The sequence below is a fragment of the Burkholderia sp. Ac-20349 genome, from assembly GCF_017104865.1.
Taxonomy (GTDB): domain Bacteria; phylum Pseudomonadota; class Gammaproteobacteria; order Burkholderiales; family Burkholderiaceae; genus Burkholderia; species Burkholderia aenigmatica.
On record NZ_JAAGPM010000046.1, the window covers coordinates 1 to 55,648 of the forward strand.

General features: G+C 66.5%; 43 protein-coding genes and 1 pseudogene. 17 read left to right on the forward strand and 27 right to left on the reverse strand.

Annotated features, from left to right (window positions below; genetic code table 11):
• Window positions 1-395 precede the first annotated feature (395 nt).
• Both G3N61_RS16955 and trpS read left to right on the forward strand, forming a co-directional pair.
• Window positions 396-551, forward strand: a complete 156-nt coding sequence (locus tag G3N61_RS16955) for a hypothetical protein (protein ID WP_179258876.1) — start codon at window positions 396-398, stop codon at window positions 549-551.
• A gap of 209 nt (window positions 552-760) precedes the next feature.
• Window positions 761-1,774 (forward strand): tryptophan--tRNA ligase, encoded by a 1,014-nt coding sequence (gene trpS / locus G3N61_RS16960; protein WP_043192038.1) that lies wholly within the window; start codon window positions 761-763, stop codon window positions 1,772-1,774.
• Between the two features lie 114 nt (window positions 1,775-1,888).
• Here trpS and G3N61_RS16965 read toward each other — a convergent pair whose 3' ends face one another.
• From G3N61_RS16965 to G3N61_RS16980, 4 genes and pseudogenes are all read right to left on the reverse strand, one after another.
• Window positions 1,889-2,299 carry a VOC family protein gene (locus tag G3N61_RS16965; protein ID WP_205823127.1) on the reverse strand — a complete coding sequence of 137 codons (411 nt, stop codon included), beginning with the start codon at window positions 2,297-2,299 and terminating at the stop codon, window positions 1,889-1,891.
• 345 nt (window positions 2,300-2,644) lie between these two features.
• Window positions 2,645-3,646 (reverse strand): hypothetical protein, encoded by a 1,002-nt coding sequence (locus G3N61_RS16970; protein WP_143331213.1) that lies wholly within the window; start codon window positions 3,644-3,646, stop codon window positions 2,645-2,647.
• Between the two features lie 502 nt (window positions 3,647-4,148).
• Complete coding sequence (locus G3N61_RS16975) at window positions 4,149-4,964, reverse strand: Ig-like domain-containing protein (RefSeq protein WP_205823128.1); 816 nt, start codon at window positions 4,962-4,964, stop codon at window positions 4,149-4,151.
• A 232-nt stretch (window positions 4,965-5,196) separates the two neighbouring features.
• Window positions 5,197-5,668 (reverse strand): annotated as a pseudogene (locus G3N61_RS16980) (transposase); the annotation flags it as partial.
• Window positions 5,669-5,700: 32 nt separating this feature from the next.
• On the opposite strand from G3N61_RS16980, the gene G3N61_RS16985 reads away from it, so the two are divergent.
• A complete protein-coding gene (locus G3N61_RS16985) occupies window positions 5,701-5,976 on the forward strand; it encodes a nuclear transport factor 2 family protein (protein ID WP_280523641.1) in 276 nt (91 codons plus the stop codon).
• A 25-nt stretch (window positions 5,977-6,001) separates the two neighbouring features.
• On the opposite strand, the gene G3N61_RS16990 is transcribed toward G3N61_RS16985, so the two are convergent.
• From G3N61_RS16990 to G3N61_RS17010, 5 genes are all read right to left on the reverse strand, one after another.
• Window positions 6,002-6,388 (reverse strand): VOC family protein, encoded by a 387-nt coding sequence (locus G3N61_RS16990; protein ID WP_043192044.1) that lies wholly within the window; start codon window positions 6,386-6,388, stop codon window positions 6,002-6,004.
• Between the two features lie 36 nt (window positions 6,389-6,424).
• Window positions 6,425-7,018: an SMI1/KNR4 family protein gene (locus tag G3N61_RS16995; protein WP_089454339.1), complete on the reverse strand. Its 594-nt coding sequence runs from the start codon at window positions 7,016-7,018 to the stop codon at window positions 6,425-6,427.
• A 79-nt stretch (window positions 7,019-7,097) separates the two neighbouring features.
• Window positions 7,098-8,018 carry a bestrophin family ion channel gene (locus tag G3N61_RS17000; protein WP_089454338.1) on the reverse strand — a complete coding sequence of 307 codons (921 nt, stop codon included), beginning with the start codon at window positions 8,016-8,018 and terminating at the stop codon, window positions 7,098-7,100.
• 177 nt (window positions 8,019-8,195) lie between these two features.
• Entirely contained in the window at window positions 8,196-9,203 is a 1,008-nt protein-coding gene (gene cydB / locus G3N61_RS17005; protein WP_043192049.1) for a cytochrome d ubiquinol oxidase subunit II, read from the reverse strand.
• Window positions 9,204-9,206: 3 nt separating this feature from the next.
• Window positions 9,207-10,607, reverse strand: a complete 1,401-nt coding sequence (locus G3N61_RS17010; protein ID WP_043192051.1) for a cytochrome ubiquinol oxidase subunit I — start codon at window positions 10,605-10,607, stop codon at window positions 9,207-9,209.
• A gap of 425 nt (window positions 10,608-11,032) precedes the next feature.
• Here G3N61_RS17010 and fdhD point away from each other — a divergent pair, with 425 nt between their 5' ends.
• The 5 genes from fdhD to moaD all read left to right on the forward strand — a co-directional run bounded on the left by fdhD (window position 11,033) and on the right by moaD (window position 15,385).
• Window positions 11,033-11,902: a formate dehydrogenase accessory sulfurtransferase FdhD gene (fdhD, locus tag G3N61_RS17015; protein ID WP_205823129.1), complete on the forward strand. Its 870-nt coding sequence runs from the start codon at window positions 11,033-11,035 to the stop codon at window positions 11,900-11,902.
• Window positions 11,902-13,116, forward strand: a complete 1,215-nt coding sequence (gene glp, locus G3N61_RS17020; protein ID WP_089454335.1) for a gephyrin-like molybdotransferase Glp — start codon at window positions 11,902-11,904, stop codon at window positions 13,114-13,116. Before fdhD ends, glp begins: the two co-directional genes overlap by 1 nt.
• 217 nt (window positions 13,117-13,333) lie before the next feature.
• Window positions 13,334-14,458, forward strand: coding sequence for a GTP 3',8-cyclase MoaA (gene moaA, locus G3N61_RS17025; protein ID WP_205823130.1), 1,125 nt, complete (start codon window positions 13,334-13,336; stop codon window positions 14,456-14,458).
• Window positions 14,459-14,505: 47 nt separating this feature from the next.
• On the forward strand, window positions 14,506-15,075 hold the full coding sequence (locus G3N61_RS17030; RefSeq protein WP_205823131.1) for a molybdenum cofactor biosynthesis protein MoaE: 570 nt from the start codon (window positions 14,506-14,508) through the stop codon (window positions 15,073-15,075).
• 52 nt (window positions 15,076-15,127) lie between these two features.
• Entirely contained in the window at window positions 15,128-15,385 is a 258-nt protein-coding gene (moaD, locus tag G3N61_RS17035) for a molybdopterin converting factor subunit 1 (RefSeq protein ID WP_043192062.1), read from the forward strand.
• Window positions 15,386-15,581: 196 nt separating this feature from the next.
• Here the strand turns inward: moaD and G3N61_RS17040 are convergent, their stop codons facing one another.
• Window positions 15,582-17,006 (reverse strand): PLP-dependent aminotransferase family protein, encoded by a 1,425-nt coding sequence (locus tag G3N61_RS17040; RefSeq protein ID WP_043192064.1) that lies wholly within the window; start codon window positions 17,004-17,006, stop codon window positions 15,582-15,584.
• Window positions 17,007-17,692: 686 nt separating this feature from the next.
• Between G3N61_RS17040 and G3N61_RS17045 the strand changes: the two genes are divergently transcribed.
• The 5 genes from G3N61_RS17045 (at window position 17,693) to G3N61_RS17065 (ending at window position 30,165) form a co-directional block, all read left to right on the forward strand.
• Complete coding sequence (locus G3N61_RS17045; protein WP_205823132.1) at window positions 17,693-19,870, forward strand: DUF4132 domain-containing protein; 2,178 nt, start codon at window positions 17,693-17,695, stop codon at window positions 19,868-19,870.
• Between the two features lie 148 nt (window positions 19,871-20,018).
• Window positions 20,019-21,842 (forward strand): AAA family ATPase, encoded by a 1,824-nt coding sequence (locus G3N61_RS17050; protein ID WP_205823133.1) that lies wholly within the window; start codon window positions 20,019-20,021, stop codon window positions 21,840-21,842.
• 3 nt (window positions 21,843-21,845) lie between these two features.
• Window positions 21,846-22,490, forward strand: a complete 645-nt coding sequence (locus G3N61_RS17055) for a 4Fe-4S single cluster domain-containing protein (RefSeq protein WP_043192070.1) — start codon at window positions 21,846-21,848, stop codon at window positions 22,488-22,490.
• A gap of 17 nt (window positions 22,491-22,507) precedes the next feature.
• A complete protein-coding gene (locus G3N61_RS17060) occupies window positions 22,508-28,822 on the forward strand; it encodes an AAA domain-containing protein (RefSeq protein ID WP_205823134.1) in 6,315 nt (2,104 codons plus the stop codon).
• A 23-nt stretch (window positions 28,823-28,845) separates the two neighbouring features.
• Window positions 28,846-30,165: a hypothetical protein gene (locus tag G3N61_RS17065; RefSeq protein WP_346778576.1), complete on the forward strand. Its 1,320-nt coding sequence runs from the start codon at window positions 28,846-28,848 to the stop codon at window positions 30,163-30,165.
• A gap of 31 nt (window positions 30,166-30,196) precedes the next feature.
• Here G3N61_RS17065 and G3N61_RS17070 read toward each other — a convergent pair whose 3' ends face one another.
• Together G3N61_RS17070 and G3N61_RS17075 are read right to left on the reverse strand one after the other, a co-directional pair.
• Window positions 30,197-31,108 carry a hypothetical protein gene (locus G3N61_RS17070; RefSeq protein ID WP_043192076.1) on the reverse strand — a complete coding sequence of 304 codons (912 nt, stop codon included), beginning with the start codon at window positions 31,106-31,108 and terminating at the stop codon, window positions 30,197-30,199.
• Window positions 31,109-31,196: 88 nt separating this feature from the next.
• Complete coding sequence (locus tag G3N61_RS17075; protein WP_043192078.1) at window positions 31,197-31,520, reverse strand: TfoX/Sxy family protein; 324 nt, start codon at window positions 31,518-31,520, stop codon at window positions 31,197-31,199.
• 287 nt (window positions 31,521-31,807) lie between these two features.
• Between G3N61_RS17075 and G3N61_RS17080 the strand changes: the two genes are divergently transcribed.
• Window positions 31,808-33,853 carry an SMI1/KNR4 family protein gene (locus G3N61_RS17080; RefSeq protein WP_205823135.1) on the forward strand — a complete coding sequence of 682 codons (2,046 nt, stop codon included), beginning with the start codon at window positions 31,808-31,810 and terminating at the stop codon, window positions 33,851-33,853.
• Between the two features lie 59 nt (window positions 33,854-33,912).
• Here G3N61_RS17080 and G3N61_RS17085 read toward each other — a convergent pair whose 3' ends face one another.
• Window positions 33,913-34,845 carry a GlxA family transcriptional regulator gene (locus G3N61_RS17085; RefSeq protein WP_205823136.1) on the reverse strand — a complete coding sequence of 311 codons (933 nt, stop codon included), beginning with the start codon at window positions 34,843-34,845 and terminating at the stop codon, window positions 33,913-33,915.
• 84 nt (window positions 34,846-34,929) lie between these two features.
• On the opposite strand from G3N61_RS17085, the gene G3N61_RS17090 reads away from it, so the two are divergent.
• Window positions 34,930-35,646: a DJ-1/PfpI family protein gene (locus G3N61_RS17090; protein ID WP_205823137.1), complete on the forward strand. Its 717-nt coding sequence runs from the start codon at window positions 34,930-34,932 to the stop codon at window positions 35,644-35,646.
• A 39-nt stretch (window positions 35,647-35,685) separates the two neighbouring features.
• Here G3N61_RS17090 and G3N61_RS17095 read toward each other — a convergent pair whose 3' ends face one another.
• The 7 genes from G3N61_RS17095 to G3N61_RS17125 all read right to left on the reverse strand — a co-directional run bounded on the left by G3N61_RS17095 (window position 35,686) and on the right by G3N61_RS17125 (window position 46,334).
• Window positions 35,686-37,419: a site-specific integrase gene (locus G3N61_RS17095; RefSeq protein WP_205823138.1), complete on the reverse strand. Its 1,734-nt coding sequence runs from the start codon at window positions 37,417-37,419 to the stop codon at window positions 35,686-35,688.
• A 131-nt stretch (window positions 37,420-37,550) separates the two neighbouring features.
• Complete coding sequence (locus G3N61_RS17100) at window positions 37,551-38,819, reverse strand: nitrate/nitrite transporter (protein WP_205823139.1); 1,269 nt, start codon at window positions 38,817-38,819, stop codon at window positions 37,551-37,553.
• Window positions 38,820-38,834: 15 nt separating this feature from the next.
• A complete protein-coding gene (locus tag G3N61_RS17105) occupies window positions 38,835-39,620 on the reverse strand; it encodes a peptidylprolyl isomerase (protein ID WP_205823140.1) in 786 nt (261 codons plus the stop codon).
• Window positions 39,621-39,629: 9 nt separating this feature from the next.
• On the reverse strand, window positions 39,630-40,313 hold the full coding sequence (narI, locus tag G3N61_RS17110) for a respiratory nitrate reductase subunit gamma (protein ID WP_043192090.1): 684 nt from the start codon (window positions 40,311-40,313) through the stop codon (window positions 39,630-39,632).
• Window positions 40,314-40,339: 26 nt separating this feature from the next.
• On the reverse strand, window positions 40,340-41,035 hold the full coding sequence (narJ, locus tag G3N61_RS17115; protein WP_205823151.1) for a nitrate reductase molybdenum cofactor assembly chaperone: 696 nt from the start codon (window positions 41,033-41,035) through the stop codon (window positions 40,340-40,342).
• Window positions 41,035-42,564: a nitrate reductase subunit beta gene (narH, locus tag G3N61_RS17120; protein WP_205823141.1), complete on the reverse strand. Its 1,530-nt coding sequence runs from the start codon at window positions 42,562-42,564 to the stop codon at window positions 41,035-41,037. The genes narJ and narH overlap by 1 nt, the downstream gene beginning before the upstream one ends.
• Complete coding sequence (locus G3N61_RS17125) at window positions 42,561-46,334, reverse strand: nitrate reductase subunit alpha (protein WP_205823142.1); 3,774 nt, start codon at window positions 46,332-46,334, stop codon at window positions 42,561-42,563. Before G3N61_RS17125 ends, narH begins: the two co-directional genes overlap by 4 nt.
• Window positions 46,335-46,776: 442 nt before the next feature.
• Between G3N61_RS17125 and G3N61_RS17130 the strand changes: the two genes are divergently transcribed.
• A complete protein-coding gene (locus G3N61_RS17130) occupies window positions 46,777-47,961 on the forward strand; it encodes a tetratricopeptide repeat protein (protein WP_205823143.1) in 1,185 nt (394 codons plus the stop codon).
• A gap of 132 nt (window positions 47,962-48,093) precedes the next feature.
• Here G3N61_RS17130 and G3N61_RS17135 read toward each other — a convergent pair whose 3' ends face one another.
• The 5 genes from G3N61_RS17135 to G3N61_RS17155 form a co-directional block, all read right to left on the reverse strand.
• Window positions 48,094-48,285 (reverse strand): DUF2964 family protein, encoded by a 192-nt coding sequence (locus G3N61_RS17135; protein ID WP_043192097.1) that lies wholly within the window; start codon window positions 48,283-48,285, stop codon window positions 48,094-48,096.
• A gap of 15 nt (window positions 48,286-48,300) precedes the next feature.
• Window positions 48,301-48,780 (reverse strand): universal stress protein, encoded by a 480-nt coding sequence (locus G3N61_RS17140; protein WP_205823144.1) that lies wholly within the window; start codon window positions 48,778-48,780, stop codon window positions 48,301-48,303.
• Window positions 48,781-48,940: 160 nt separating this feature from the next.
• Window positions 48,941-50,725: a hypothetical protein gene (locus G3N61_RS17145; RefSeq protein ID WP_205823145.1), complete on the reverse strand. Its 1,785-nt coding sequence runs from the start codon at window positions 50,723-50,725 to the stop codon at window positions 48,941-48,943.
• Window positions 50,726-50,727: 2 nt separating this feature from the next.
• Window positions 50,728-51,858: a 2-dehydro-3-deoxygalactonokinase gene (locus G3N61_RS17150; protein WP_205823146.1), complete on the reverse strand. Its 1,131-nt coding sequence runs from the start codon at window positions 51,856-51,858 to the stop codon at window positions 50,728-50,730.
• Between the two features lie 49 nt (window positions 51,859-51,907).
• The gene (locus G3N61_RS17155) at window positions 51,908-53,029 is read right to left on the reverse strand and encodes a porin (protein WP_205823147.1); all 1,122 of its coding nucleotides are present in this window, start codon (window positions 53,027-53,029) and stop codon (window positions 51,908-51,910) included.
• 319 nt (window positions 53,030-53,348) lie between these two features.
• Here G3N61_RS17155 and G3N61_RS17160 point away from each other — a divergent pair, with 319 nt between their 5' ends.
• The gene (locus G3N61_RS17160; protein ID WP_346778577.1) at window positions 53,349-54,344 is read left to right on the forward strand and encodes a LacI family DNA-binding transcriptional regulator; all 996 of its coding nucleotides are present in this window, start codon (window positions 53,349-53,351) and stop codon (window positions 54,342-54,344) included.
• Window positions 54,345-54,373: 29 nt separating this feature from the next.
• On the opposite strand, the gene G3N61_RS17165 is transcribed toward G3N61_RS17160, so the two are convergent.
• Together G3N61_RS17165 and G3N61_RS17170 are read right to left on the reverse strand one after the other, a co-directional pair.
• Window positions 54,374-55,279 (reverse strand): SMP-30/gluconolactonase/LRE family protein, encoded by a 906-nt coding sequence (locus tag G3N61_RS17165; RefSeq protein WP_051890432.1) that lies wholly within the window; start codon window positions 55,277-55,279, stop codon window positions 54,374-54,376.
• Between the two features lie 71 nt (window positions 55,280-55,350).
• Window positions 55,351-55,648 (reverse strand): TOBE domain-containing protein (locus tag G3N61_RS17170; RefSeq protein WP_205823149.1); only part of this gene is annotated, 298 nt, incomplete at its 5' end.

Here is a 55,648-nt window from a genome sequence, read left to right on the forward strand (position 1 = left end):
TTGGGGGCGTGCTGCTCATGACTGGAAGGCGGCTATGAACCAGTTCGCCATCCTTTACGAGGATCGATTCGTTCGACCATCCGTGTGAATCTCAACCCGCCTTGAACACGGAAATCCTGACACCCCCGAGGTGCCGCCTCCGGCCGCACGCCTCCCCGACAATTCTTGACTGTGCCCACACCGCCAAACTGGTAGGATGCCGGTCGCCTCAGCATGGACAGCGGACACAGGATACCCGATCGATCCCTTTTAATGGACCGCGACCCGCCATCCGTGCCGTCCCGCCCAGGCAACACGGTGCCCCACGGCCCCCGTCGAACCCCGCAACACCCCGGCATCGCCCCGCGCGACCCGTTGCAGCAACTGTTGGAGTGGCGCTCCCCGCGCCTGCAAGCATGAAGAAACCGAAGCAGTCCCCCCGTCCTCCGCACGGCAAAGACCGCACGCCGCTCGCGCGCACCGGCGCGCTGCTGCTGATGGCCGGCCTGCTGTACCTGCTGTGGCCGTCGGCCGAAACCGCCTACCTCGCGATGGAGTCGGTCGTACGCTGACGCAGCACGTCCATCCCCGCACTACGCTATACTCACGCAATGGAAACCCGACCTGCCTCGCCGAACGTGCATTGCTGGTGGCGCGCCTGACCCAGGCGGCCCGTTTCCTTTTGCATGTCCCAAACGTGATGCCGCCAGCGATGGCGGCATTTGCGTTTCTGCGCTGACATCATCGCTGGCGGCTTCGATAACCCGGAGCAACGACCAACATGACGCACCCGACCCGACCGACCATCCTCACCGGCGACCGCACGACCGGCCCGCTGCACCTCGGCCATTACATCGGCTCGCTGCGCGCCCGCGTGCAAATGCAGCACGAAGCGAAGCAATTCCTGCTGCTCGCCGACACGCAGGCGCTGACCGACAACATGGGTCGCCGCCAGCGCGTCACCGAGAACGTGATCGAAGTCGCACTCGACTATCTCGCCGTCGGCATCGACCCGGCGATCTCGACGATCGTCGTGCAGTCGCAGGTGCCCGAGCTCGCCGAGCTGTCGCAATACCTGCTCAACCTCGTCACGGTCGCGCGCCTCGAACGCAATCCGACCATCAAGGAAGAGATCCGCCTGCGCGGTTTCGAGCGCGACATCCCGGCCGGTTTCCTGACCTACCCGGTGAGCCAGGCGGCCGACATCACCGCGTTCAAGGCAACGCACGTGCCCGTCGGCGACGACCAGTTGCCGATGATCGAGCAGACCAACGAACTCGTGCGCCGCTTCAACGCGACCGTCGAGCAACCCGTGCTGGTCGAATGCGAGGCCGTGCTGTCGGCTGTCACGCGGCTGCCGGGGATCGACGGCAAGGCGAAGATGAGCAAGTCGCTCGGCAACGCGATCACGCTCGGCTCGACGCCGGACGAGATCACGCAGGCCGTGAAGGACATGTACACGGACCCGAACCACCTGCGCGTGAGCGATCCCGGCCAGGTCGAGGGCAACGTCGTGTTCACGTTCCTCGATGCGTTCGAGCCCGACGTGCAGAAGGTCGACGAACTGAAAGCGCACTACCGTCGCGGCGGGCTGGGCGACAGCGTCGTCAAGCGCGTGCTGAACGAGCGGCTGCAGGCGCTGATCGAGCCGATCCGCGCGCGCCGCCGCGAATTCGAGGCCGACAAGGCCGAAGTGATGGCGATCCTGAAGCGCGGCACGATGCATGCGCGGGACGTGGCCGGCGCGACGCTCGCGGAAGTTAAAGGGGCGATGGGGTTGAACTACTTCGATTGAGCGGCGCAGGCAGAGAGCTTGCGAACACGCACCGCGCGCCGGCCGTTATCGGGCCGGCGTGTGACGATCACCGCTTCACGTGTGCAAGCGAGCGTCGATGCAGGCGCAACCTCATCACGACGCGTGCGTCGGCACGGCCGCGTGGCACACCGCTTCCACCCTGTTACCGGCCGGGTCGACGAGAAACGCCCCGTAGTAATCACCGTGGTAATGCGGCCTCAAGCCGGGTTCGCCGTCGGACTGCCCGCCCGTCGACAGGCCGGCCTCGAAAAACACGTCCACCTGCTCGCGGCTCGCGGCCTTGAAGCACCAGTGCCGCTTGCTCACGCCGACTTCAACGGGATCCAGATAGACCGCCAGAAAAGTCGACGCGGTGTCGTTCGCATTGCAGCGTTCGCCGTAGCCGAGCGCGGTCGGCCGGTCATAGACCTTGGCTGCCCCGAGTGCGGCCATGATGGCATCGTAGAACGGGCGCGCAACGTCAAGATCCGGCACGCTGATGGATACGTGATCAAGCAATTGCATGGGGTTTGCTCCATTGAATGAGCGTGAGTCTACACACTCATGCCTGTTTCGCCTCGACCGACCATCCCCGCCAGCGTCCGTGCGACCGGGGCGCGGCATTCGGCCAGCATTTCGACTCGCTGAGCACCCAGACGGATGAGGCACGAAGCTGCTTTCAAGACGGGCATTGGCCCTGAACGCGGCCAGCGACACGTGGAAGACTTTCGATTCAAGCCATCCGTCACTTCGGGAATCGCACAGGCCGAGATGGCTTCCGCGCATCTCTGCCGACAGCGTCGTGCATGGATCCGCCCTTGCTCAAATCCTCCATGAGCCTCGACGTCAACGATACGCGTACCTAAGAGATCACGGGAGATTGTGAGGATTCTCGAATACTTCCCACTGCGCCCCGTCGTATCGGGCAAGCCTTCGAGACGCTAAAACCCATAAAACACCGTCCTTCGCTTCCACGGTCGCGACGTTGTCCAAGGAGAACTTGTCGCTAACCATCAACCGTTGCGGACCATTTTCATCGAGCTCATAGATACCGTCGCCGGCACCGATGAAGAGCCGATCGTTGAACCACGCCAGCGAATGAAAATCAGTACTGTGGCGCTTGCGAGCCACAGCGCCAAAGCCAGCCTGAAAGTTGCCTTTCAGCAAGGTCCCTTTGCTTCCGGCGACCCAGACGCTGTCGGCCGAGACGGGCAGGACGCAATTGAGGTGAGCCGCTGTTGCTTTTGGCAACTTCATCCAGCTCGCCCCATCAAAAAATGCCATGTATCCGTCGTTACCGACGACGTAGATAGATTGCTCATCAAGGCCGTTGATGTCGATGAGACCGATCACTTCGTCGGCGGATTGAGTCAATGCTGCAAGTAGCTCGCTTGGATCTTCGATGCTGCCAATGTCGACTTTCTTCTGGAGAAGCTGAGCATCAACGTGTATCCAGCCAGCGGTATCACGTTGATAGACTTGGCCTCCATATCCGCAAACATAGAGGTGGTCGCCGATTTCCCGAATACGAGTAACGTATCCGTAATTGGCTGATGCCGCTCCAAGGCCAGCGTCGGCGATTTTCTCGATGACTGAACCCTCCCGACTGTAGCAGTCAACGTCGCCCTGCTCACTCAGTGCGTAAATCTTTCGAACGCCATTGAGTGCGGGTTCGGGGTAGCAGCCGGATACAACTCGCCACGCCGGAAGATCGTGGTAGAACCACTTTTCAGCCGTTTGCCCCTGATAGAACACCATTCGCGAAACAGGAGTGCCTTCCGTCGACTCCAACTCATCCAACGTGCTGGACAGGTAGAACATATCTCGGTTGATCGCACAACCGGTACCGAACGTCAGCTTCGTTTTTTGCATAGTTACGCACCGAAAGAACTACCCGTGACAACACATGCATCACACGCTTACCCGACTCTACCGTAGCCCATCTGCCCCGACACGGGAAATGGCTACTACGTTCAAGACTGCTCGCCTCGCAGGAAGGAGAATCGCTCACGCTTTCAACGAATAGGGGCAAACAGGACGCTTGAGCAATTTCCGCGAGTCAGGCTCGCCCAGTTGCCGACACCCATGCATCCACTTGAATGATCATGTGCTTCGCGCCTCACGGCTGCGCCACCTATGGTATGCCCGGTTCGGCCTGCTTCAATGCGTATGCGACCTGCTCCTCCGTGAACTTGCTCGTCTTCACGGCATGACCTCCTGGTCTTGACGACAACGTCACGCCCGAACTTCCCACTTCCAAATTGGCCAGTTTTGCAGGCCGGGGGCAACGCTCATCGTTACGCTCGGCCAGAGTGGGTAAAAAGAGGGGGCGGACACTCCCGCCCGAATTACAACGATTATTTCCAAAATCCCGTTATCGCCCCGTGAGGTTTTCCGGAATCGCAACACTCGTCCCGGTGCCGCTGATGTTTGCAATCAGCGAATAACTCGACGGGAACGTCGTCGTGCAATAGTTGACGCCATTTTGCGTATAACTGTAATTGAGGAACGGGTAGCCGCTGTTGACGCCGTTCGCATCGGTGACACAGCTGCCATTGTTGAAGGCCGTGCAGTTGTACATCGCAAGCTTGTTGGGCAGGTTGGCCGACCACGAGATCGGCACACCAGCGACCGGCCTGCCCGCATCGTCGGTTACGCGCACCGAGACAGGCGACGGCGTCGCATAGAAGCCACTGCCGGCCCCGCAATCCGGCGTATGCGTGTAGGCACCCGTCTGGTTCGCGCCCGAGTTAATCGAAATGTTCGTCGCTTGCGCTACGAACACCGAGAACGTTACGGGCGTTGCGGCGCCGGCAATAGTCTCTGCGTGAATCGAGTATTTGCCAGGTCCGGATTGCAAGTGGCCTAACTGAACCTCCGCGTAACCTTGTTCATCAGTCGTGGCTCGTGCAATGGGATCGCCACGGGAACCAAAGGTGATGACTTTCTTGTCTGCGGTACGAAACTGAATCACGCTGTTTGCTGAAGGTGAGCCATCGGCTGCAAGCGCTCGGACACGAAGCGCAGGACCGTGATCGCTGCCCTCCAGCACGGCAACCTGATCACCCGCAACAGCTTGCAGCTGGACTGCCGGTCCAGCGGCATGTGCAATACCCATCGGAAGCATCACGGCAAGCGCCCATGCTGCAGTCTTTCCAACGACACGATGAGACACATAAGTCTTTTTCATATGTTCCCCACGGATTTTAATTCACGATTATTTGAATCGAATGAAATACCACTGGAAATTCAATTCCACGATAACTTAATACCTTACATTTATTCATGAACAGTTAATGACGAATGCTCGGGAAATATGTGATGTCAAAAATGTTGGGTGAACAATGCATCGCTGCGCATAACAATGAATGATTGTGTATCCACTCACGATTCGTCGATGACTTTGTTTTCGCGGCTCCAGGAAGCACATGCACGCGCCGATAGCCGTATCGAACAAGCGTCTGTGCGATTTCACGCGTGCGTTGACGCAGCGCTGTCTGCGGGCCCTTGACGCTGCGCAAGTAGTGGGTACCGGAAGCTTGCTTGACCACCCGGCACGCCCGCTGGGTCGGAAAACCGTAGTGATCCGCGATGTCGCTCACCACTCGCCTCTTCAGCGCGGACGCGGCTACTTTTTCGGGGCACGATATTCCGCAGAATGGCTTTGTCCAAACTGGGTTCTGAAACGAGCTTCCTTAGCTGCTCATGCTCGTCCTGGAGCAGCTTCAGTTCGCGGACCAGATTCGATTCCAGTCCCGCGTACTGTTTCCTCCATCGGCAATACATCTGCTCGAGTATTCGCAACTGACGAGCCAGATCCGCCACCGACATGCCCGGTTCGGCCTGCTTGAGCGCGGCCACGATCTGCTCCACCCAGTATTGCTTGCGCTTCATCGCAACCTCCCGTTCCTATTGGAAACGCGGAGATTGCCGCCTATCTTGAACAGGTGACGTCGGCGATGCGCGGCACGCAGCACACGATTTCGACGTCGCTGCTGGTCGTCGACGGCGACGCCGCGACCGCGCGAACGGCCGGCCACGCGATGATGATCTCGGCCGATGAAGCGGGCGTCGACCGCGTGTGCTTCGTCGGGCTCTGGTATCGCGACCTGCTGGTGCGAACCGAATGCGGGTGGCGGATCCGGAGCCGCACGCAGGAGCGCAGCTGGATGCAGGATGCGCCGGCGGTCGCAACCGACTGAATGCCCCGCGCGGCGGCGCCGTACTTCACTTCATCTGCATCAGTTGAATCAGGTTCCCGCACGTATCGTCGACGACCGCGACGCGCACGGGCCCCGCGTCCATCGGCTCCAGCGTGAAACGGACATCGAGCGCCTTGAGCCGCGCGAACTCCGCATCGAGATCGTCGACCTGGAACGAGGCCGCCGGAATGCCGTCCTCGTACAGCGCCTGCTTGTAAGGTCCGACCGCGCGATGGTGGCTCGGCTCGAGCAGCAGCTCGGTGCCGTCCGGCTGGTCCTTCGACACCACGGTCAGCCAGCGGTATTCGCCCACCGGCACGTTGTTCTTCAGCTTGAACCCGAGCTTGTCGGTATAGAACGTCAACGCCTTGTCCTGGTCGTCGACAAAAATACTCGTCACGTAGATTCGCATTTCAATCTCTCCTGTAGCGGCGGCCACGCCCCGCCGCTATTCTTCGTCGAAATCGATGACAAACGCATAACCGCCGTCGATCAGCTTGCGCAGGTAGCCGTCGAAGTCGTCGGCGATCACCGCATAGTTGTCGGGATCGTGCAGGAAGCGCACGACCTGCCCGACCTTGCCGCCCGGCGCCGGCTCGAAATCGATGTAGAGCTGCGACGTGCCGCCGTTGTTCACGCAATGCGAGAAGCACAGCCGCCGGCCCAGCGGCAGCGCGATGTCGATGCGTGGATCGACGAGTTCGCCGTCGTCGTTTGCGTCGTCGCCATAGATCTCCTCGATGCTATCGCGGTACTTCGCCCCTTTCTCGAGCATCTGGGCGGCCGACAGCAGGAAATACGGATATTCGTCGACGTCGGAGCCCAGCACCAGCACCTTGACCGTCGTGCCGTCGTAATCGCGCCGGTAGGTCCCGTCGAGCTTGCCGAGCAGTTCGATCAGGCTGGCCGGGCACTGCGGATACACGGCGCGCAGCGCGTCGAGTTGCGCGGGCGTCGCGCCCTTGGCGGCGGCAAGCGCCGCGTTGTCGGTGTCGGGCAGCGCGGCGCGCAGGCCGGCGAGATAGGTATCGACGAGGGTCATGGCGTCAGGTCCGAAGCACAGGCAAGCGCCATTCTAGCGCCCGACGCGATCCGCCACTTCCGCGCTTGCGCGCCCCCGCCTACGTGATCTGGTACGTCGACGCCGGCACGAATTCCTCCGGCAGCGGGCGGTCGCCCAGTTCGAGCACCGACCGCTCGATCGTGCGCGATATCGCATCGAGCGCCAGCGCGTTCGGCGCAAGGCCGAACGGCTCGGCCACCTCGCTCGCGATCGCTTCGAGCGCGATCAGCGTGTACGAGATGAACACGCAGATCAGCGGCGTGAAGAACTCCGTCGAATCGACGAGGCCGAACGGCAGCAGCACGCAATACGCATACACGGTGCGATGCAGCAGCACGCTGTACGAGAACGGGATCGGCGTCGACAGGATGCGTTCGCACCCGCCGACCGATTTGCCCACCTCGTCGAGTTGCGTCTCGAACATCCAGCAGGTCGCGTCGCTACCGGGCGCGCGGCCCAGCGCGCGGACGATGCCGCCCCGCAGCTCGTCGAGGATCGCGACGGGCTTGAAGCATTTGCCGCCAAGCTCAGTCGTGCGTTCCGCGCCGAGAATGCGCTGCAGGTCCGCCGTCGGATCGGTATGACGAAGCTGATGCTTCAGTGCATAGGTGAGCGCGATCAGCAGGTCGGCGAGCCGGTTGCGCTCGGCATCGCTCACGCTGTCGGGCAGGTAGCGATTGAACTGCGACGTCAGCGTACGCGCCGCGATCAGCAGGTTGCCCCACAGATGCCGCGCCTCCTTGAAGCGCTCGAAACTCGCGCTGTTGCGAAACCCGAGAAAGATCGCGAGCGCGAGCCCGAACAGCGTGAACGGCGCGGTGTTGAGCGGGATCTTCTCGCCGAAGATGCGCCCGTTCGTGAAGACCGCCAGCGTGCTGACGACCGCCATGAACACGAGCTGCGGAATGATCGATTGCAGCACGGAGCCGTTCCAGACGAACAGCATCCTGAGCCAGTTTTGTTGTGGTCGGACGATCATGGTGTTTTCTCGACTGCCAGGGGATGCATCAGACGGCGCGCCTGCGCCCGATGCACAACGGCCCGCGCGTGGCGGGCCGCTGTCGGGTGAATGCCGGGCACGGGTGCCGCGTTGCGCGTGATGATACGCCCGCGCCCGCCACGCCCGTCACATCATGCGGCGTTCAGTGATGGCCGCTCAGTGATAGCCGATATCGCCCTCGCGCACCTTGCCGCGGAACACGCGGTACTGCATCGCGTTGTACACGAGGATGATCGGCAGCACGATCACCGTGCCGACGAGCGCGAACTTCTGGCTCGAATGGCTCGACGACGCATCCCAGATCGTCAGCGACGGCGGCACGATGTTCGGCCAGATGCTGATCACGAGCCCCGTGTAGCCGAGGAACACGAGCGCGAGCGTCAGCAGGAACGGCGTGGCCTCGTGCTCGCGCTTCACCGTGTGGAAGATGCCCCACACGCACGCGACGACGAGGATCGGCACCGGCAGGAACCAGCCGAGGTTGCCGCTGCCGAACCAGCGATGCGCGACGGCCGGCAGCCCGATCACGGTCCACAGGCTGACCACGCCCATCACGGCGAGCAGCACGCCCGCGAGCGGCTTCATCAGGAGCCGCATCTTGCGCTGCAGTTCGCCGTCGACCTTCAGGATCAGCCAGCCGCAGCCGAGCGTCGCATACGTGACGAGCACGCCGATCCCGCACAGCAGGCTGAACGGCGACAGCCAGTCGAACGGCCCGCCCGCGAACTGGTTGTTCTCGATCTTGATGCCCTGCAGCAGCGAACCGAGCACGATCCCCTGGCAGAACGCGGCAAGTGCCGAGCCGCCAATGAACGCGAGATCCCACATGTGTTGCGTGCGGGTGGCCTTCGCGCGCAGTTCGAACGCCGCACCGCGGAAGATCAGCCCGACCAGCATCAGCACCAGCGGCAGGTAGTTCGCCGGCAGCAGCGTCGAGTACACGACCGGGAACGCGCCATAGAGCCCCGCACCGCCGAGCACCAGGAACGTCTCGTTGCCGTCCCACACCGGCGCGACGGTGTCGAGCATCACCTGGCGCTCGGCCTTCGCGTCGAAGAACGGAAACAGCAGGCCGATACCGAGATCGAAGCCGTCCAGCATCACGTAGATGAATACGCCGAGGCCGATGATCGCGGCCCAAATGACAGGAAGATCGATTTGCATGGCTTACTCCGCTTCGGTCACGTTCAGCGGCGTGGACAGCGCGCTCTTGCGCAGCCCCGGATGCCGGTGCAGCTCGATATACCCGGCCTGGGCAGCCGGCCCGCGCTTCATCAGTTTCATCATGTAATAGATACCCGTTCCGAACACCAGGAAATACACGACCACGAAGATCAGCAGCGACACGCCGACCTGCTGCGCGCTGAGCGGCGCAACCGAATCGACGGTGCGCAGCACGCCGTACACGGTCCACGGCTGCCGCCCGACCTCGGTCGTGATCCAGCCGGCCAGCAGCGCGAGGATGCCCGACGGCCCCATCGCCACCACGAACCACTGGAACCAGCGCGTTTCATACAGCCGCCCGCCCTTTCTCAGCAGCAGCCCGAGCAGCGCGGTGAGCAGCATCAGCATCCCGAGGCCCGCCATGATCCGGAACGTCCAGAACACGATCGGCGAATACGGGCGATCCTGCGGCGGGAATTCCTTCAGCCCGCGAATCTCGCCGCTCCAGCTGTGCGTGAGGATCAGGCTGCCGAGGTGCGGCACCTGGATCGCATAGTGCGTGGTTTCAGCCTGCATGTCGGGCAGCCCGACGAGGTTCAGCGCGGTGCCGCCCTTCTCGGTTTCCCACAGCCCCTCGATCGCCGCGATCTTCGCCGGCTGGTATTCGCGCGTGTTCAGCCCGTGCGCGTCGCCGACGACGATCTGGATCGGCGCGAGGATCAGCAGCATCCACAGCGCCATCGAGAAGCTGCGCTTCACCGGCTCGTCGCGGCGCCCCTTGAGCAGGTGCCACGCGCCGCACGCGGCGACGATGAAGCCCGCGACGATGAATGCCGCAATCGTCATGTGTACGAGGCGGTACGGGAACGACGGGTTGAAGATGATCTTGAACCAGTCGACCGGCACGACGAGGCCGTTCTCGATCTTGTAGCCCTGCGGGGTCTGCATGAAGCTGTTCGACGCGAGAATCCAGAACGTCGAGATCAGCGTGCCGACCGCGACCATCAGCGTCGCGAAGAAGTGCGCGCGCGGGCTGACGCGCTGCCAACCGAACAGCATCACGCCGAGGAAGCCGGCTTCGAGGAAGAACGCCGTCAACACTTCATACGTGAGCAGCGGGCCCGTGATGTTGCCCGCGACGCGCGAGAAGCCGGCCCAGTTGGTGCCGAATTCGTACGCCATGACGACGCCGGAGACCACGCCCATCCCGAAGCCGATCGCGAAGATCTTCGACCAGAACTGGAACATGGATTTGTAGGCGGCGTCGCCGGTGACGAGGTAGCGCCATTCCAGCACTGCCAGGAAGCTCGCCATGCCGATGCTGATCGCCGGAAACACGATGTGGAACGACACCGTGAACGCGAATTGCAATCGGGCGAGATGGAACGCATCGAAGATTTCCATGACCGTAATTTGCTCGTGGTTGTGAGGACGTACGCCCGAAGCAGGAAATCGCGCGACGGCTTGGCGACAACACATGCGAACACAAACGGTCACTCGCATGGCATCGAAGCGTGAATGACGATATCGCGTTTGCAACGATACTCGCAATCGTTCGAACGTGCGCTGAAACTGTGCTGCTTCCGCTGCCGAAGATGTGTGCCCGGAAAACACATTTCGTGCCGGCGGGATGGCCAGCTGTACTGCTTTCCGCGTTGCAGCGCTGTACATCCGGCGCACCTTTCATCCCCGTTAACATCCGATGCAAAGCCTGCTCGCGGCCACGGCGCGCCCCTCGGTCGCCCCCGCCCGGCAGCATCGAATCCCCTGGTCGGGCATCCGCGCCCGCCCCGGCCGGCCCGCCGGCCGATCCGCCTGGAGAAAACCGCATGGAGTCCTGCATCCGCCGCGACGATCCGACCGGCAGCACCGCGTGTCATGTGACACGTCACCGTGCCGGCGAAGCGCGCGACACCGTCGACCGCGTCGTCGACGAAACGCCGGTTGCACTCGTGTTCAACGATATTGCGCACACGGTCATGATGGCGACCCCGATCGACCTCGACGTGTTCGGCCTGGGTTTCGCGCTGAGCGAAGGCATCGTCGAGCGCGCGTCGGACGTTTTCGATATCGAAAGCGAATGCCGGCCCGGCAGCGCCGAAGTGCGGCTGACCGTGTCGCAGCAGGCGTTCATGGCGATGAAGGCGCACCGGCGCGCGCTCGCCGGCCGCACGGGCTGCGGCGTGTGCGGGATCGAAAGCATCGCGCAGCTCGACCTGCACCCGCCGCGCATCGCCGCTGCCGGCACCGCAGCCGGTATCGGCGCGGACGCAATCGCCCGCGCCGCGCGTGAGTTGTCTGCCCACCAGACGCTGATGCGCGAGACGGGCGGCATTCACGCGGCCGCCTGGTGCGATCGCGACGGCGCCGTGCTCGACGTGTTCGAGGACGTCGGCCGCCACAACGCGCTCGACAAGCTGATCGGCCGGCTCGCGCGGCGTCGTGCGAACCTGCACGAAGGTTTCGTGTTCCTGTCGAGCCGCGCAAGCTACGAACTGGTGCGCAAGGCCGCGCGGGTCGGCATCCCGATGATCGCGACGATCTCGGCGCCGACGTCGCTCGCAATCGACGTCGCCCGCGAAGCGGGCGTGCGGTTGCTCGGCTTCTGCCGCAACGACGGTTTCGTCGAGTACGTGTCGCCCGACGCCGTTCAACCTGATCAACCGGCGCTTGCTCAAGCGCATCCGGCGCTCTCCTGATGAAACCACTGACCGATTTCGATACCGCGCAGCAGCATTTCGCGAGCGCGTTCGCGCCGCTCGAGGCCACGATCTCCCTCCCGGTCGCGGAAGCCGCCGGCCACGTGCTCGCCGCGCCGCTCACCGCCGTGCTCGACCAGCCGCCGGCCGACCAGAGCGCAATGGACGGCTACGCCGTGCGTCATGCGGATCTCGCACTGGGCGAGCCGCTGCACGTCGCCCAGCGCTGCTATGCAGGCGACACGCCGGCGCCGCTGGCCCCGCGCACGGCGGCACGCATCTTCACCGGCAGCATGATTCCGCCGGGCGCGGACACCGTCGTGATGCAGGAACATGCACGCGAGCTGGACGGCTGGGTCGCGTTCGATGCGCCGCAGCGCAGCGGCTCGCACATCCGCCGCCGGGGCGAGGAAGTGCGCGCCGGCGACCTGCTCGTGCCGGCCGGCGTGCGGATGGGCGCGATGCATGTCGGCGTGGCGGCCGCGCAAGGGTTCGCGCGCGTCGACGTGCGCCGGGCGCTGCGCGTCGGCATCCTGACGACCGGCGACGAACTCGTCGCGTGCGGGCAGCCCCGCGCGCCGCAACAGATTTACAACAGCAATGCGCCGATGCTCGCCGCGCTGGTGACGGGAACCGGCGCCGAGGTCGCGATGAGCCTGCATGCGGCCGACACCGCGCCCGCCGTCGATCGTGCGCTGCGCGATCTGCACGCGGGCTGCGACCTCGTGATCTGCGTCGGCGGCGCGTCGGTCGGCGACAAGGATCTGCTGCGTCCCGCGCTGGACGCGCTCGGCGCCTCGTTCATCGTCGCCGGCGTGCGCATGAAGCCGGGCAAGCCGGTGGCACTCGCCCGGCTCGACACGCAACCGGTGGTGCTGCTGCCCGGCAATCCGGGCGCCGCGATGACCGCGTTCGCGCTGTTCGTCGCGCCGCTGATCCGCCGCCTGCAGGGGCGCAGCGCGCGCCTGCCGAGCGTGCCGTCGCTGCCGATCGACGGCGACTTCGAACCGGATGCGCAGCGCGAGCGCTTCGTGCGCGTGCATTGCACCGTCGGCCTCGACGGCATGCCCGCCCTCGACACGCTGCGCCAGCAAGGCGCCGGCACGCTGCAGTCGCTCGTGCAGGCGAGCGGGCTGGCCCGGCTGCCGGCCGGGCAGCGCATCGCGTGCGGCGACGCGGTACCGTATTACGAATTCGCGCACTGGCTCGCATGATCGCGACGCCGGACCCGCGCCCGATCCGCGCCCTTCGCCATACGGGCCACGCAGGCCGCACCGGCCGCACGGCGAACTGTATTCCTGCAATTCGGGCGCGATTGTGTCCCTGCCGGAAAAACCCGGCGGACTATCCTCACGAAGAGGCTCGTCACGCGCCGTGCGCCTGCCCATCCGCACACGCACGGCCGACCGGCGACGCCCCACCGCTTACTTCTTGCAGGCCGACGAACCGATCGTGAATGCCATCGTTTCCGCCGCGCCGGCCGCTGCCGCACTGTCCGGCAGCGCATCGCCCGGCGCTTTCCCCCGCACGACCGACACGCTCGGCCGCCCGCTGCGCGACTTGCGCCTGTCCGTGATCGATCAATGCAATTTCCGCTGCGGCTACTGCATGCCGCGCGAAAGCTTCGGTGCCGACTACGCATTCATGCCGTCGTCCGAGCGACTGTCGTTCGCGCAACTGGAAAAGATCGCCCGCGCGTTCACGTCGCTCGGCGTCGAAAAGATCCGCATCACGGGCGGCGAACCACTGTTGCGCCGCAACCTCGAAGCGTTGATCGAACGCCTCGCCGCGCTGACGACCGTCGACGGCAAGCCCGTCGAAATCGCACTGACGACCAACGGCTCGCTGCTGGCCGCGAAGGCGCGCACGTTGCGCGACGCGGGGCTGTCGCGCGTGACCGTCAGCCTCGATGCGCTCGACGACGCGGTGTTCCGCCGGATGAGCGATGCCGACGTGCCCGTGTCGCGCGTGCTGGCCGGCATCGAGGCCGCGCAAGCGGCCGGGCTCGCGCCGGTCAAGGTCAACGCGGTGATCGAGCGCGGCGTGAACGACGACCAGATCCTGCCGCTCGTGCGCCACTTCCGTCATACCGGCGTGGCCGTGCGCTTCATCGAATACATGGACGTCGGCGGCGCGAGCTTCTGGTCCGGCGACAAGGTCGTGCCGGCCGCACGGATGCGCGAAACGATCGACGAACACTATCCGCTCGTGCTCGTCGGCGAACCGGCGCACGACGCGACCGCGATCCGTTGCGCACACATCGACGGTGCCGGCGAGGTCGGCTTCATCGCGAGCGTGTCGCATCCGTTCTGCGGCACCTGTTCGCGCGCCCGCGTGTCGGCCGACGGCAAGCTCTATACGTGCCTGTTCGCGACGCAAGGCACCGACCTGCGGCCATGGCTCGACGACGCAGCATCGACCGCCGACCTCGCCGCCGCCGTGCGCGATCGCTGGACACACCGCGACGACCGTTATTCCGAGCGCCGGGCCGCACGGCCGGCCCGCGCGCCGGGCAAGACCTATCCGACCGTGCGCATGTCGCTGGTCGGCGGCTGAGGGGCCGCCGCGCGACACAGAACGCACCGCCTACAGGAGAACCTGTCATGACGACCTTCACCGAATCCCGTGCCGGGCTGCCGGACGATCCGTTGCACGCCGGCGGCCCCGCTCCCGACGGCGCGACCGAGCCGCGCCCCGAGCCGCCACCATCGATTACCGCCGGCTTCGAAGTGCGCGTGCAGTACGCGCCGATCGACGCCGGCGCCGAGCTCGCGCCGATCGTTCGTAATCCGAATGTCGGCGCGGTCGTGAATTTCCTCGGCGTCGTGCGCAACGAAGGCGACGTCGACGATGTCGTCGCGCTCGAGGTCGAGCACTATCCGACGATGACCGAACAGGCCCTGTGGAGCATCGTCGAGGAAGCCAGCGCGCGCTGGCAGCTCGAAGCGATCAAGATCGTGCATCGCGTCGGGCGCATTCCGCTCGGCCAGGCAGTCGTGCTGGTCGTGGTGGCCGCCGCGCATCGCGGGTCCGCATTCGATGCGTGCGAATTCCTGATGGACTTCCTGAAGACCCATGCACCGTTCTGGAAAAAGGAGATCCGCCACGACGGCGTATCCGGCTGGGTCGAGGCGAAAGCGCACGACGACCAGGCGATGCGGCGCTGGGGCTGAGCGTGCGCGCTGCACCCTTTCCGATTCCGCCGACTCCTTTCAAGACATCGCGATGAAACTGACGATCAAATACTTTGCAAGCATTCGCGAACAACTCGATCGCGACGAGGAAATCGTCGAGATCGATGCGCGCGAACTCACCGTCGACGCACTGCGCGACACGCTGGCCGCACGCGACGCGCGCAGCGCGGAAGCGCTGCGGATGGACCGGCCGGTGCGCGCGGCCGTCAATCTCGAGATGGTGACGGGCGGCTTCGTCGTGCGGGAGGACAGCGAGGTGGCGTTTTTTCCGCCGGTGACGGGCGGGTAACGCACGTCAGGCCAGTCGCGCGGGCGCTCTGCGGTGCCCGCCCGACCCGCGATGGCCTGGGCGATGATCGCGGATGCCATCGGATCCGCCTTCGGTGCGGCCACCGCTGCTGGCCGTCGCAACGACAAGTGACAAATGACAAAGCCGGCACAAGGCCGGCTCCGTATTTGAAGCGCGGGACGCCGGCCGCCCCCGTCTACCGCATGCACGCCGTGGCCAGCTTCCCGACCGTGATCACCGCCTGCTCGATCTCCGGCGACCACGGGCTGCTGTAGTTCAGCCGGATGAAGTTCCGGTAGCTGTCCGTGATCGAGAACATGTAGCCGGGCCCGATCGTGATCCCCTGCTCCAGCGCGAGCTGGTACAGCCGCATCGCGTCGACCTGCGCGGGCAACTCGACCCACAGCACGTAGCCGCCCGCCGGGCTCGAGATGCGCGTGCCCTCCGGAAAGAACCGCGACACCATCGCGCGCATCAGGTTCGCCTGCTGCGCATACGCCTTGCGCAGACGCCGCAGGTGATGCTCATAGCCGTCGCGTTCGAGAAACTCCGCGATCGCGAGCTGCGGCAACGACGGCGTCGCGAGCGTGTTCAGGAATTTCAGCTTCTCGACCTGGTCGCGATAGCGGCCCGGCAGCGCCCAGCCGATCCGGTACGCGGCCGTCAGGCTCTTCGAAAACGACGAGCAATGCAGCACGATCCCGCTGCGATCGTAGGATTTCAGCGAACTCGGATGCGCGTCGCCGAAATACAGTTCGTTGTACACGCCGTTCTCGATCAGCGGCATCCCGGCCTTCGTGGCGAACTCGACCAGTTCGCGCTTGCGCTCGTCGGGCATCTGGAAGCCGAGCGGGTTCTGGAAGTTCGGCATCACCATGCACGCGGCGATCGGCTGCGATTTCGCGATCGCGGCCAGCGCCGCGATATCGATTCCGTATTCCGGATGCGTGGCCACCTCGATCGCCTTCATCCCCATCCGTTCGATCGCGTGCAGCATCGCGTAGAACGTCGGCGACTCCACCGCGATCGTGTCGCCGGGCTTCGCGACGGCCTGCAGACACAGGTTGATCGCCTCCGTCGCACCGACCGTCACGATGATCTCGTTCGGGTCGACCGACATCCCGTTTTCCAGGTAGCGGCGCGCGATCTGCCGGATCAGCCGCGGATGGCCGGGCGGCAGCCCGTCCGTCACGCCCCACAGCGATTTGTCGCGGCCGGCCGCATACGCGTAGCGGTTCAGCTTCTCGAACGGGAACAGGCTCGGATCCGGATACGGCGAGCCGAGCGGCACCGCGTCGTCGGTACCGATCGAGCGCAGCGTCGACAGCACGAGCCGGCTCACGTCGACCGACGACGAGATCGCGATCGGTTTCGACGGCCGCAGCTCGCGCACCGGCGCATGACTGTCGTCGCGCCGCAGGTTCACGAAATAGCCGGACTGCGGGCGGCTTTCGAGCAGCCCGCGGCTTTCCAGCAGCAGATAGGCATGCAGCACGGTCGTGATGCTGATCCGGTGCTGCTGGCTCGCCTGCCGCACCGACGGAATCCGGTCGCCGTGCCGGTACACGCCCTGGCGGATCAGGCGCTCGATGTCGTCCGCGAGTTTTTCATAGAGTTTCATCGCGTGCCTCCCGCCGGCCTGCGCAGCTGGCCTGCCCGGCCGTTTACGTCGGACACGCACGTGTTTTGCCCGCCGACCGGGCCGTCGTGATTCCTGATCTTTCCCTCCGGTGTTGCCTTTTCCATCGCACTGGCTCTCTCTTGAAGATGCGCCGACAGGGTTCCGGTACGACTGGATCTGCGGCACTGTGCACTTGATGATGGAATCTTAAGAGCAGAACAGTTGGCGACGAGTACACACATCGATCGTGCGAACAAGAGTACAGTTCGGCGCGAATCGCGCGTGGCAGAAAAACTGTACGTCTTATGAATGGGCCGCGATGGCGGCGAATCGCGCGCAGCGGCGCCGGACGGAGGTTCGTGACTTTACGGAACGGCACGACAGCGATGACGCATGCACTCGGTGGCCGGGACACGTTGCCGGGCGAATCCGGAGGGAAAACTGTGCGATCTCACGGTTTTTCATACAATTCCGCCCGTCAGCCGCCAAAAACTCGTCGATCGCACGGTTTCTTCCTGAATTTCGCCGTCGGGATGTAACACAGCGACGCTCGGCGGCGAGATGCACCTGCTGCGCGCGATCCGCCCTATCGTCATCCACGAGATGGTCGAGCGGCGGCTGCCGCGCTGACGCCACGACACCACCGACGCCGATCCGATCCCGCCACGCGAGGGCCGCCCAACATCATGACCGAATCCATCCACCCGCCTATCGTCGACCAGCTCGTCGCGCGGCTGACCGACACCGCCGATCACCCGCGCTTCACCGGCGCGCCGCTCGACCTGTCGACGCTCGACGCGCACGCGCTCGGCGCGGTGTGGCCGGCACTGCGTCGTGTCGAGGAACGCGTCGCGCAGCACGACTACGCGCGCGACGATCCGCGCGCCACATTCGCGCGCTGGCTGCGCGAGCAGATCGACGCACTCGATTTCGCGCCGCTCGTCGACGCCGAAGCCGCACTCGACCTGTTCCGCGACATTCCAGCCGGCGCGTGGCGGCGCGCGTTACAGGAACTGTCGTGTCTCGACGCGCGGCCCGCGCCCGCACTGCAGGCCGAACTCGCGCGCATCCTCGACGAACCGCAGAACGACGGCCTGCATAGACTCTCCGTGTACGGGAAATATGCCCTCCTCTCGTTCGCCGGCCGGCGCGATATCACGGCCTTGCGCGACGAGTATGCGCAGTTGAATGCCGATTCACCGGCGCGCGTGCGCGAGCTCGACGTGCTGCCCGAACTCGGGCCGGCCGCGCTGCTCGCGCTGGCCGCGACGAACGACGGCTATTTCGCGCCGAAGCGACTGTGGTTCAACGCCGACGACCCGGCCGCCACGCTCGCGGAGGAGCCCGCTTACGTCGACTTCGCGCGCGCCACGCTGACCGAAGCCGCGCGGCACGTCGCCGCGATTCACGCGGGCGACGTCCCCTATCAGGCCGATCGCGCGTTCACGACCGACGACGCACAGGTCGTCGCGCGCGCGGCGCGCGTCGCGGCCTATCGCGACGCGCCGTGGCTCCCCGCGCTGATCGGGCCGCTGCTGACCGGCGTGTGCGTCGCGCCGACCGCCGCGAAAACCGCGCCGTCGCAATCGCTCGCGATCGCGCTCGGCCACGCGGTCGAGACGATCCCGACACCCGAGAGCCTGCGTGCGCTGCGCGATGCGCTGGCCACCGTGCGTCACGCGGGCGTGCAGAAGAAGCTCGCACGCAACCTGAAGCCCGCCGAACGCGCGCTCGGCGAGCGGCCGAACACCGCGCTGCGCATGACGCTCGACGCGAAACCCGACAAGAAGCAGCTCACGATGCTCGCCACCTGCATGGAAGCGGGGTTCTGGCAGTCGATGACGCTGGGCCATGCCGAATGGCGCGAGCGCCTCGTCGATGCGCCGGCCGGCGCCGCGTTCTCGACCCGCACGATCTGGCAGGCACGTGCGCGCGACGGCGCGACGGTCTCGTTCATCCCCGAGATCGCGAAAGGCAAGATCGTGCTGCGCGATGCCGCCGGCGCGGCGTGCGAACTCGACGCCGACAGCGAGATCCGGCTCTGGCATCCGCTGCTGGCCGATGCGGACGAGCGGCTCGCGTGGCAGCGCGCGATCGTCGGCCGTGCGATCCGGCAGCCCGTTCGGCAGGCGTTCCGCGAGTTCTACGTGCCGGCCGCCGAAGACGCTGCCACCAGTCATTCCGCGATGTTCGAAGGTCATGTCCTCGCGAGCCGCCCGCTGATCGGCGTCGCGCGCCGCGAAGGCTGGTCGATCCGCGCGTACGACGACGGCCTCGCACGCGAGTTCGGCGACGTGCGCGCAACCTTCAGCGTCGCCGCGCGGCTCTTTCCCGGCACGGACGGCCAAGGCACGTCGGGCCGGCTGCACGTCGAACGCAGGCGCGAGCGGCGCTGGATCGCCGCGCCGCTCGGCGAAATCGATCCCGTGGTGTTCTCGGAGGTGGCGCGCGCGGTCGACCTGCTCGTCAGCGTCGCCGCCTTCGCACTCGACGATGAAGCGACGCGCGCGGCCGACACGCTCGCGGACCCGGTACGCCAGCGCGCCGCGCGGAACGAGCGCGAGCAGCGCCTGCACCGGCTGTCCGACCTGCCGCTCGGCGCGATGGCGCGGCATCGCAAGCAGGTGCTCGCGCTCGTGTTCGCCGAACCGATCGCGCAAGGCCGGATGACGATCGACGAACGCCATGTGCGGGTCGGCGCGTGGTCGGTGCATTGCGCGACCGGGCGCGTGACGCGCGACGGCGAACCCGTCGAACCCGCGATCGAACCGCCGCCGTCGCCGCTGCGCGCGGTGCCGTGGCTGCCTTACGACGAAGCGCTGCTGCAGCGGATCGTCGACGTCGTCGCGGGGCTGCTGGGCTAAACCGGAAAATGAACAGAGCCGTCGAGATTCATTGCTCGACGCCGATAAAACGATCGACGTGTTTCCGGCAGCCCTATTCATTCGGCATATATCGGTCGGGTGGCTGTGATAACGTTTTGCTTTCGCTTTCTTTGCGCACCATCACGACATGCCTGCCTACGTCAAACCCAGATGGTTACGGGATCTGCTGCGGTTCCTCCCGTTGAAAAGCCAGTTCGTGCTGTCGGGAAACGTCCGCGATTTACAGGCCTGTGAAGTTGCCCCCGAAGTGGTGACCGCGCAGTCGCTGGTGAATACACTCGGCGACAATCTCCGCGAGGCGGGTTATGCGCAGCTCGTCGTCTGGAATCCGATTTCCGGCTTCACGGTGCCCGACAGCCGGGTGTCGCCCACGGAGCCTGCCGATGAAACCCTGCGACGTCTCGGCCTGACACCGGTCGATGGCACGGCACCGGGCGGCATCGATGCACTCACCGCATGCGTTGAACGCCTGGTCGCGCTGCCCGGCCCGCCGATTGCCCTCGTCGTCGATTTTGCTTCGCGACTGGCGATTCGCGCCGAAACGCTGAACCCGGCCGAGCACACGCTGTTCACGCGCGCACTGGTGCTGGCGCATATGGCGGCGCCCCGCCCCGCGGGAGAACTGCGACGTCCGTTTTTCAATACCGTGATCTGGATCGTCGACAAGGAAGGCGACCTGCCGGACTGGTTGCTGATCGACAATCCGCGCATCCGGCATATTCCCGTGTCGAAACCCGACAGTGCCGCCCGTCGTGCGTTGGCCGGTGCATTGCTGCGCGGCGTACCCGGTGCCCAGAGCGCTACGCCGGACCATCTTGCCGAGGCGGCGTCCGCGTTCGTCGACGGCTCCGAGGGATTGCTGCTCGCCGACATGAATGCGATCGCCACGCTCGCCCGCGTCGAGCAGGTGCCCCTCGACAAAATTGCCGACGCCGTGCGGCGTTATAAAGTGGGCGTCACCGAGGATCCGTGGCAGCAAATCGACCGCGACAAGATCCGTCACGCCGACGCGTTCATTCGCCGCCGCGTCAAAGGGCAAACGCACGCGGTCACGCACATGCTCGACCTCGTCAAGCGCGCGATGACGGGGGTGGGTTCTCAGCGGAAAGGCAACCGGCCGCGCGGTGTCGCGTTCCTCGCCGGCCCGACCGGCGTCGGGAAAACCGAACTCGCCAAGACGATCACGAGCCTGCTGTTCGGTGACGAAAGCGCGTACATCCGCTTCGACATGTCGGAATTCAGCGCGGAACACGCCGACCAGCGGCTCATCGGCGCGCCGCCCGGCTACGTCGGCTACGACGTCGGCGGAGAATTGACGAATGCGATTCGCGAACGCCCGTTCAGCGTGGTGCTCTTCGACGAAATCGAAAAAGCGCATCCGCGCATTCTCGACAAGTTCCTGCAAATCCTCGACGACGGCGTACTGACGTCAGGGCGCGGCGACCGCGTGTACTTTTCCGAAGCATTGATCGTTTTCACGTCGAACCTCGGCATTTACCGCCAGGACGAATCGGGTCAGCGCGTCGCGAATATCCAGCCGGGAAACGACTTTGCGGAGATCCAGAAGAAGGTACTCGGGGAAATCCAGCAGCATTTCAAGCTGGTCCTGAACCGGCCTGAAATCCTGAACCGCATCGGCGAAAACATCATCGTCTTCGACTTCATCCGCAAGGATGTCGCGACGGAGATCTTCGAGCAGATGGTGCGCGCCGTGCTCGACGACGTCGCGTCCCAGGGTATCGCCGTCGACCTGGACGAAACTTCCCGGATCGCACTCCAGGCGCAATGCCTCGGCGATCTATCCAACGGCGGCCGCGGCATCCGCAACCAGATCGAAGCGCATCTGCTCAACCCGCTGGCACGCGGCCTGTTCGATCAGGATGCGGCCGCCGGCGATCGCTTCGTCATCTCGGGCATCGACTCGGGTGCGTTCCAGTTGCACAAGCGGTAGGCCATGGACATCCGTGTTTCGCGCCTGCACTTTCCCGTGACGACACTCGGGCCGGGGCAGCGGATCGGCATCTGGTTTCAAGGTTGCACGATCCGATGCCCGGGCTGCATTTCGATGGATACCTGGGCGCACGCCGGCGGCGAAACCACCGTCGATGCGCTGTTGGCGCAGGTCCGAACCTGGCTGCCCGACGCTACCGGCATCACGATCTCGGGCGGCGAGCCGTTCGATCAGCCCGATGCGCTGATTGCGCTCCTGCATGGCCTGCGACAGCTGTCGGCAGGCGACATCCTCGTCTACAGCGGCCACCCGATCGAATCCCTGGCCGATACGCTGGCACGCGCCGACGGCCTGATCGATGCGCTGATCTCCGATCCGTTCGACATCGACGCGCCGCAGACACGCGCGCTGCGCGGCAGCGACAACCAGCGGCTGCATTGCCTGACGGCACTCGGCCATGCGCGTTTTGCGCAGGTCGAGCGCGCGCCACGGCACACCGGCAAAGCGCTGGACGTCATGTTCGACGAGGACGGTAGCGTCTGGTTCGCGGGGATCCCAGGCCGGGACGATTTTCAACGGTTGAGAGACCTATTGACCGATCAGGGGCATCACGTCCGGATCAGCGCCGACAAGGCGAGAAACAGATAAGACAGGAAATGTCAGCCATGATGCGTTTTTGCCCGAATTGCCGAACCGAGCGGTCGGTGGACGAGTGGTACTGTGCCGGCACGGTCGGCGATGCCGTTTGCAACTGGGACTTGTCAGGCGTCCCGATCCGGGCGAACGGCTGGCGCCCCCAGGATGTGGTCACGGTCGAGACGGTCAGCCAGCAAGTGGCTGCGGACACAACCGGATCTCGCGTGCCGCCCTCGCTGTCGTGCACGAACGGCCATCCGATGAACGACGGCGACCTCATGTGCCTCGAATGCGGCGCGGATCCGGCCGTGCCCGCCGACGCGCAGCAGCTCGGCGCCGGCGACGAGGTTCCTGCCGGCAGCTCGGCGGAGGTCGCGCCGCCGCCGCCCGTCGAAGAAACGCGGATCGACGGCTGGCGGTTGTTGCGCCAGATTTCCAGCACGGACGGCGTGCGCGAACGCTACGTGGCCCAGCAGGACGGGACCGGCAGGCAGGCCGTGCTGACGCTGTATCGACCGGGTGCGGAACCGGACCCGGCCGTCTACGATGTGGTGCGCCGCCTGCCGCGCGAGCACGTGCCGGAGATCATCGCTACCGGACGCTGGGATCAACGTGCGTACGAAGTCGCCGAGGAGATGAGCGGCGGGACGCTGGCGGATCTCGGCATGGCCGTCCGCGATCGCGCGACGATCCGCCGGGTGGTCGATGAACTGGGCCAGGCCCTGCAGGCGTTTTCGGATGTGGGGCTTCGGCATCGGGACCTGCGGCCCGGCACGCTGCTGGTGCGCAGCCGCGAACCGCTGGATCTCGTCATCAGCGGCTTCGGTTCGGCACGGCTGTCCGAATTCGATCTCGATATCGTCTCGCCGCTCGAAACGACGCGCTATATGGCGCCCGAGGCCATTGCAGGCGGTGTCGCCGCGGCGTCCGACTGGTGGAGCCTCGGCATGATCCTGCTCGAGCAGCTGACCGACGGCCGCTGCTTCGAAGGCATCAACCCGCGCGCGTTCCTGATCCACGTGCTGGCCAACGGCGTCACGCTGCCGGACGATCTGGATCCCTCGCTTCACCTGTTGCTGCGAGGCCTGCTCGCGCGTGACCGACATCAACGCTGGCAATGGCCGCAAGTCAAGGCCTGGCTGGACGGCAAGCCGGTCGATGCACCGTCGGCAACGACGATCGATGCCGATGGCGACGAAGGCGCCAGCATCGCATTGGGTGCGCGCCAATATCGCAAGCCGGCGATCTTCGCGCTCGCCGCGGCAGAGCGCGAGAACTGGGAAGCGGCACGCGATCACCTGAATCGCGGCGTCGTCCTGACATGGGCGGAACAAGCCGGTGCCGGCGCGAAAGTGCTGGCCGGCCTGCGTCAGGTCGCACAGCTCGACGGCGTCGATGACGATGGCCGCCTGATGATCGCGCTCAAGCTGTTGAATCCCGACATGCCGCTCATTCTGCGCGGCGACATCGTCACGCCCGGCTGGTTGCTGCACAACCCGCTGGAAGGTTACGACCTGGTGACCGGCCCGGTGCCGACGTTCCTGGAACGGCTCGGCACGGAAAGCTGGCTGTCCCGGCTACGCGCTCGCGCCGACGAAGTGCGACACCGGGCTGCGTATCTTGGCATCGAACTGAACGAGGACCTGGTGCGCATCGCGCTGCTTTCCACGTCGCGGGCCCAATTGGCCGCGCAATGGGAAGAGCGACGCCTGTTGTTGCCGGATTCCGATCATCACGGCCTGCTGTCGCTGTCGGAACGCCGCGTCCTCAGCGAGGAAGACCTGATCGTTCTGTTGAGCGCGGCCATTTCACAGTTTCGCTCGGTCGACGAGATCCTCGATCAGGCGGCGGCCGTCGCGGAGCGCGAGCAGATTCTGGTCTTCGATCGCCAGGCTGCCCGGATCGCGCTTGCGCTACCGCGCGTCGACCTGTTCCATGCCGTCGACGACCGGATCGCCGGATTCGCGCGAACCGGCAACCCGACCGTCGATGAATGGGCGGAGCAGTTCCGGCTGGAACGTCGCTTGTCCCTGCACGAAGTCGTCGTTCTGTTGTCGGTGCCCGCCGAGCAGTGGCTGGAACCGCAGAAGCAGCAATACGTGTCGCAGATCCTCGACTTCTTCGAGAAGAAGGTCGCCACGACCGTATTGCGCGGTCCGCTGGTACGGATGACCATCGGCAAGACCACGGGGCGGGTCGATCTCCACGAACTGAACGGCGAGCGATTCGCCAGCACCGCGCTGCTCGACCATCTGCTCCAGCGCAACGTGCAGACGGTATCGGTGGACCCGGCCGTGTTCGGTGCGAGCGGAACGCTCGAAGGCCGGTTGAACACGCTGTACCGGCAGACCTCGCTCTACAAGCGGGATACCGGCATCGACGGCCTCTATCTCGGCTTCCCGTTCCTGCTTTACAAGGATCATCGCAGCACGACGCGCCCTCGCATCGCGCCCGTCCTGTTGTGGCCGGTCAAACTGCTGATGGAGCTCGGCGCGCGACGCCAGGTGGCGATGGCTTTCGACGGCGAGCGCGAGGAGGTTCGCCTGAATCCGGCGCTCGAGGGCCTGCTGGGACGCGAGGCCGTCAAGGCGTGGCGTGTCGCAGCCGACGAGGTGCTCGGCCGTTCCGCGTTGAAAGCGGCCGACGTGGTCGATGCGTTCGGCCTGCTGGCCGACGTGGAAAGCCGCAAACTCGGTGCGCTGCCGCTGCCGACCCTCGACGTGCCCGCCGGCGCGACGCGCCTCGCCTGCGCCGGCGTGCTGTTTCACGTCGACTTCGCCGGCCAGGCCATCGGCGAGGATCTGCGCCAGCTCAAGCAATTGTCGCCTTCCGGCACGGCGCTCGAATCGATGCTGCGGCTCAAGGACAAATCCGACTACGATGCGGCCGAGGCCACGTCGACCGAGCTCGACCGATTCCTGACGGTGGCAAGCGATCCGTCGCAGGAAGCGGCCATCCTGCAGGCGCGTCAGGGCCCCGGACTGCTGGTCGAAGGGCCGCCCGGCACCGGCAAGAGCCAGACGATCGTCAACATGGTCGCCGACGCGATCGGACAAGGCCGGAGCCTGCTGATCGTCTGCCAGAAGCATGCCGCGCTGGAAGTCGTTCGCAAGCGTCTCGTCGCGGAAGGCCTGGGCGATCGCATCGTGATGCTCAACGACGTCAACAAGGACCGCGAGCCGACGATTCGCGCCGTCCGCGAACAACTGGATGGAATCTTTCGCGGAGCCGCGTTCGACCCCGGTTTGATACGCCAGCGTGAACGCATGGCCGCGAGAATCGAAGCCCTCGAGGGCGAACTCGATCGCCAGCATGCCGCGCTGCATCGCGTCGACGCATCGACCGGCCTCAGCTATCGGGCGCTGCTCGGCGAACTGATCCGGCTCGAAGCCGGCACGCCGCCGGTCAGCGTGCCGCAGTTGCGTACCCGGCTTGCCACGCTGGACATTTCGGCGCTGACCACGCTGGAAGAACACTGCGCACCGCTCGCCCGCTACTGGCTGCCGTCGAAGTTCGAGGGTAGCCCGCTGGCGCAATTGAAGTCGTTTGCGACCGATGCCGCGACGCTCGACGCGTTCAACGCAATCTTCGCGGAATTCCGCGACGCGGAACGCCTGCGCATCGAAACGCTCGCCGCGCATCCCGCGCGCTTCGATGTCGACGACCCCGCCCCGTATCGGGCCTGGCTCGATGCCAACGCCGGCCGCCTCGTCGCACTGGACGAGACGCAACGCAAACGGCTGGCGCAATGGCTGCCCTTGTTCCGGCCGGCCGACCATGCCGATGCGGACGGCCATCGGCATTACACGGCGCTCGGCGCGCTGCATCGCGATCTGTTGGCCGTCGACACCAGCGGCTTCGATGCGGTGCTGTCGGCTGCCGTCGCGCAGCTGCCGGATCCCGCGCTCCGCAAGCTCGAGGCCCAGGCGACGCTGGCGACGCGCGCCCCGTCGCTGTTGCGCCGCCTGAACCCGATCACGTATCTGCGGCGCGGCCGCCTGATGAAGTTCGTCACCGGCTGCGGCGCGCCCGCGACCGACGAAACGCTCCGCAAGCTGCTGGCCGCCAGCCGGCTCGAAAAAACCTGGCGGCCGCTGCGCGACACATTGAACACGATCAGCCGCGCCTTGCATCTCGAGACGGTCGAGCCCGCGTGCGGGCCGGCGCTCGCCGATGCCTGCCTGACCCGCCTGCGCCAGCTCGAGGAGATCCGCGAACTCGCGCAGCATCTGGCGATCGCGCCACGCGGCGACGAATTCGACTCGGCCGTGATGACCGGCGATCGGGCGCCCGTCGAACAGTTGCTCGACGGTTTCGAGACCGCATTCGTGCGGCACCACGCGCGCCAGCATAGTCTTCGCGCGCTGAGGCCGCTCGATGAATGGCTCTCGGCAGAACTCGTCACCGCCTGCCGCCAGGCCATCGCCGACAACATCAGTTATCAGGCGCCGTTGAACCGAATCGGCGATGCGTTGCCGACGCTGGCCGCGTATCAGCAATTCCGCACCCGGGCACGGCATGTCACCGCCGACGCACTCGACGTGTTTGCGATCATGCGCGACCAAGAAGACGCGCTGACGCGTCTGCCGCCTGAACGCCTCGACGACGCCGTGCGGCGCATGATCAACCGCGAGGCGCGGCTCGGCTGGAAGCGGCGCATGGAGCAGGACCATCCCGAGTTGCTGCTCGACCAGAGCGAAACGGCCGCCAAGATCGAAGCACTCGCGGCCGCCGACGCGGAAATGCGGCGCCTGAACCGCGAGATGCTTCGCAACGGCATCGACCACAGCCGGCTGGGTTCGGCGCGCGACTGGGAAGACGTGACGCGCTTGACCGGCCGGCGCTCCCGGCGTCTGCGCGAATTCATCGAACTCGGGACGGGGCTGGGCCTGATGGCGCTGCGGCCGGTCTGGCTGATGAACCCCGACGTCGCGAGCCGCGTACTGCCGCTGAAATCGGGGCTGTTCGATTCCGTCGTCTACGACGAGGCCTCGCAGATGCCGGTGGAATACGCGATTCCGACGCTGTTCCGCGGCAACTTGTCGATCGTCAGCGGCGACGAGAAGCAAATGCCGCCGACCGCGTTCTTTTCGAGCCGGGCGGAAAGCGACGAGACCGACATCTTCGACGGCGAACAACCCGACGAGGGCGCGACGGAAGACGAACGCGAGCGCTTCGAGGACACCTGGAACCGACGCGAAATCAAGGACTGCCCCGACGTGCTGCAACTGGCACGGAGCGCGCTGCCCGTGTCGACGCTGCAGATCCACTATCGTTCGGCGTATCGCGAGCTGATCGGCTATTCCAACGCCGCGTTCTACGAGAACAACCTCAGCGTGCCGGTTCGCCATCCGGATGCCACGGTGCGCGAGGTGAAGCCGCTCGAACTCGTCCAGGTGAATGGCCTTTACGAGCAGCAGACCAACAGCGACGAAGCGGATCGCGTGGTCGCCTATCTGGCGCACCTGTGGCAACAGCCTTACGCACAGCGCCCGTCCGTCGGCGTGGTCACGTTCAACCGCAAGCAGGCCGACCTCATCCTGGAGCGCCTGGAGCAGCGCGCGGAAGCGGATGAAGCATTCCGCGACGCGTACCGCGAGGAACTCGAGCGCACCGATCGCGGCGAGGACATGGCCGTGTTCGTGAAGAACGTCGAGAACGTCCAGGGCGACGAACGCGACATCATCGTCTTCTCCACGACCTTCGGGCGCAACAGCCAGGGCACCTTCCGGCGCATGTTTGGCGTGCTGGGCCAGAGCGGCGGCGAGCGGCGCCTCAACGTGGCCGTGACGCGTGCCCGCCATAAGGTCGTGCTCATCACGTCGATGCCGATCCGCGAGATCTCCGACATGCTCACGACGCAGCGCAAGCCGGCGATTCCGCGCGATTATCTTCAGGGTTATATGGAATACGCACGCGCGATGTCGAACGGTGAACTGCCCGCCGGCCGCGCGTTGCTCGGCCGCATGAGCAGCGAACGCGCGCATGCGAAGTTGCGGCAGACGGGTGGCGTCGACGGCTTCGCGGAAGATGTGCTGGCTTATCTGCAGGACCTCGGCCTGTCACCGGTGCCCGCCCAGGAAGGTGATGCCTTCGGGCTTGATTTTGCGATCGCCGATCCGGACACCGGCCTTTATGCGATCGGCATCGAATGCGATGCGCCGCGTCATCCCCTGCTCGAACATGCGCGTGCCCGGGAAATCTGGCGGCCGTCCGTGCTGGGGCGCGCCATTCCGACGCTGCATCGCGTGTCGTCGCAAGCCTGGTACCACGCACCGGAAACAGAGAAGGCTCGCCTGAAGGCAGCCGTCGCGCAGGCGCTGAACCAGGAGGTGATGGCATGAGCGGCCCGAAAGTCGTCCGGATCGTGACGCGCGAGGAAATCGTCGCGATCTGCGAAGGACATCTGCAACGCCTCGACCAGGCCATCGCCACCTGGATTGCCGAAGGCCGACGTACCGGCGCGCTGTCGGACGAAGAGATCGCTGCGACCCGGGCTCGACGTGAAGCGCTGGCCGCATTGATCGCCGCCGACGCGTTCATGGAGTTGCAGAAGAAAGTGCCCGACGAGATGGCTTTCCTGAAGGCGGATCTCGTCCGGCGTCAACAGGTGGCAGTCGAACAGGCCGAGCAGGCAGCGAAACGCCGGCGGCAAGGACGGCACGGCGCGACGACCTTGCTCCGCGCGCTGGAAGCGAAAGGGATCGCGATGCCGGCCGAGCTTCATGGCCAGCTTGATCGCCTGCGCTCGGGCGATCTGCTCGAACATGCCGATGCGCTGCTCGCGCAAGGGTTCGCCCTGCTGACGCCAGCGGTGGGACGCACACTCAACGAGGCGCAACGGGCGCTGGCGAATCGCCTGATGCCCGCCGAACAGTCGGCGGACTTCGAGACCTGGAAGGCCGCGCAACGGGCGGCGTCTCGCGATCCGTCGATCGACCGTCTCGATCGACAGATCGGCGAGGCACGGGTATTTCTGGATCCGCAAGCGGTTGCCGGGTTCTCGTCGAGACTGGATGCGCTCGAAGACGAGATCAACGACGCGCGCAAGAGCCTGTTGCTCGACAGCCTGATCCTCGACCTGTCGAGTGCCATCGAGGCCGCCCGCGCACGCCGCGCGGCGATCGCGGCACTGGAGGAGCTGACAGCGGAGATTCGGGCCTGCAACACCGCAGACACCGCGAATTTTGTCGAACGCGCTCGACAATGCGATATCGCCACGTCGCCGGACGTCGTGGCCGAGTTGACCCGAACCGGGCAGGACCTGATCGCGCAGATGCGGCAGCAACAGGCAGCGGAGGCGCGGCGCAACGCGATCCTGAACGGCCTGGCGCGACTCGGCTACGAAGTGCATGAGGGCATGACGACCGCATGGGCGAAGGACGGCCGGGTCGTCGTCAAGAAACCTTCGCTGCCGGATTATGGCGTCGAAGTGGGCGGTCAGGCTCAGGCCGGACGCCTGCAGGTTCGGGCCGTTTCCCTCGTCGCGAATCGCGACGTTGCCCGCGACAAGGATGTCGAAACGCTCTGGTGCGGCGAGTTCGGCCGGTTGCAGGCGTTGCTGGCCCAACACGGCGACGACTTGCTGATCGAACGTGCGATGGGGGTGGGCGAGGTACCGCTCAAGGTGGTTGCCGAACTCGACCAACCGTCCGGCACGGAAGCAGCGATGCGCACGCTGAAGTAAGTCGTGCCGGAGAGCGCCTTCCGGGCGCCGCCTATCGCGCCGCCTGCTGCCGCTGCACCTCCTGCGCTTTCATCTGCAGATAGGCGCCGCGCTCGACCTCGTGCAGTTGCTGCGGATACTGCTCGGTCGCGTCGAACCAGCGCGTGAGGCGCTGGTCGAGCGGCTTGTCGAGCGTCGCGAGATACGTGTCGATCGCGAGGTAGTAGCGCATCGTGTTGCGCTCCAGCAGCCCGCGCACACCGCCGATGTACTGCGGCTGCGCGGCCGATGCGCCGCTAACGTTCGTGAAGCCGACCTTGTCGCTGCCGACAGTCGCGAGGTAGGTCTTCATCGCCATGCGGCCGACCGTGCCGAAGCCATACGAATACGTGAGATGCAGGAACGTGCGCGACGCGCCGACCGGCACGGCCTCCAGCGCGATCCGGTAATCCTTCGTGCCCATCGGGCCGCTGTCGGCGGTCAGGTCGACCTGGAAATAGTCCGGCGTCGCAGCCGCCACGCGATAGCGGAATTGCACGCGATAGGTGTCCGACAGCTTCTGCTGGATCTTGCGGCCGAGGTTCACGTCGAGCACCGGGCCGTTGCTGCCGCTCGACGCATGGCAATACTTCGTGTTCAGGTGCAGGATCAGCACCGCGCACCAGTTCGCGGGGCCCTGCGCGGGATCGTCGAGCTGGCTGCTGACGACCGCGTACGGATAATCGACCACCGCGTAGATGTCGCCCTTCAACGACGACGACGCTTCCGCCGATTCGAGGACCAGCGGCCGGTGAAACGCGTTGTCCTTCAATTGCGGGCCGAGGCTGCGGTAACGGTCGAGCAGCGTCGCCGCATCGTCCGCGCCGAACGACAACGCGCTCCAGCCAACGCACAGGGCCGCCGCGAGCGCGTGCCACGCGCGGCGAGCCAGCCACGTGCCGCGCGGATCTCCGGATGTCTTCATTCTTGTGCTCCCGCCTGGCGCGCGATGGTCGCGCTGTGTGTCACAGAATACGCCTGGCCGCAGCGCAACATTGCACGCGAACGGGCCGCTATCGGCTCCGCTTCACCGGCACCGGCAACTGCGCGGCGGTGATCCGGATCAGCGCCGACAGCCATTCGCGATCGTCCCAGCGCTCGCCGGAGATGACGAGGTGCGGCTTCGCGCCCGGATACGGCGAACCTTCTTCGCAGGCGCCGAGAAACGCGCGGCCTTCGGGTGTCGGCTTGACGAACAGCCGGTCGTCGCAGACGAGCGCGGCCATCTTGCCATCGCAATAAATGCCGTATTCGCCGAACATCTTGCGCGCCGAAACCGTACCGGCCGCCGCCATCTGCTCGACGATGAAATCGACGGTGCTTTGGCTCGATGCCATCTGCCGCTCCTTGCAAAAAGTTTAAGACCGCAGTGTGCACCAGACCGTTCCGCGTGATCGGCAGATACGCTGCGGCGCGTCATCCCTGCGTCGAAGGCACGCGCATTCAGGCACGGGCGGACCTTCGACGCCCGCCGCGCCCTGACATCCCTGACAGTTACATTACGCCTCGATGAATCGTCCAATGACGCTTCACAAAAAACTGGCTTCGCCGATGTGCCGGGAGAGCGGCACGGGCCACCCGACCGGATCGCCGTGCGCCCCGAAGCGTCGACACAAGGAACCCGATGAGCGTACCTGCCCCCTTCCCCGCGTGGCTCAAGCAGACCTATGAATACTATTGCCGCCAACTCGTCCCGGGCGCGATGCTGAGCGAGACGATCGCGATCGACGACGCCGTGTCGCGCGTCACCGCCGCCGACGTCATCGCTGCGGACGATGTGCCGTCCGTTCCGCTTGCCGCGTGCGACGGCTATGCGCTGCGCGCATCCGACACGGCTCGCGCGACACGTCGCGAACCCGTCGATCTCACCTGCGAACTCTCGCTGGGCTATCTGGCGTCGCGAACGGCCAGCCCGGCCGCACGCGCGCTCGCGTCCGGCCACGCGGCCAGCATCCCGGCCTACGTGACGATACCGGAACACGCCGACACCGTTGCGCCGGCCTCCACCCATCGCTGGGCCAGCGCAGACGTCGGCGCGTACCTGCGGTTTCGCGCGCCATATGCGCCCGGCCAGCACGTGATCGCCGCCGGCAGCGAATACCGGAAAGGAGACGTCCTGCTCGCGAAGGGGCTGCGGATTACGCCGGCGCGGCAGGCTGCGCTGATTGCGGCGGGCGTGCGCGAGGTGGCCGTCACGAAGCGGCCGCGCATCGGCATCGTGATCGCCGGCTACGAGGTGGTGCCGCCTGGCCATGCGCGCGAATTGTGGCAGCGCTACGATTCGTGCGGCCCGTATGTCCGCGCGATCCTGCGCCAATGGGGTTATGACGTGCCTGCCATCGAGTATCTGCCACTGCCGTCCGCGGTTCCGTGGTCGGCCGACGCGTGGCGCGACGACCAGGCGTTCAGGCGACAGCTGGCCGAACTGGCCAAGCGCTACGACCTGATCGTCGGCGCCGGGCTGCCGGCGGGCAATTCATTCCAGATTCGCGGCCTGAGCAGCCAGATGGCATACCCGAACAGCAAGGACACGATCCGGATCAAGCAGACGCCCGGTGGAGTATTCAACGTCGGACGCAGTGAGAACCGCTCGCCGCCGAAGAAGTGGATGGTGGAATCTACGAGGCCGAACGGCTACATCTACCGGACGGAGGCGAAGGTCAGCTACGATCAGGCGGTACTGGTCAACCTGCCGGGCCATACGAGCGGTGTCGCGGTCTTGATGCATGCGATCGTCCGGTACGTGCTCGATTCGCTGGAGCATGTCGCATCGCCAGGGCCGCACTGGGAAACCGCGCTGACCGCGCACGATATCGCACCGGACGCCGAACTCAACGGGATGCGCTGGGGCATTCGGCACGGCGCCGAACGCGGCGAATCGCGGGTCAGCCTGCTGCCATGCCAGGGAGAAGAATCGATTCGCGCCGTGACCGACGCCGAGGTGCTCGTCGCGATCCCGGCCGGGGAAGCGGTGCTGCCTGCCGGTACGCCCGTCTTGTTCGTGCGGCTCGATGGCACCGGCCACGAAGCGCCGCGACGCGGCGAGGTAACGCCTCCGGAGACGGTGGCGGACGCGCCGCCGCCGCCGACACCGCAAGCAGCCGCCACCGGCACCGGCACATTGGTTGCTGACGCAACCGTCCCCGATGTTCGCGAGTCATGGCAACACATCGAAAACCGGATCGCCGCCGCTCCGACGCAGCTTCCAGGTGGCCTCAACGGGCCGGCCTCAGCGGACGCGATCGCCGCATTGCACGCCACGCTGGGCACGACGCTGCCGGATGACCTGCTGGAGAGCCTTCGGCTTCACGACGGCCAGGCCGATCCGGCAGCCGTCTTCGCCGAAAGCGACGCCTTGCTGAGCGCGCACGAGATCGCCGCGCAATGGTCGATCTGGAAGAAACTGGTATCGGGTGGCGACTTCGACGACATGACGTCCGACCCGGACGCCGGCATCCGCGACGACTGGTACAACCTCAAGTGGATTCCGTTCACGCACGACGGCAGCGGCAATCATCTGTGCGTCGACCTCGATCCCGCCGAAGGCGGCACGGTCGGGCAAGTGATCCGGGTCTGGCATGACGACGATCGGCGTGAACGTTTTGCATCGAGTTATGCGGAATGGCTCGCCCGCGTAGCGGCGGAGCGTGACGATCCGGCCGGCGATTGAGCGGTCGGCGAAAGCGGCGCGACACGTCGCGCCCCGTCGCCGATCGCGCTGGCGCCCGTCTATGAACGCAGCGCCGATGGCGCAATGCCCAGCCAGCGCTGGAAACTGCGCCGCATGTTTTCCGTATCGCCGAACCCGCACTCGTTCGCCACGCGCTGCAGCGATGCCGCACCGCTTTCGAGCGCGGCGCGGGCGGCTTCCACGCGCAGTTTCTCGACGGCCTTGGCCGGCGTGAGGCCGGTTTCCGTCTGGAACGCCCGCGCGAATTGACGCGGGCTCATGCACGCCTGCTCGGCCAGGTCGCTCACGCGCAAGCGCGCACCGAGATTGCGGCGAATGTAGTCGAGCAACGGCTGGAAGCGCCCTTGCGCGCTGTCGAGTTCGATCAGCGCCGAGAACTGCGACTGTCCGCCCGGGCGCCGGTAGTACACGACCAGCCGCTTCGCGACCGCGCGCGCCAGCCGCTCGCCGCGATCCGCGCCGATCAGCGCGAGCGTCAGGTCGATGCCGGCCGTGATGCCGGCGCTCGTCCAGAACGGCCCGTCGTTCACGTAGATGCGGTCGAGCGCCAGCCGGACCTGCGGAAACGCCTGCGCGAAGCGCTCGCCGCAGCCCCAGTGCGTGGTCGCCAGCCGGCCGTCCAGCACGCCGGCCGCGGCCAGCAGCAGGCTGCCCGAACAGACACTCGCGACGCGGATGCCGCGCGCCGCGCAGCGTCGGACGAACGCGCACGTCGCGTCGTCTGCCATCGCGGCATCGACGCCATCGCCGCCCGCGACCAGCAACGTATCGAGGTCCGCCGCCTCCGGCAACGGCTCGGCGTGCCAGCTCACGCCCGACGAACTCCGCACCAGCCCCGGCTGCGCCGCGACGATGCGAACCGCGTAATACGGCGTGCGCGCGTAGTCGGCCATCTCGAACGCGGCAACGGGCCCGGCGGCATCGAGCAACTGGAAGCCGGGATACACGAGCATGGCGACGCGATGGGTCATGGCAGAAAGTGCGGGAGAAATGACATTGCGACGGACGGCGCGCGGCCCGATCCTACAGGCCGTTCATGTCTTTGGGAGATCGTAATGGCCACCACGCCGTTCATCGTCGTATTCGCGTTGTTCGATCATGTCACGCAGCTCGATTTCACCGGGCCGGACGAGGTGTTCTGGCGTCTGCCGGGCGCACGGATTCACCGGGCCTCCGTGCGCGGCGGATCGATTCGCGCGGACAGCGGCCTGACCATCGCGGCCGTCGAACGGCTTGCCGACATCGCACACGCCGATCTCGTCTGCGTGCCGGGCGGGCTCGGCGTGATCGACGCGATCGCCGACGATGCGTTCGTTCGCGAGGTGCGCCGGCTCGCGCAAAGCGCCCGCTATGTTACCTCCGTGTGCAGCGGGTCGCTGGTGCTCGGCGCGGCCGGGTTGCTGCACGGCCGGCGGGCCGCCTGCCACTGGGCGTGGCGCGACCTGCTGCCGCCGTTCGGCGCGATCGTCGACACCGGCCGCGTGGTGCGTGACGGCCCGGTCGTCACGGGCGGCGGCGTCACCGCCGGCATCGACATGGCGCTGTCGGTGATGGCCGACATCGCCGGCCCGGCCTACGCGCAAGCCGTGCAGCTCGGCATCGAGTACGCGCCCGAGCCGCCGTTCGACTGCGGACGTCCCGAGCAGGCCGCACCGGACATTCTCGCGTCGGTGTCCGCGCTGTTCGAGCGCGTGCGGCCCGATCGTCATGCGGTCGTGGCGCGCGCGGCGCAGCACCTTGCACCGCCGGACGCAGGCCGACAGACGACTTGACGACGCGCAGGCAGCCCCTGCCCGACCGGCACGACGCGGTTACTTGTCGGCCGCGAACGCGCTCGACATCTGCCGCGCCCGCTTCACGTCGTCGCCATGCAGATAAATCGACGTCGTGGAAATCGACGCATGTCGCAGGTTGTCGCGCACGGTCGTCAACTCCGCGCCGCGCGCCAACGCGTGCGTCGCGTGCGTATGACGCATCCAGTGCGGGCTCGCCTGCCGCAGCTTCTGCGCGAGCGCGGGATTGTCGGCATCGACTTGATCGGCCGTCTGCGCGAAGAAACGCTGCATCACCTTCCACAGCCGCACGCTCGTGATCGCGGCCGCACCGTCCTCCGCGAGGCTCGGGATCAGCGGCGTGTCGGGCCGCCAGCGCGATGGCGTGACCGGCAACCGGCGTGCGACCAGAAAACGGTCGAGCCCCGTCCGCGCGAGCGGCGGCAGCGCGACGCGCGCGGCCTTGCTGCCCTTGCCGATCACCTTCAGCCACGCGTCGCCGTGCGCATCGGTCTCGATGTCGCCAAGCGTCGCGCCGACCAGCTCGCTCGCGCGCAGCCCGGTCGCATAGCCGAAATCGAGAATGAAGCGCAGCCGTTGCGCGGCGGCCGCCGTCCAGCCGGACTGCGACGCGGCCGGCGTGCCCTTGCTGAACTCGAGCCCGTCGGCGATCGTGCGCACGAGCAGCCACTCGCCTTCGGTGAACGCATGCGACGTGTCGAGTGCGTTCGCGCCACGCGTGTCGCGCACCTTGACGCCCGCGAACGGATTCGCGAGCAGGTAGCGCTGCTCGATCAGCCAGCGAAACAGCGCGCCGAGCACCGATAGCGTGTATGCCGCCGAGCGCGCGGACAGCGCGCCCGAGAACGGCCGCCAGTCGGGCGCACCGCGCGGCCGCACGGGCCCGACCCAGCGCTCGTGCGGTGTCGGGCGCCGTACGAACGCGCGATACGCGACCGCATCCTCGGTCGTCAGCGACGACAGCGCGCGGCCGCGCTCGACGATCGCCCACAGGATCAGCCGCTCGGCCTCCTTCCGGTACGCACGCCGTGTCGCGGCCGATTCGTGCAGCGACAGCCACGCGTGCACGGCCGCGTAATCGTTGTCCGCATCGAGCGTGCTGGTCGCGCGCGGCGCACGGAACGTGCCGGCCGAGCCGTCGACCTCGTGCGGCAGCTTCAGTTGCTCCCACGGTACGATGCTGCCGCGCGGCGTCGCCGCGATCAGCGCGCGCGCCCGTTCGGTCAGCGCCGGATGCGCGGCAAAAAACGCCTCGATGTGCCGCGCACTGGCCATACCGAGGCCCGTGATCGCACGCCACCACTGGCGCCGGCGCGGAATCCGCACCGTGAGATCGGCCAGCGTCGCGATCCCGTGCGCACGCAGCGCGACGACCGCGCGCGCGGGCAGCCACAGACCGACGTCGTCACTGATCTGCGGGACCGGCGGGCGCGCATGACGCAGCAGGCCGATGGCTTCGGCGACAGCCTTCGCCTCCTGCAAACGCTCACCGTCAGGATGACCGAGTTGCTCCGCGAGATCGGGCCGGCCAGCCTGCCGCGCGACGCGCACGAGACGGCGGCGGATGACGCCGATCACGCCGCGCGCCGAGCGCCCTTCGCCGAGACGATCGGGCAGGTAGCGCGCGACGGCCTGGCGCACGGTCATGCCCGCATACCACGCACGCAGCGCGGCCAGTTCATCGGCGTCGGGGAAGCCTGCGGGCGCAGGCGCAGAATCGGGGGAAGGCGGTGAAGCGAGGCGCGGTTTCATGGCCGCCAGTTTGACAGAAGCGCGCGCGGCCGGATACGTGGCGCGCGGCGTTCCTGGCGCGACGGGCGACGTAGCGCGACACCGGATCGCTCCGGCGTGGCGCTCAGACACATCACATCGATCGAAACCCGTCAGCCCGTGACCGGCGTGCGCCGCACTTCCGACAAGTAGATCAGGATCAGCGACACCCACACGATCCCGTACAGGAACATGAAGCAGGTCGTGCGCACGCGCAGCAGGTCGAGCAGCACGCCGAACAGGATCGGCAGCAGGAAACCACCGAGCCCGCCCGCGAGCCCGACGATGCCCGTGACGACGCCCATGTTGTCCGCGAAATCGTCGGCGACGTACTTGAAGGTCGACGCCATCCCGAGCGCGAACACCGCGCCGAGCACGAAGGTCAGCGCGACGAAGCCGGCCACCGGCATCGACACGTTCAGCGTCGCGGTGCCGTCGATCGTGTGGATCACGAAGTCGGTCGCCGGATACGACAGCAGGAACAGCGCGATCCACGCGATCCACAGCCCCCACCATGTGACCGCGTGCGCGCCGAAGCGGTCGGACAGCGCGCCGCCGAGCGCGCGCAGCACCGAGCCCGGCAGCGAGAAGCCGGCCGCGAACGCGGACGCCATCACGAGCGACATCCCGTATTCGCTCTTCAGGTACTGCGGAATCCACAGCGACAGCGCGGTGAAGCCGCCGAACGTGATCGAGTAATACTGGCAGAGCCGCCACACGCGCGGATCGCGCAGCACCTTGAACGAATCGAGCCACGAGCCGCCGCGCTTGCCCGCACCCGGATCCGGCGCCGACGCGAACCAGAAGATCGCGGCCGTGACGAGCAGCGCGACCGCGTAGACGCGCGGCACGAAGCGCCAGCCGTACGCATCGAGCAGCAGCGGCGTGACGAACAGGTTGACGGCCGCGCCACAGGTGCCCGCGCCGAACACGCCCATCGCGAGCCCGCGCCGCTGCGGCGGGAAGAAACGCGCGACATACGGCGTGCCGACCGCGAACGATGCGCCGACGCAACCGAGAAACAGCCCGATCAGCAGGAACTGCCACAGCTGCGTCGCGTAGCTGACGATATAGACGGGCACGGCGCACACGACGAGCAGCACCGTCATCACGATCCGGCCGCCGAAGCGGTCGGTCCAGGTGCCGAGCGGCAAGCGCATCAGCGCGCCGGTCAGCACGGGCGTCGACGTGAGCAGCCCGAACTCCGTGCTGTTCAGCCCGAGATCGGTGCGCAGCTGCACGCCGAGCACGCCGAACATCATCCACACGACGAAGCACACCATGAATGCGAGCGTGCTCGCGGCCAGCACCGACCACGCGCGCAGCGGGATGGCCGGCGCGCCGCCGGCCGGCACCACGTTACCTTGTTGTTGAGTTGCCATACGCCAAACCCCGTTTCATTGGACCAGCGGCCCGTTCGCGCCGTCGAATTCAACGCCTTCGACACGCGCGTCGCCCGCGAGAATCGCCACGTACTGCCGCATTGCCCGCTCCCGTACGCGTTCCGACAGGTACGCGGCGATCTGCGCGGCGGCTTCGTCGAACGGCACCGCATCGCCCGGCACGCGGCGCTCGATGCGCACGATGTGAAAGCCGAAGCGCGTATTGACGAGTTTCGGCAGCACGCCGAGCCCGTCGGTGTCGAACAGCGCGGCCTCGAATTCCGGCACCGTGTCGCCGCGCAGCAGTTGCCCGAGGCTGCCGCCGACTTCCGCCGACGGGCAGTTCGACGACGCCCGCGCGAGCGCTTCGAACGTGTCGGGTGCGGCCACCACGTCGGCGAGCGCGGCTTCCGCGCGCTGCCGCAGCGGCGCAAGCGGCACGCGGTCCGTCATCGCGAACAGCACGTGGCTCGCATAGACGATGTCGTTGCGGCGAAAGCGCGCCGGATGCTGCGTGTAGTAGCGCTCGCAATCCGCGCGATCGGGTTCGGGCACGTGCGTGAGTTCGCGGTCGAGCAATGCGTCGACGGCCGCGTCGTCGAGCGGCGCGCCTTCGTCGAGCAGCGCGAGCGACACCGCGCGCTGCCGCAGCAGTTCGCGCACCGCGAGCGCGCGCCGTGCGGCGTCGAGCGGATCGGGCGCGTCGCCGTGATGCGCGGCCTCGGCCGCGACCGCGTCGTCATCGATCGCGATGCCGTTGATGCGCAACGCGGCCGGTGCTTCGTGGAGAACGTCGTTCATGCGGCCTCCTCAGCGCTTGCGCACGAGCTGGTACGGGCGGATCAGGTACGCGACCGACGCGATCCCGCTCCAGATGTGCACCATCCGCGTGAACGGCGACACGAGGAAGATCGTGAAGCCGAGCAGGATATGCAGCCGGTACGTCAGCGGCACGCCGACGAGCAGGCTCGCGATGTCCGGCCGGAACGTGACGACGCCCTTCACGTAATCGGTCAACTGCTCGAACATCGCGCCGTCCATGTGGCGCGTCGACAGCACGACGGTGCCGAGCCCGAGCGCGAGCTGCACCCACAGCATCAGCACGATCAGGATGTCGGACTTGCGGCTGTTCTTACGGATACGCGGGTCGCCGAGGCGCCGCCAGATCAGGATCGTCAGCCCGATGATCGCGGCTACGCCTGCCGCGCCGCCGGCCACCATCGCGACCAACTGGTGCCCGGATGCGGAAAGAAACGGCGACACGAGCCAGTGCGGCGCGAGAAAGCCGCCGAAGTGCCCGAGCACAACGACCAGCACGCCCCAGTGGAACAGGTTGCTGCCGAGCCGCAGCATGCCGTGGCGCAGCAGCTGCGACGAATCGCTTTTCCACGTGTATTGCTCGCGGTCGAAGCGGATCAGGCTGCCCAGCAGCAGCACCGCGAGACAGATGTACGGATAGATCCCGAACAGGAATTGATGCAGGTAATCGTTCATGGCTTTCCCCTGTTGAACCGGCGCGCTTACGCGCGCCGCGCAGGCCGTTGATCGTAGAAGCGCACCGGTTCCTCCGCCGGCGTGGCCGCGCCGACGAAGCGCACGGCCTCGTCCGCATACGACGCGTCGAGCGCGCGGTAGTCGGCGGCACTCGGCCGCTCGGCGGCCACGTCGTCGTCGGTGGCACCCGGCGCGTCGGCCGGCGCGAGCCCGGCCATCGGCAGCAGCGCCCCGACGACGAAGCCGTAATGGCTGCCACGCTGCGCGAGCTGGCCGGCCAGCGCGCTCAGGATCTCGCCGGTTTCGGCGAGCAGCTTGCGCGCATCGGGCGCCGGCAGCCGCGACAGGTATTCGAGAAACACGGGCAGGTAGTCGGGCAGTTCGCCCTGGTTCAAAAACAGCCCGTGCCGCTCGTACATCTGCAGCAGGTCGACCATCGCCTGCCCGCGGTCGCGCGATTCGCCGTGTACATGCTCGAACAGGTACAGCGACGTCGCGCGGCCACGGTCGAACAGCCCGACGTAGTTCTCCTGCAGCGTCAGCAGGTCGCGCTCGCGCACGTATGCAAGGAACCGGTCGAGGCCCGCGCGCACCGTTTTCGGCAGGCGCGCGTGCTCGCGCAGGTGCATTTCGATCGAATCGAGCGCGACAACGAGCGCCTCGTCGGGATAATCAAGCAGCGCCGCGAGCGCCGCATAGGTCGGATCGGGTGCGGTGCTCATCATCGGGAAGCCTCGTGGATCGGAATCGTCTTGCTGCCCTTCGTCGGGCTGAACAGGCTGGCCTCCGAACGGCCATCCGAGCAGCCGTTGCCGAACGAGAAGCCGCACGATGCGCGAAGGTCGTAGGCGTTCTCCGCATACTCGCGATGCGTGGTCGGGATCACGAAACGATCCTCGTAGTTCGCGATCGCGAGATAGCGGTACATCTCCTCGACCTGCGCGAGCGACAGCCCGACCTGGTCGAGCACGCCGCGCGCGTCGATGCCATCCACGTGGCGCGCGCGCATGAACGCGCGCATCGCGAGCAGCCGCTCGAGCGCGAGCTTCACGGGCGCCTCGTCGCCGGCCGTCAGCAGGTTCGCGAGATAGCGCAGCGGGATGCGCAGCGATTCGACGTCCGGCAGGTAGCCATTCATCCCGAGATCGCCGCTGTTCGCGGCCGCGTTGATCGGCGACAGCGGCGGCACGTACCACACCATCGGCAGCGTCCGGTATTCCGGATGCAGCGGGAACGCGATCTTCCAGTCGATCGCCATCTTGTAGGTCGGCGAACGGCGCGCGGCATCGATCCACGCGGCCGGCACGCCGTCACGCTCGGCCTGCGCGATCACGGCCGGGTCGTCCGGGTCGAGGAACAGCGACAGCTGCGCTTCGTACAGATCCTTCTCGTTCTCGGCGCTGGCCGCCTCGCTGATCCGGTCGGCGTCGTACAGCAGCACGCCGAGATAGCGGATGCGGCCCACGCAGGTTTCCGAGCACACGGTCGGCTGGCCGGCCTCGATGCGCGGATAGCAGAAGATGCACTTCTCGGCCTTGCCGCTTTGCCAGTTGTAGTAGATCTTCTTGTACGGGCAGCCCGACACGCACATGCGCCAGCCGCGGCACTTGTCCTGGTCGATCAGCACGATGCCGTCTTCCTCGCGCTTGTAGATCGAGCCCGACGGGCACGACGCGACGCACGCCGGGTTCAGGCAGTGCTCGCACAGGCGCGGCAGGTACATCATGAAAGTGTTCTCGAACTGCCCGTAGATCTCCTTCTGCACATTCTCGAAGTTGTAGTCCTTCGCGCGCTTCTCGAACTCGCCGCCGAGGATCTCCTCCCAGTTCGGCCCCCACTCGATCTTCTCGAGCCGCTGGCCGCTGATCACCGAGCGCGGCCGCGCGACCGGCATCGCGCGCGTATTGCCGGCTTCCTGCAGATGCGCGTAGTCGAACGTGAACGGCTCGTAGTAATCGTCGATCTCGGGCAGGTGCGGGTTCGCGAAGATCTGCGCGAGCAGCCGCCACTTGCTGCCGAGACGCGGCTCGATCTTGCCGTCCGCGCGCCGTTTCCAGCCGCCGCGCCAGCGGTCCTGGTTCTCCCAGTCCTTCGGGTAGCCGATGCCCGGTTTCGTCTCGACGTTGTTGAACCACGCGTATTCCATCCCTTCGCGGCTCGTCCATACGTTCTTGCAGGTCACCGAGCAGGTATGGCAGCCGATGCACTTGTCGAGGTTCAGCACCATCGCGATCTGTGCGCGTACCTTCATGACGTTTCTCCGGTAGCCCGTACGGCTTGCGTTGTGGGGTCGACCGCGGTCTCTTCGCCATCGAGCCAGTCGATCTTGTTCATCCTGCGCACGATCAGGAACTCGTCGCGATTCGAGCCGACCGTGCCGTAGTAGTTGAAGCCGTACGCGAGCTGCGCATAACCGCCGATCATGTGGGTCGGCTTCAGCGCGATGCGCGTGACCGAGTTGTGAATGCCGCCGCGCGTGCCGGTGATCTCGGAGCCCGGCGTGTTCACGATCTTCTCCTGCGCGTGGTACATCATCACCATCCCGGACGGAATCCGCTGGCTGACCACGGCCCGCGCGCACAATGCGCCGTTCGAGTTGAAACATTCGATCCAGTCGTTATCGACCGCGCCGATCGCCTTCGCGTCGTCCTCCGACATCCACACGATCGGGCCGCCGCGCGACAGCGTCAGCATCAGCAGGTTGTCCGTGTAGGTGCTGTGGATCCCCCACTTCTGGTGCGGCGTCAGGAAGTTCAGCACCCGTTCCGGGTTGCCGTTCGAACGCGTGCCGACCATGTTCGCGTAACTGCCCGTATCGACCGGCGGCTTGTAGGCGCACAGCGATTCGCCGAACGCGCGCATCCATGCATGATCCTGGTAGAGCTGCTGGCGGCCGGTCATCGTGCGCCATGGCACCAGCTCGTGCACGTTCACGTAGCCGGCGTTGTACGACACGTGCTCGGATTCGATCCCGCTCCATGTCGGCGACGAGATGATCTTGCGCGGCTGCGCCTGGATGTCGCGGAAACGGATCTTCTCGTCCGCGCGCGCGGCGGCCAGGTGCGTATGGTCGATGCCCGTGATGCCGGACAGCGCGCGCCACGCCTTCACCGCCACTTCGCCGTTGGTCTCGGGCGCGAGCGCGAGGATCACCTCGGCCGCGTCGAGCGCCGTGTCGATACGCGGCCGCCCTTGCGCCGCGCCGTCGGCCACCTTGTAGTTGAGCTCGCCGAGCAGCTTCACTTCGTCCTTCGTGTCCCAGCCGATGCCTTTGCCGCCGTTGCCGAGCTTGTCCATCAGCGGCCCGAGCGACGTGAAGCGCGCGTAGGTGTTCGGATAGTCGCGCTCGACGACGGTCACGTTCGGCATCGTGCGGCCCGGCACCGGCTCGCATTCGCCGCGCTTCCAGTCCTGCACGTCGAACGGCTGCGCGAGCTCGCCCGGCGTGTCGTGCGCGATCGGGGCGAGCACCACGTCGCGTTCGACGCCCAGATGCCCGTCGCACAGTTCGGAGAAGCGCTTCGCGATCCCCTTGAAGATCTCCCAGTCGCTCTTCGATTCCCACGCGGGATCGACGGCCGCCGACAGCGGATGGATGAACGGGTGCATGTCGGACGTGTTCATGTCGTCCTTCTCGTACCACGTCGCGGTGGGCAGCACGACGTCCGAGTACATGCAGGTCGTCGACATCCGGAAGTCGAGCGTCACGAGCAGGTCGAGCTTGCCGCGCGGCGCGTCGTCATGCCACGTCACTTCCTCGGGGCGCGTGCCGCCGGTCGCGCCGAGATCCTCGCCCTGCACGCCGTGGGTGGTGCCGAGCAGATGCTTCAGGAAATACTCGTGCCCCTTGCCCGACGAACCGAGCAGGTTCGAGCGCCACACGAACAGGTTGCGCGGGAAGTTCTCCGGCGCATCGGGATCCTCGCTCGCCAACTTCAGCGTGCCCGTCTTCAGCTGCTGCGCGAGCGCCTCGCCGGCATGCGCGGGATCGGCGAGCGCCGCGCCGACCTTCAGCGGATTCACCGCGAGCTGCGGCGCGGACGGCAGCCAGCCCATCCGTTCCGCGCGCACGTTGTAGTCGATCGGCGCGCCGTGGAACTTCGACTTGTCCGCGAGCGGCGACAGCAGCGTGGCCGGGTCCATCGGGTCGTAGCGCCACTGGTCGGTGTGCGCGTAGAAGAACGACGTCGCATTCATCTGGCGCGGCGGGCGGCTCCAGTCGAGCGCGCCGGACAATACCGTCCAGCCTGTCTGCGGCCGCAGCTTCTCCTGGCCCACGTAGTGCGACCAGCCGCCGCCCGGCTTGCCGACGCAGCCGCACATGATCAGCATGTTCATGATCGCGCGGTACGACATGTCCATGTGGAACCAGTGGTTGATCCCGGCGCCGATGATCACCATCGACTTGCCTTGCGTCTTGTGCGCGTTCTCCGCGAACTGCCGTGCGACCGAGATCACGTCCGCGCGCTTCACGCCGGTGATCGCTTCCTGCCAGGCCGGCGTGTACGGCAGGTCGTCGTCGTAGCTCGCGGCCACGTCGCGGCCGCCGAGGCCCTGGTCGAGCCCGTAGTTGGCGACGAACAGGTCGTAGACGGTCGCGACCAGCAGGTCGCCGTTGCGCGTCGCGATGCGCCGCACGCCGATCCGGCGCGACAGCTCGGACGTGTGCTGCGTCGAATTGAAATGCGCGTGCGGCTGGTTGCCGAAATACGGGAACAGCACGTCGACCACGTCGTCGTGCGCGGCCGTGCACGACAGCCGCGGCGCGAGTGCCGCGCCCTTCGACGTCTCGCCGCGCAGGTTCCACTTGCCCTTGTCGGCTTCGTCCTGCTGCCCCCAGCGGAACCCGACCGAGCCGACCGGCACGACGAACTCGCCGGTCGCATCGTCGATCATCACGGTCTTCCAGTCCGGATGCGCGGCTTCGTCGAGCGCATCGTCGAAGTCGGATGCGCGCACGAGGCGCTCGGGCACGTAACCGTCGCCGTGCGGCACGAGGCGCACGAGGCACGGCATGTCGGTATAACGCTTGCAATAGTCGGTGAAGTAGTCGCTCTTCCCCGCCAGATGGAATTCCTTGAGGATCACGTGCCCCATCGCGAGCGCGAGCGCGGCGTCGGTGCCCTGCTTCGGGTGCAGCCACAGGTCGCCGAATTTCGCGCCTTCCGAGTAGTCGGGGAACACCGACACGACCTTGGTGCCGCGATAGCGCGCCTCGACGAGAAAGTGCGCGTCCGGCGTGCGCGTCTGCGGGACATTGGAGCCCCACATCATGATGAACGTCGAGTTGTACCAGTCGGCCGATTCCGGCACGTCGGTCTGCTCGCCCCAGGTCTGCGGCGACGCAGGCGGCAGGTCGCAATACCAGTCGTAGAAGCTCAGGCACACGCCACCGATCAGCGACAGGTAACGGGAACCCGCCGCATACGACACCATCGACATCGCCGGAATCGGCGAGAAGCCGACCACGCGATCGGGGCCGTGCTGCTTCACAGTGTGGACATTTGCGGCCGCAACGATCTCGTTGACCTCGTCCCAGCTCGCGCGCACGAAGCCGCCGAGCCCGCGCCGGCTCTGGTACGAACGGCGTGCTTCGTCGTCTTCGACGATCGAGCGCCACGCGTCGACGGGCCCAAGCGTGCGGCGGCGTTCGCGCCACAGCTTCACGAGCGCGCTGCGCACCATCGGATGCTTGAGGCGGTTCGCGCTATACAGATACCAGGAGTAGGACGCACCGCGCGAGCAGCCGCGCGGCTCGTGGTTCGGCATGTCGGGACGCGTGCGCGGATAGTCGGTCTGCTGGGTTTCCCAGGTGACGATCCCACCTTTCACATAGACCTTCCACGAGCATGAGCCCGTGCAATTCACGCCGTGGGTCGAGCGGACGATCTTGTCGTGCTGCCAGCGCATCCGGTAGCCGTCTTCCCATTTTCGGTCTTCGTCCGTGACGGCACCGTGTCCGTCGGAAAAGCGTGGCCTCGTGGTGGAGAAATAACGCAATCTATCCAGGAAATGGCTCATGGGGATCTCGTTTTTCCGGTCTTTTGGCAGACCCTGATTATTTAAGGAGGTGAAATGGCGGATGTAAAGGTCGATCGGATCGCATTCGTTTCGCCCTTTCCACCGTGGTCGCATCGATTGTCGGGCGGATCGACATATCAAGACTTGATACAAATCACGATATCGTTGATCCGCGCGCAACAGCAAACGCCACCTGGGGCGTGAGCGCGCGGCAAGGCCTGCTATGCTGCGCACTGCATTCGCGCGTCATCCGTCCGCCGCTTCCCTGCATCGCGTAGCGGCGCTCGGATTTCGCATTGAAATGCGCTGAACATCCCTGCCATCCGTAGCGGGATTGGCATGCCGCAGCCGGTTGCAGGTCGACGGTTGCGCAACAGGTTCAGCGCATTTCCCTTTCCGGCCGTCGACCAATAAAACCCATACCAATAAGCACTGCAATTTCATGCCATCCCGACTTCTCGCCGCGCTCGCTGCCGCGGCCTTGAGCTGCACCGTCCTGCCCGCTGCCCACGCACGCACCTATGTCCCGCCGACCGCGTCGTTCGGCAAAGGGGCTTATGTGCATCAATTCGTGCTGCGCGACCCCGTCACGCACCGGCCGCTGCCGAATGCACGCTACCGGCTGCTGCTGCCCGGGCAGGTGATCGCGGGGCTGCCTCCCTATGAAGAAGGCGGCGAAAGCGTCGTGTTCGGCACGACCGATGCCGCCGGACGCACGGTGCGGATTCGCCTGCCCGCCCGTCATCCCGAGAGCGAGTGGGCGCTTCAGCCTGTCGTCGGCGAAGGCGACATGGGCGGGACGTTTCGCGTGATCGACGAAGAGACGGGGCGCCCCTACGGCCGTTACTCGTATGTACTCGACGTGACGGGCGCGTACCTGGCCTGCGGGCACATCGATGCCAACGGCTATACCGTCTTCGCGCAATCGCAGGTGGACCGCAAGCTCTGGTTGCACCCCACGGTATTGCGCGTGCCCGCGGACACCGACTGGTGTGCCGGGCCCGCCACGGACATCGCCAACCGTGCCGGCAATCCGGGCGTGCCCGATCTCTACACGCAGTATCTCGGCAGCCTGGTCGCCGACGGCCAGCACCTCGGCCGGGCACTCCAGGAACAGATCGCGGCCAAGATGGTCGCGCTGGCGATTGCCGAGCGGGACGAAGGCCGCATCGACACCGCGCTCGAGGTCGGCCATTTCTCGGATCGCATGTTGAACAGCGTCGGTTACGACCTCGTCAATGCGGGCCTGAAGATCGATCGCGCGATGGCGATGATCGATGCGCACCTGGCGACGTCACCGAACGACGCGTATGCGCTCGACAGCAAGGGCTGGGCACTGTATCGCCTCGGTCGCAACGACGACGCGCTGACGTGGTTCGACCGGTCGATCGCGATCTTCGCGAAGGACGACGACAGGGACAAGGGTGCGCGCGAAGCCTATGCGAGCGGGCTGACGCACAAGGGTGAAGTGCTGTGGAAGCTGGGCCGCGAGGATGCCGCGCGCGATGCGTTCGCGCAGGCGCGGAAGGTCCAGCCGGAGAACACGGACCTGGCGGAGACGTTGAAGCGGCTGGCGATACCGCTCGGGCAGGATGGCGCGAAGGCGCCGGGTACGGCAAGCGAGTAACCGGCGACGCGCGCGGACGGGCAAGCGGACGCATGGCGCGGCAACAGCTGTCGGCAGAAGCGTGGAAAGCGGCTGCCGGCTTAGTCCGGCACCGGCACCATCACCGGACGAGGCCGGCCACGCTCGCTTCCGTCACTCCTCGCCTTTCGCGCCTGGATTGAGCATCACGACGAAGCCCGCCACGCCGACGACCAGCGCGACCGCGCCGCCGCGCAGCGCCATCGCGTTGTCGAACAGCAGCCCCGACACGACGGCCATCATCCCCGCGAGCGACACGAACACGGCGATCGCCGCGACGACGATCCGGTACTGGCGACGTATCATCGCGCACCCGCCGCGTTAAGCAGCGGCAGCCGCAGCCGCTGCATCGTCGTCGTCGCCGCGGATCAGCAGCACCGGGCACTTCGAGCCGCGCACGAAGCGCTCGGCGACACTGCCGAGCAGCACGCGCCGGATGCCGCGCCGCCCGTGCGTGCCGACCACCGCGAGATCGATCCCGCCTTCCTTCACGTAGCGCTGCAGGCGTTCCGCGATGTCCTCGCCGATGCTCTCGGTCTCGACGAGTTCGGCCTCGCCCTTCGCGCCGGCCAGCGCGATGATCTGCTCCGCTTCGCGCAGCACCTTGCGCCCGTCGTCGCGGATTTCCTCGACCAGCGCGTGCGGGTCGAAACGGCCCGCGTACGTGAACAACACCGACTTGTCCACCACGTACACGACGCTGACGTGCGCGTCGCCTGCCAGCGCGACCTTCACTGCCTCGGCAAGCGCCTGTTTCGACGAAGCGCTGCCGTCGACGGCCACCATGATCTTCTCGTACATGCGAACCTCGCTGGGGTGAGTTGCCGCGCGTCTGATCGCGCGGCCTTGTCACCATCATCGGCGGATGACGGGTTCGAATGTTGATGGCGATCAAGTCGCGCCGGCATTCAGGCTGCGACCCTCCGACGCAGGGTGCCACCCCGCGCCTGAGGCCTTTGCGTCATCGTGCGTGCGGCGCGCGGTACTTGTGCTTGTCGAATCCGCTGTCCCGCGACCACGCGCCGGCGACCGCATCCACGTCCTGGCCCGCGAACGGCAGCACCGTATCGGGTTGGGCGCCGTGACGATAGTTCGGCCCGGTGAATTCGAGATCCGCCGCATAACCGAAGTAGTTGTTGCCGCTCCACACGATGTTCGCGTAACTGCCTTGCGCGTTCTTCGTCCGGAAGATCGCGCCGCTGTCCGATGCGTTGTAGAAGCGGTTGCCCGTCACCTGGAACGCGTTCGCGTAGCTGAGGTTTTCGACGATCGGCGTGACCAGGCCCGGCGTGCGCGTAATCACGACGTTGTCGCGCACGACGGAATCGGCCGAGCCCGCGGCCGACACGATCCGCCGCTTGTCGTTCAGGCTCAGGTTGTTCTCGACGATCGCGCCGGTTTCCTGCGCGACGTGGCCCAGCCCGTCGGAACCGCATCCGCAGAACAGCATCAGCCCGCCGTCGTTGTCGTGGCTGAAGTTCGCGGCCACGCGCGTGTTGCGCGTGCCGAGATCGGCGTCGAATGCCATCCCGTCGCCGGCCTCGATATTGTTCTGCAGCCGCACGCCGTTGACTTCGTTGTAGCGGAACAGCGCATCGTCCGTGTTGATCGCCCATGCGCCGGCGCTGTTGCCCGGCGCGCGCATCCAGATGTCGTACAGGTGATTCGCCTCGACCTGCGGCGCGGTTGCCGTGCGGACGATGATGCCGTCGCCGCCGACGTTGTGGATCAGGTTGTTGCGGAACACGACGCGCGTCACCGGGAAATAGTCGGTCGATGCCTGCGTGGCCGGATTCGTGAGGTAGGCCGAGTTGCCCTTGTACGGCGGATAGTCGCCGCACGGTGCGCCGCCCTCCCGGCACATCCACGCGGACCGGGTCGACAGCGCCACCGCGTCGACGTTGTAGATTTCGCTGTTCTCGACCGCGATGTCGTCGAAACCGGTCCGCTTCTCCTTCGTGCCGACAGCCTCGTTGTCGCGGGTCACTTCGAACAGCATCCCGCCGGTCGTCTTGTACGAACCGACCGTATTGCTCGCGACGTCCTTCAGATAGCCGCGCACGTGATGCACGTACACGTCGTCGACGTGATAGTGGCTGCCCGTGCCGTAATCCTCGAGCCGCACATACAGCCCGAGGCGGCCGCCGGGCGTGGTCGCATCGTTGGTCAGCTCGAGCGAGCGGATTTCCCAGTACTGGGTGTTGAAGAGAGAGATGGCCGCGCGGTTCACGGTCGGGTTGTCCGACTTGCACAGCGAGTAATAGCCGCTGAACCCGCTCGGCGTCTTGTGCTGCTCGGTGATCGACTGGTCGGGGTCGGCCGTCGCGTCGGTGCAGCCGGCCGCGATGACGGGGCGCGGCGCCTTCGGGTCACCGTACGCGTCGACGACGATCGGCGCACCGGCCGCACCGGTACTGCCCGGTGCGGGCGTGAAGCTGCCGTCGCAGGTCGTGCCGCGCTTGAAGCGCACGTGCATGCCGGGCGTGAGCACGATCCGGTTCAGCGTCGCGAGATCGTGGATCGGATTCGCGGTGGAGCCCAGCGTCGCGGGCGATCCCGTTCCGTTCGAGCCGAGCGAGCAGTCGACATGCAACGTGCCGGGCACTTCAGCGGTCGCCTTTTCGGCCGCAGCCGCGGGCACGGCCGCCAGCTGCTGCCCGGCCGCGACGCCGTCCGCCGATTCTCCACCACCGCATGCTGCGAGCGCGCCGATCAGCGGCGTTGCGACAATCTTCCAGTGTTTCAAGGTCAGTCTCCCGAAATATGGCATTCGTGATCCGGCATCGAGTCGACCGCGGGTCGATCCTCGCGCCGGCCGCTCATTCCGGCAGCCGGTTCGTCGACACGAACCGGCGCCCCCTCCTCGCTTGCCGCGGGCAGCAGCCCCGCCCGCTCGGCCAGCACCCACAGGCCGGCTGCCGCCGCGCCGTCGATCGTGTCGACGGGCGGCCAGCCGAACAGCGATGCCGCATGCTTGTAACGCTCACACAGCGCGGCGTCGCCGATCAGCATCGGTCGCAGCGCGTCATCGCGGGCCGCACCGCCCGGCCCGCCGTTCTCTGCGGCCAGCCCCGCGAGTTCGTGGCCGATCAGCACGCCGGACAGGTAGTCGGCCTGCTCGTCGGGCGCCAGATCGCCGGCCAGCAGCCGCGCACGGCTGCCGAAGATCGTCGCGAGCAGCCCCGTCGCATGGCCGGCCTGCGCGGCGCGTACGCCGCGTTCGAATGCGTCGCGCGCGAACCCGGCCGACGGCTGCATCGTGCGGCCGAGCAGGCTGTGCGCGCACAGCAGCGCGTACAGTTCGCCCGTCATGAACGTGCGGAAGCGTTCGATGCGCGAGCCGCGCACGGCGACCCACTTCGAATGCGTGCCCGGCAGCCCGATCCACCGGACCGGCGCCGAGCCGTGCACCGCGCCATCCACCTGCAGCGCACCGACGATCTGTGTCTCCTCGCCGCGCATCACGTTCGCCAGTTCGCCGCGCTGGATCAGCCCCGGCACGATGTGCACGGTCACGCCGCGCCGCGCGCGCACCGTCTGCAGCGACGCGCCGAGCCGCGCCGCATCGATCGGCACGTCCGCATACCGCGCCTCACGCCAGCCCTGCGTGCTGCCGACCATGCCCGCCGCGACGACCGGCAGCACCGGCCACGCGTCGAGCCATCCGCCGCACACGTCCTCGAACACCGCATCGCATGCGTCGGCGATCGCGATGCCCGCGCCGCCCAGCTGCATCACGCCCTTCGGTGCGGCCCGCTCGTCGAGCACCGTCCGCGCATCCGCCATCAGGTATGCGCGCAGCGACGTGGTGCCCCAGTCGAGTGCGATCAGGCGTGGCACCGGCGCTTGGCTGCCGGGCCGTGGTATTGCATCTTGCATAGGATTCCTCTGTTTGACGGTTGCGGCTCGATGCTTCGTGAGGCCCGGATCAGAAGAGCGTCTCGATACCCGCATAGACGCCCGTCTGCCCGTGCCCCGGCATCGGCGACGCACCGAGCCCGTTGCCGTTGCCGAGCCCCGGCGACTGCGGGTTCACGCCCAGGTTCGCCCCCGCGCTGTTGAACACGTGCGCGGCGGTCGCGTACAGGAACGTGCGTTTCGACAGGTCGTACATCGCGCCGAGGCCGATGATCGTCGAGCGCCCTTCGCCGCTGTGGTCGGCGGTCCATTGGCCCGCGTCGATCTTCATCGAATAGACGGCGCTCTGCAGATGCAGGAACGGCGTCGCGTCGTACGTCACGCCGCCCCAGTAGTAGTTCGCGGTACGCGACAAGCCGGCCGGCGTATCGGGTGCGCTGTAGCGCGTATAGCCGATCTGCACCAGCGCGGGGCCGAAGCGGTCGCGCACGCCGATGAACGCTTCCTGCGATGCGGTGAACAGGTTGTCTTCGCGGCCGTACTGGTTGCGGATCTCGTTCCAGATGGCACGCACCTCGAAGTCGCCGTGCGTGTACGCGACCGTCGCGCCGTCGGACAGGCCCGTTGCACCCACGTTGTTCGTCGAGCCGCGCAGCCAGCCGTTCGAGCTGTTGCCGAGGTTCGCCTGCAGCGCGAACGAGAAGCCGCCGAACTTCGGCGATTCATAACGGATCCCGTTCGACAGCTTCGGGCCGTTGCGGTACGACGTGAGCGACTCGACCGAATAGTTTTCCTCGAGCAGCGGATCGTACGACCAGATATAGCTGTTGATGAACGAACCCTGCCCGAGCCGCAGGAAACCGTAGCGCTCGTTCTTGAAGCCGACCCACGCGCCGCGCTGGAACAGCACGCCGCCGCCGTAGTTGCCGTTCGCCGCGTTGATCGACGATTCGAGCCAGAACACCGCCTGGTTGCCGCCGCCGAGATCCTCCTTGCCGGTGATGCCGAGGATGCTCGTCCCCCAGTCGTTGCCTTCCGAAATGCGCGAGCCCGTCGAATGCGGGCCGTTCTGCACGCCGCTCAGGTACTGCACGTCGCCGCCCACACGCCCCCACACGGTGACGCTCGATTGAGCCTGCGCCACCGCCGGCACCGCCAGGGCCAGCGCCGCGATCCACCCATACTGTCGCATCTAGATCTCCTCCTTCTTTTCGTTCACGTCTCGTTTGATTGGGGAAAGCGCTTTCCCTCGACAGCAAAAAAATTTCGCGGCGGTTGTCGTGCATCGTTTTCCGCTACGTTTCTTGCGGAAGGCACGCGTGCTATGCTCGCGAAATGGGAAAGCGTTTTCATTGTCGGCGCGCGGTTGCGCTTTTTCAAGAAAATTCTGGCCCTCCAAGGGATACTACCGAGTCCGATCGCGCGGCACGCCTGCGATGCCGCCGCCCGATCGCCGCCGCCGGTGCGCATGCTATGCTCGCCGGCAAAATGCACTGACACTCACTTTCATCGTGGCCAAGATCAACGAAGTCGCCGCCGCCGCAGGCGTCTCCATCGGAACCGTCTCGAAGTTCATCAACAAGACGAAGCGCTTCTCGCCCGACGTCGAGCGCCGCATTGCCGAAGCGATCGAGCAGCTCGGCTACGAGTCGAACCCGCTCGCGCGCTCGATGGCCACCGGCCAGACGGGTGCGGTCGGCGTCGTGATCCAGGACATTCTCAACCCGTACTTCACCGCGATGGTCAAGGGCGTGAACCGGATCGCGCAACGCAACGACTTCGTCGTCCTGATCGTCGATGCCGACGAGAACCGCAAGGGCGAGCGGCCCGCGCTGACCAAGCTGAGCCGGCGCGTCGACGGGCTGATCCTGAACACCAGCATGCCCGACGACGACCTGCGCTGGACCGCGAGCCTCGGCAAGCCGGTGGTCGCGGTCGGTTCCGCACCGCGCGACGGCCTGCTCACGCTGTACTCGGATCCGATCCGTGCGGGCGAGATGCTCGCGCAGCACCTGCTGATGGAGAAGTACCAGCGCTTCGCGTACATCAGCCTGCCGAACGCGCGCGGCGACGACGAACGCCGTGCCGGCGCCGAGCAGGTGCTCGCACGTGCCGGGCTGCCGCTGTGCACCTTCAGCGTGCCGCGTGCGACGGTGGCCGACGGCGAGCGCGTGTGTGCGTCGGTGATGCTGTCGGCCGAGCCGCCCGATGCGGTGATCTGCTACAACGACATGATCGCGGCCGGCTTCATCAAGGAGGCCGAACGGCTCGGTATCGCGATCCCGCACGACGTCGCCGTATGCGGCTTCGACAACCTCGAACTCGGCAAGCTCACGTCGCCCACGCTGACGTCGATCGACACCGAAACCGAGCGCGCGGGCGAAATCGCGATGACGACGCTGCTCGACGCGCTCGCGGGCAAGTCGCCCGCCCCGCATACGATGCTCGAAGCGCGGCTCGTCGTGCGCGAATCCACGGTACGGCCGCGCGACGCGCGCCGCCGCTGAGCGCTCGCCGCTTACTGCTTACCGCTCGATCAACGCGGCACGGCCGCGACCGCGTCCCCCAGCCACGCGCGCGCGACGCAATGCTGCTCGAGCCCTGCCACGCCCGGGCGCGTCTCGAACAGGCTGCCCGCGAGCGGCCCGCGCAACAACCCGTCCGCACTCACGTTGACCGATGCGGACGTCACGAACAGCGTCGCGCGATCGGCGCCGCCGAACGCGACGCTGGTCGGCCGCTGCACCGGCATTTCGACGACCTGGTCGAGCGCGCCGTCCGGCGCGTAGCGATGCAGCCGCCAGCCGTCCCAGATCGCCGACCACACGCCGCCCTCCGCATCGACCGCGAGCCCGTCCGGCACGCCGCGCGCGTCGCCGAACGTCGCGAACGGCCGCGCATTCGATAACCGCCCGGCATCGACGTCGAAGTCGTACGCGAAGATCGTGCGGCGGCCGGAATCCGTCACGTACATCGTCGTGCCGTCCGGGCTCCAGCCCATCCCGTTCGCGCACGCGAAGCCGGCCACCGCGACGCGCGACGCACGCGCATGCTCGAAGCAATGCAGATCGCCGGGGCCGTCGCCGTCGTCGGCCATCGTGCCGACCCAGAAGCGGCCACGCGCATCGACCGCGCCGTCGTTGTAGCGCAGCGACGGCCGCGCATGCGCGGCGTCGGCCAGCCGTTCGAGCGTGCCGTGCGCGGGGTCGAACAGGTGCAGGCCGCTCTTCAATGCGACGAGCAGCCGCCCGTCGTCGACGCCCGCGACGCAGCCGGCCAGTTCCGGCAACAGCCAGAAGCCGGTCTGCCCGTGGCCGGGCGTGTAGCGATAGAGCGCGGTGCGCTTGATGTCGATCCAGTAGAGCGACGCCGAGCGTTCGCACCAGAGCGGGCCCTCTCCCAGGATCGCGTTTGCGCCCTGTACCAGTTTTACTGTCGTCATCGAAATTCTGTTGTTATGCATGCGTTCGGCCGCCCGCCGGTACGGCGGGCGGAACTGCCGGGGAACCGGGCTCAGAGTGCGCGGCCCGCGTCGTCGAAGAAGTGCGCGTGCCGCATGTCGAAGCGCACGCCGACCGGCTGCCCTGCCGCGACCGTGTACGCGTCGCGGTTCTGTCGCACCGACAGCGGCCGGTCGTGGCCCGCGAGCTCGACATAGACGATCGTCGCGTCGCCCAGATGCTCGGCGTGCGTGACGCGGCCGTCGAGCCCCGTGCCCGGCGCGCCGACCGTGAGGTTCTCGGGCCGGATGCCGAGCTGCAGCGAACCCGACGGCCACGCGCGCGCGGCGTCCGGTGCCGCGGCGAGCGAG

Coding starts and splice junctions, on each gene's coding strand:
- G3N61_RS16955 (WP_179258876.1), top strand. CDS start 396: ATGAAGAAACCGAAGCAGTCCCCCCGTCCTCCGCACGGCAAAGACCGC.
- trpS (WP_043192038.1), top strand. CDS start 761: ATGACGCACCCGACCCGACCGACCATCCTCACCGGCGACCGCACGACC.
- G3N61_RS16965 (WP_205823127.1), bottom strand. CDS start 2,299: ATGCAATTGCTTGATCACGTATCCATCAGCGTGCCGGATCTTGACGTT.
- G3N61_RS16970 (WP_143331213.1), bottom strand. CDS start 3,646: ATGCAAAAAACGAAGCTGACGTTCGGTACCGGTTGTGCGATCAACCGA.
- G3N61_RS16975 (WP_205823128.1), bottom strand. CDS start 4,964: ATGAAAAAGACTTATGTGTCTCATCGTGTCGTTGGAAAGACTGCAGCA.
- G3N61_RS16990 (WP_043192044.1), bottom strand. CDS start 6,388: ATGCGAATCTACGTGACGAGTATTTTTGTCGACGACCAGGACAAGGCG.
- G3N61_RS16995 (WP_089454339.1), bottom strand. CDS start 7,018: ATGACCCTCGTCGATACCTATCTCGCCGGCCTGCGCGCCGCGCTGCCC.
- G3N61_RS17000 (WP_089454338.1), bottom strand. CDS start 8,018: ATGATCGTCCGACCACAACAAAACTGGCTCAGGATGCTGTTCGTCTGG.
- cydB (WP_043192049.1), bottom strand. CDS start 9,203: ATGCAAATCGATCTTCCTGTCATTTGGGCCGCGATCATCGGCCTCGGC.
- G3N61_RS17010 (WP_043192051.1), bottom strand. CDS start 10,607: ATGGAAATCTTCGATGCGTTCCATCTCGCCCGATTGCAATTCGCGTTC.
- fdhD (WP_205823129.1), top strand. CDS start 11,033: ATGGAGTCCTGCATCCGCCGCGACGATCCGACCGGCAGCACCGCGTGT.
- glp (WP_089454335.1), top strand. CDS start 11,902: ATGAAACCACTGACCGATTTCGATACCGCGCAGCAGCATTTCGCGAGC.
- G3N61_RS17030 (WP_205823131.1), top strand. CDS start 14,506: ATGACGACCTTCACCGAATCCCGTGCCGGGCTGCCGGACGATCCGTTG.
- moaD (WP_043192062.1), top strand. CDS start 15,128: ATGAAACTGACGATCAAATACTTTGCAAGCATTCGCGAACAACTCGAT.
- G3N61_RS17040 (WP_043192064.1), bottom strand. CDS start 17,006: ATGAAACTCTATGAAAAACTCGCGGACGACATCGAGCGCCTGATCCGC.
- G3N61_RS17045 (WP_205823132.1), top strand. CDS start 17,693: ATGACCGAATCCATCCACCCGCCTATCGTCGACCAGCTCGTCGCGCGG.
- G3N61_RS17050 (WP_205823133.1), top strand. CDS start 20,019: ATGCCTGCCTACGTCAAACCCAGATGGTTACGGGATCTGCTGCGGTTC.
- G3N61_RS17055 (WP_043192070.1), top strand. CDS start 21,846: ATGGACATCCGTGTTTCGCGCCTGCACTTTCCCGTGACGACACTCGGG.
- G3N61_RS17060 (WP_205823134.1), top strand. CDS start 22,508: ATGATGCGTTTTTGCCCGAATTGCCGAACCGAGCGGTCGGTGGACGAG.
- G3N61_RS17070 (WP_043192076.1), bottom strand. CDS start 31,108: ATGAAGACATCCGGAGATCCGCGCGGCACGTGGCTGGCTCGCCGCGCG.
- G3N61_RS17075 (WP_043192078.1), bottom strand. CDS start 31,520: ATGGCATCGAGCCAAAGCACCGTCGATTTCATCGTCGAGCAGATGGCG.
- G3N61_RS17080 (WP_205823135.1), top strand. CDS start 31,808: ATGAGCGTACCTGCCCCCTTCCCCGCGTGGCTCAAGCAGACCTATGAA.
- G3N61_RS17085 (WP_205823136.1), bottom strand. CDS start 34,845: ATGACCCATCGCGTCGCCATGCTCGTGTATCCCGGCTTCCAGTTGCTC.
- G3N61_RS17090 (WP_205823137.1), top strand. CDS start 34,930: ATGGCCACCACGCCGTTCATCGTCGTATTCGCGTTGTTCGATCATGTC.
- G3N61_RS17095 (WP_205823138.1), bottom strand. CDS start 37,419: ATGAAACCGCGCCTCGCTTCACCGCCTTCCCCCGATTCTGCGCCTGCG.
- G3N61_RS17100 (WP_205823139.1), bottom strand. CDS start 38,819: ATGGCAACTCAACAACAAGGTAACGTGGTGCCGGCCGGCGGCGCGCCG.
- G3N61_RS17105 (WP_205823140.1), bottom strand. CDS start 39,620: ATGAACGACGTTCTCCACGAAGCACCGGCCGCGTTGCGCATCAACGGC.
- narI (WP_043192090.1), bottom strand. CDS start 40,313: ATGAACGATTACCTGCATCAATTCCTGTTCGGGATCTATCCGTACATC.
- narJ (WP_205823151.1), bottom strand. CDS start 41,035: ATGAGCACCGCACCCGATCCGACCTATGCGGCGCTCGCGGCGCTGCTT.
- narH (WP_205823141.1), bottom strand. CDS start 42,564: ATGAAGGTACGCGCACAGATCGCGATGGTGCTGAACCTCGACAAGTGC.
- G3N61_RS17125 (WP_205823142.1), bottom strand. CDS start 46,334: ATGAGCCATTTCCTGGATAGATTGCGTTATTTCTCCACCACGAGGCCA.
- G3N61_RS17130 (WP_205823143.1), top strand. CDS start 46,777: ATGCCATCCCGACTTCTCGCCGCGCTCGCTGCCGCGGCCTTGAGCTGC.
- G3N61_RS17135 (WP_043192097.1), bottom strand. CDS start 48,285: ATGATACGTCGCCAGTACCGGATCGTCGTCGCGGCGATCGCCGTGTTC.
- G3N61_RS17140 (WP_205823144.1), bottom strand. CDS start 48,780: ATGTACGAGAAGATCATGGTGGCCGTCGACGGCAGCGCTTCGTCGAAA.
- G3N61_RS17150 (WP_205823146.1), bottom strand. CDS start 51,858: ATGCAAGATGCAATACCACGGCCCGGCAGCCAAGCGCCGGTGCCACGC.
- G3N61_RS17155 (WP_205823147.1), bottom strand. CDS start 53,029: ATGCGACAGTATGGGTGGATCGCGGCGCTGGCCCTGGCGGTGCCGGCG.
- G3N61_RS17165 (WP_051890432.1), bottom strand. CDS start 55,279: ATGACGACAGTAAAACTGGTACAGGGCGCAAACGCGATCCTGGGAGAG.